Source organism: Calditrichia bacterium, assembly GCA_020634975.1.
Lineage (GTDB): Bacteria > Calditrichota > Calditrichia > RBG-13-44-9 > J075 > JACKAQ01.
In genome coordinates, this window is the sequence record JACKAQ010000002.1 from 115,344 (window position 1) to 173,014 (window position 57,671).

A 57,671-nucleotide genomic window follows, 5' to 3' on the forward strand; every position below is an offset into this window, starting at 1 on the left:
GGTTACCATCGTGCCCTGGTCATACGTGCCGTTAGCGGACGGCTCGGGGTCGAGCGTCACAAAACCCAAACCGAGCGTGTCGACCGTCAGCGTAACTTGCGGCGCGTTGCTCACAAATGTGGCGATCACGGTCTGATCGCTGTTCATCGTGATGTTCACCGGGTTAGCGTTCGGCGGGAAAACGTTGCCGGTCCATTGCGAAAAATCGTATCCGGGACCGGGAATTGCGGTCATAGTTACCACGGTGCCGGGAGTGTAAATGCCGCCGGGCGGATCGAGCGTAACTGTCCCGTTTCCAACGGTTTGGATATTCAAATAAACTTGCGACGGCAACACTTCCCATCGCAAATCGCCCATTGCGCGACCGTCATCGGCGGCGAGGCGTGCCGGTGAGGTTGCACCGAGGCGATAGTCGTTTTCGGTCGGATTGTTATACAACGGATCGTCGCCGATCATTCCGCTGCCGATGCTGGAGGAGCCGTTGGTTTTCACCGGAAAAACGTTGAAGGTATCGCTGAACGAAATGGTTGAGTTGCCATACAATTCAACCGAAGTGCCCTGCGCACCGCCCTGATTGGTGAAAATCGAGTTTTTGATTTCCACATCGGTAACGTCGCGGGGATACACCATGCGTTTGTTTTCGGCGTAGCTGATCGAATCGAATGTGCAATGGTTGATGCGCACCACCGGATCGCTGAATTCGATGTAAATCGCTTCGCGCCCGATGCGGGTAAAGGTGCAGTTATCCACTTCGACGTATTCGATATTCGGACCGCCGGCGGAAGTGCTTTCGCGGAGGAGCAACCCTTCGTTGCGGGCTTCGTCGAGAATGCTGCGGCGCAAAATAATCGAATCGGCGGAAGTGTTGGCGTGTGCTTTCACAATCGCTTCGGTGAAGTGGCGCATCACGCAGTCTTCAATTTTCAACTGGAAGCGGATGGAATCCGCCGGTGTGTTGATATCCTGCGACCGCACCGCATTTTTGGCGTGGGCGGTAGTGCTGCCGTCGATGCTGCCATCGAGATACAATCCCTGCAGGAACAGCTCGCCGCCGCCTGAATTTCGAACAACCGTGCGCTGGATGCGGCAGCGTTCGTGTTCCGAACGACTGGCATTTGCGCCAAACCTTCGGCAGCGCGAATGGTTAACTTCTTGTTTACAATAATCTTATCTGTGTCGGATGTGATATACAATCCGCCGCTGGTGATCAATTCAATGATATCGCCATCGGCAGCCCCATCGATTGCAGCCTGAATGGTGCCGTCGCCGCCGGTATTTTATGCACTACCGGATCGTTGATGGTGGGGTCCCAACGTCTGTCGCCCATCGATTTTCCGTCATCTGCCATTCCGATGAGCGGGGAGTTGTCGTCGAGTGTGTAATCGTTATTTGCCGGATCAAGATAAAGCGGATCTTCGTTCAGCATTCCTGCGCCGACGCTGGAGGAGCCGTTGGTTTTCACCGGAAAAACGTTGAAGGTATCGCTGAACGAAATGGTCGAGTTGCCATACAATTCAACCGAAGTGCCCTGCGCACCGCCCTGATTGGTGAAAATCGAGTTTTTGATTTCCACATCGGTAACGTCGCGGGATACACCATGCGTTTGTTTTCGGCGTAGCTGATCGAATCGAATGTGCAATGGTTGATGCGCACCACCGGATCGCTGAATTCGATGTAAATCGCTTCGCGCCCGATGCGGGTAAAGGTGCAGTTATCCACTTCGACGTATTCGATATTCGGACCGCCGGCGGAAGTGCTTTCGCGGAGGAGCAGCCCTTCGTTGCGGGCTTCGTCGAGAATGCTGCGGCGCAAAATAATCGAGTCGGCGGAAGTGTTGGCGTGTGCTTTCACAATCGCTTCGGTGAAATGGCGCATCACGCAGTCTTCAATTTTCAACTGAAAGCGGATGGAATCCGCCGGTGTGTTGATATCCTGCGACCGCACCGCATTTTTGGCGTGGGCGGTAGTGCTGCCGTCGATGCTGCCATCGAGATACAATCCCTGCAGGAACAGCTCGCCGCCGGCCTGAATTTCGAACAAGCGTGCGCTGGATGCGGCAGCGTTCGTGTTCCGAACGACGGGCATTTGCGCCAAACCTTCAGCTGCGCGAATGGTTAACTTCTTGTTTACAATAATCTTATCTGTGTCGGATGTGATATACAATCCGCCACCGTCCACCAGTTCGAGAATGTCGCCATCGGCGGCAACGTCAATCGCTGCCTGAATGGTACCGTCGCCGGCGCTCACCGGAGTGACGGTTTGAGCAACGGCGGAGCCAATCATCAACAGAGCAGAAAGGCTTGCCCAAAAGCAAAGCTTGGTAACCATCTTCATCATTAAGGTCCTCCTGTGGATTATTAATTTGAACAATTTTTCTCTATTAAAACCCGAACCAGCGCGGTAACGCCAGCGTCAGTTCCGGGATTGAAACGATCAGAATAAGTGCGAAAATCATTGCGACATACATCGGGAGCAGCGGCTTCACGATTTCCGTTAGCGAAACTTTGGCGACGCCGCAACCCACAAACAGCACGGTGCCGACCGGCGGTGTGCACAATCCGATGCACAAATTCAGCACCATCATGATCCCGAACAGCAGCGGATCGATGCCGATGGTTTGGGCAACCGGCAGAAAAACCGGGGTAAAAATGAGAATCGCCGGTGTCATGTCCATAAATGTGCCGACGATGAGCAGCACCAGATTCATAATCAATAAAATGACCAGCTTGTTTTCGCTGAGCGCCAGTAAAGTTGTGGTGATGTTTTGGGGAATATTTTCATACGACAGCACCCACGAGAGCGCCATCGATGTGCCGATCAGCAGCATCACCACCGCAGTGGTTCCGGCGGATTCCAGCAAAATGGATTCGAGATCGGAAAATTTGACTTCGCGATAAACGAACATCGCCAAAATCAACGCATAAATAACAGCGATTGCAGCAGCTTCCGTCGCAGTAAAAATGCCCGCAACGATGCCGCCGATGACGATAAAAATCAGCGTGAGGCTGAGCAGCGCATCGCCCAAACGACGTCCGACTTCACTGGCAGAAACACGTTCGCCGCGACCGTAGCCTTCTTTTTTGGCGATAAACGCGGCAACCGCCATCAGCGCCAAACCGAGGATGGTGCCGGGAATATATCCGGCGATAAAGAGCGCACCAATCGAGACGCCGCCGCTTGCCAGCGAATAAATAATCAGCACATTGCTCGGCGGGATGATCAGCCCGGTGGTTGCGGAAGTGACGTTTACCGCCGCGCTGAAACCCGGATCGTAACCGTTTTCCACCATTCGCGGGTGCATAAATGAGCCGATCGCCGCCGCTGATGCCACCGCCGAACCGGAAATCGCGCCGAACAGCATCGACGAAATAATGTTCACCAACGCCAGCCCGCCGGGAAACGAACCAACCAGCGCTTTGGCAAATTCCACCAGTCGTTTGGCGAGTCCGCCCCGCGCCATCAGCGTTCCGGAAAGGATGAAAAAGGGAATCGCCAGCAGCGTAAATTTGTCCAAACCTGTGGCAACCCGTTGCGCGATGGTGCTCACCGCCGGCGTAAAATCCACATTTACCATCAGTGTCAGCATCGTCGAAAGCCCGATGCTCACGGCAATCGGCACGTTCAGCATCAGCAGAACCGCAAAACTGGCAACCAGAATGAAAACGTCAATAGTCATATGCTTATCGAGGTTAAGTTACTGTTTTTTAATTTGATAACAGACTAATCTTCGGGATAAACCAACGCATCAATTGCGTAATAAATCATCAACATCCCGCTGATGGGAATAACGGTGTACACATAACCAACCGGCACTTTGAACGCCGCAGAAAGCTGGTTCAGATACAGCGTCGTGTAAACCAATCGCGATCCGCCGTAAACAAAAACAATCACGGCAAATGCGATAACTGCAGAATAAATAATAAGTTGTGAAACAGTTTTTGCGCGACCTTCCAATTTGCGGGTGAAAATATCGATGCCCAAATGGGCACGGTTCCGTAACGCCCAGGCAGCACCGAGCAAACTGATCCAGATCAGCAAATACGTCGAAAGTTCCTCGGTGTACGAGCTGGGACTGTTGAGGACATAACGGGTGATCACCTGCCAGGTCACCACAATGACCATCAGCGCCATCAGCCACACCAGAATTTTTTTCAACGCAGCGTCAATCAGTTGGGTTAAGGCTTTCATTCTGTGGCTCCTTTCAGCGAATCTGCGGTTGCGGTGTCGTTCTCCGGTGGCAGATTCTGGATACGTTCTGCGAGCTTGCCCATTTCGGTGCCTTTCAGGTCATCGTAAATTGGCTGAACGGAAGCCAGAAACGGCTGTTTGTCCGGACGAATGACGGTAACGCCTTTCTCGACCACCGCTTTCAGCGATTCCTCGGTCATGTCATCCCATAATTTTCGCTGGAATGCGACCGACTCTTGCACAGCCTGATCCAGCCATTGCTGTTCCTGCGGCGATAGTTTTTCCCAAACGTGGGTGCTCATCATCAGCACATCCGGCGGGGCGGAGTGTTCGTCCAAAACCAGATAATCGCAAAGCTCGAAGAATTTGTTTTGAAAAAAGTTAGGCGGATTATTTTCAGCACCGTCCACAACCCCTTGCTGCAATGCGGAATACAGTTCGCCCCAAGCCAGCGGCGTTGCGTTTCCGCCGAGCAGGTTCACGGTCTGGATTTGCAGGTTGCTGCGCATCACCCGAATTTTTAACCCGTTCAGGTCTTCCGGCGATTCAACGGCAGTGTTGCGCAGAAAAAAGCTGCGGAAACCGGCGTCGTAATAGCACAATCCGCGCAGCCAGTATTGTTCGCCTTTCAGCAAAATTTCCTGCCCGATTTCGCCGTTGAACACCTGCCAGTAATGATTCGCATCGCGGAACAAATAGGGGAGGGAATAAACGCCCATTTCCGGCACGAAATTTTCCACCACCGCGGAGGATACTTTCGCGATGTCCAGCGATCCCAACTGAAGCAATTCCAATGTTTCGCGCTCATTGCCGAGCTGGCTGCCGGGATACAAAATGACTTTCATTTTGCCGCCGGATAACGCTTCCAGCCGTTCACCCAAATGCGCCATTCCTTTGTGCACCGGTGAATTCACATCCAGCACATGCGCCAGCCGCAGCGTGCGAACCTGTTCGCCGGATTGACACGCCAGCAGCAGTGCAACGCATCCGGCAAAAATTATGGTGATTGTTTTTTTCATATCGCCCGATTATTGCTCGATTGTTTATTGAAGAAATTCTTCGCGAACCGGCGTAAACACATCCACCAGCACGCCATCTTCCAACGCCACACAGCCGTGAACCTGATCTGCCGGAACAAAAAAGCTGTCGCCCGCTTCCAGCACTTCCTTTTTTCCGTCGATATGCACTTCAAAGCGCCCCTTTTCAACGAGGGTTACCTGCAGGTGCGGGTGGCTGTGTGCTTCGCCGACGGCGCCTTTTTTGAAGAATACGCGAACCATCATCAGTTCGGGATTGTAGCCCAGAATTTTGCGCGATAAGCCATCGCCAACGTGTTCCAGTTCAATGTTTTTGTTTTTGATAAATACGTTTGAAGCAGACATTGTTCAACTCCATAACTAAATAAAATTATTGCACTTACGGCAGTATGCTAAACAAAATATAAACCGCCGTTAATTTCGATAGACTCGCCATTGATGTAAGACGAAGCATCCGTTGCCAAAAAGAAAATGGCGTTTGCCACATCCGCTGCGGTGCCTTCGCGATCCGCCAACGTTGCGTTCACGGTATTTTTCCGGGCTTCTGCTGGCGTGAATTTGTCGTGAAATGTGGTGTCGATCAATCCCGGCGAAACGCAATTCACCCGGATATGCCTGCTTTTTAATTCCTTCGCAAATCCGCGGGTAAACGTGAGCACACCGCCTTTGGCTGTGGCATAAGCCACTGCGCCGCCACCGCCGCCGTTGCGTGCCGCCAACGTGGACAAATTGACAATCGAACCGTTATCCGCCATATGCGGCACAAATGCCTTGCTCACCAAAAAAACACTTTTGAGATTCAGTGTAATCACCTGATCCCAAAAAGATTCTTCCATTTCAACAATCTGTTTGCGTCCAACCAGTCCGCCGGCGTTATTTACCAACACTTGCACCGGTTTGTTAAATGCCTTGAGTGTTTCCGAAACAAGCTGTGCAACGCCTGCTGAAGTACTGACATCTGCTTTTACGGCAACGGCATCGCCACCGGCTTTTTTGACCAATTCAACGGTTTCTGCTGCTGCGGATTCGCTGGCGAGATAATTGACAATAACAGACATGCCGTTTTCGCCAAATTTTACGCACGTTGCCCGCCCGATATCGCGCCCGCCGCCGGTTACGACAGCTACTTTACCTGTTAAATTTTCCATATGTAAACTCCAAAATGTGATAGTTTTGGTTCCGTAAATCTGATTTTAATTGTTTAAAAACAATACGTTATAATTTCCATTCCAACGGAAATTTTTTCCGTCAAATGAGACAGTTATTTCTTTATCCGTGGGTGTGCCGTTATTCACCATCACTTGCCAGCGGCGTCCGGATTTTGCGGCAATTTCGATGACGCTGGCGGACTCGTTGTGCCCGATTACCGACACCGAAACGATGGGAGAGCGGGCATCGCGGGAAATTTCTGCGGCTTCGTTGAAATAGCCATGCGGAACGATCACGCTGGCGAACAGTTGGTCCGTGGCGTTTCCGCGCAACATGACAACCTGTTCAGAGCGCAGGTTAAAATCGGGATCGTTGGCGCCGGTTCTGCCCAAAATGAGTTGCATTTCCGGCGAATTTGCCGCAACCAACGAATAGTATCGCTGTCCGTCCACCCAGGTAAATTGCAGCGGTTCGCTGACCGCGCCTTCGGCAATTTTCCAGATGTGCTGGTAACCGGCATCGTCGCCCAACGGCTGCAATTGTGTGAGATTGGTGTTCAGCGGAACGTTGGTTACCACCATTTGTCCGTTGAAATACACCGGATAATCATATTGATGCGGTGTGTCGCTGGTGAGCCGGAACAGGTCGATTACCATTGGATAATCCAGTTGATCGTCCTTTAGCAAAACCTGGGTGCGCTGCATGTTCACGCCTTGGTACTGGCTGTTTGCCCGGGCGCTCATGGCTTGCACGTTGCCGCTGTTCCCATCAAAAAAGTGGCGTTCCGCCCAACGATCATCCGCCTCTCTGCGGGAAAAATTGTGCTGGGTTTTTTCGTCCACAACCACCGTATTGTGCGCGATGGTTTGTTTGGCAAATGTATCATTTTCTTTGGTGTAGCGACCACCATATTTCGGCTCCATGTTGATCCAGCGGGAAAAGCCGTAATCCGGCACCACTTCGCGATGCTGGTCATAAAAAATAAACTGCAGTTTGTCGAAATGTCCGTGTCCGTCGCCCTGAACGCCGTATTTCATCAGCAACATGGTTTGGTCGGGACCGCTGCCGTATCGCAGGATGCCCAAACCGCCGCGCTCACCGTCAAAACCGTCGGTAAATTCCACGCTTTTCCAGTTGAGATCGGGAACGTTGCTGCCGTCGCCGAAGGCTTTCGCGACAGCCAGTCCGGCGCCGTTCAGCATCACCTGATCCTGAATGGCGGCGATGGCCAGCAAATTGTCGTTCGCGCCGTAGCGAAGGAATGTCAGGTCATTTGCCACCACCGGACCGATATCAGCAATACTCATGGTTTTGGAGGCGTCGTTAATCGGCGGGAAAACACCGTTGGGGAAAATCGTTTCTGCGAGCGAATAATAGGCTTTTTTGAGGATCGCATCGCGATGTTCATAAATTTTTCGTTGCGGCTCGATACGTTCAATTGCATCGGCAAACAGGAAAAACGGGCGCACCGCATAGCGGCTGTAATACGGTCCTTCCATATAATATCCGTCCGGCGAGAACAGCAAATCCATCTGTTTCAGGAACCCGCCCTTGCCGTCCTTTTTGGTGCCGTACAGGCATTTTTCGATCCACTCCGGCTGGTCGAGCACATACGCCATCATCCCGACCGCCGCAACTGCCCATGTCCCGTGATTGTGTATTCTATCAAATTCTTCGTGGTGCTCGACGGCAAATAATTCCATCATTTTGAGAAAAATATTTGCTTCATATTTGGCGCGATCGGGCGGTTTCAGCCAATCGTAAACACAGTCATATGCGATGGCAACGTGGGTGAGCCACACTTCTTCATTGAGCGTCTGGTGGAATAATTTGCCCGGTTTTTGTTTGAACGAGCGTGGATGTGGACCCAAAGTGGGATACAGTTCCGCATAGCCGTCCAACATTTTTTTGATGAATTGTGCATATTTTTCCTCACCGGTGATGGCAAACAGTAGTCCGGCTCGATGCATTTCGCGATAATTTTGTTTGTGGCGTTCGTGGGAATATCCGCCGGCCTCGCCGGGCGCTGGCAGCTCGATCGGCTTGTTCAGCGCATTTTCGACAGTTTCGCGGTAACCGGCGATCGTTTTGTCCAACAGTGGGTATTTGCCCATCGCAGCTTTAATTTGCTGCGCTTCAGCTTTGGAAATTGCAATTGAGGGATGTTCACGGGCGATAATCGTGCCGCAAAAGATAACCAGCGCAACCAAAACACTCAAAAAAGAATGATTAACCTTCACAGTTGGACCTCTGTGTTTTTATTGATGTTACATTCGAATTATTACCGGAGCATCTCCATCGTTACCGGATCCATATCGGTGTAATCGCGGTTTTCGCCGCCCATTGCCCAAATAAATGTGTAGTTGCTCGTGCCGCTGCCGGCGTGGATTGACCAGCCGGGCGAAAACACTGCTTGCTCGTTGCGAACCACCAAATGGCGCGTTTCGTCCGGTTTGCCCATCAGGTGCAGCACAACCGCATTTTCCGGTAAATTGAAATAGAAATACACTTCCGTGCGGCGCATGTGTTTGTGGGCGGGCATGGTGTTCCAGTTGCTGCCTTCCGCCATTTCCGTAAAGCCCATCACCAATTGCGAGCTGTTAATGCCACCGTTGAAAATGTATTTGTAGATCGTGCGTTTGTTGCATTCTGCATCGCTGCCGAGATGCAGCGGTTCCGCATCTTTCACCTTTGCGTGGGTTGTGGGATAAGCGGCATGCGCCGGATAGCTGATCAGATAAAATTTTGCCGGTGAATTCGAATCGTTGCTGGAAAAAACTACATCTTTGCTGCCTTTGCCGATATACAGCGCATCGCGGAACGACAGTTCGTGCGCGGCTCCGTCAACCGTTATTTTGCCGGGCGCACCAACATTCATTATCCCGATTTCACGCCGTTCGGTAAAGTATTCTGCCCTCAACTCCGCAGGGGATGCCAGTTTCAGCGATTTTTCCACCGGCATTACGCCACCCAAAACCGTTCGTTCATCGTCCACATAGTTGAGCACGATCGAATCCGGTCGAAAAATGGTTTCGAACAAAAAACTGTCACGCAGTTCTTTGCTGTTCATTCGTTCGGTTTGTTTTGAACAGGGAATTTCCCGAAATGTCATATCCATTACAAATCCTCTCAAATCATGTTATATCATATCTTTTTACACTGATGTATTACGTAAGATGTCATACACATTTTTTTTGAAAAAAAAGTCCTGATTACGAAATGGAAAATTTTCAGAAAATCAGGATTTTAACAGGCGTTCAGCTTTGAGTGCTTCAATGAGTAAACGGGTATCTTCCATGGCAACTTCGAGGTGCGATTTCATCGCTTCGTAAGCGCCGTTTTCGTTGCCGGCTTTAATTTCTTCGAAGATATTTCTGTGATAATTCAACGCGTTGTGAATAATGTTGTGGCGAACCTTGTCCACAATCATCGATTTGATTTTGGGCATCAAATTGAAAAGGGGCGTGGTCAGCAAACTGATCAGCGGATTGCCGGTTGCGTCTGCAATCGTTTTGTGAAACTCGAGATCCAATTGGGCATGGCGTTCTGCGCTGATGTTGGCTTTCGAATATTCTTCGAGGTTAATTTCAAGATTTTCAATATCTTCCGAAGTATGATGGAGCGCAGCGAGGCGTGCGTTGTGCGGCTCGATTATCTGACGAAGCTCAACGAGGTGCAGCGCGTAATCTTCATCAAAATTGATTTCCAGATACAAACTCATGTTTTTGCTGGCGTCCAGCTCTGAAAAATTGTTTACATAAATGCCGCTTCCTTTGCGAATGGAAACCAACCCTTTGGCGCTCAACACCTGCATGGCTTCGCGCAGGGCAGTACGGCTGACGCCGAACATTTCACCGAGTTCTTTTTCAGTGGGTAATTTCTGCCCGGGCATCAGTTTTTTGTTGAGAATGTTCTCTTCAATTGTGCGAACAACTTCCTGGCTAAGTGTGCGCGGGCTACCGATGGTCTTGAAAATGTCGTTCAATTTCTATGTCCTTATAAATTTGTATGACATATTACATGTTACAATTTTTAAAATCAAGTTTTTTGTGCGAAAAAATCGGGATTTTATTTTTCACACAAAAAACCACTCAACTTCGAATTCAGAAATTAGCAAAGTTTGTTGCAGAAAATTTGGTTAAAATAGCGGCTTCCGGGTTGTTTTTTCGGTGAATTTTCGCTAACATGATGGGGAAATATAACACTAAAATTTGTCGTTGAAGCATTGCGATTTCGACAAAAACAGGAGAATTAAATGCCGGTTTACCTGCAATATTATTTTTGGCTGATTGCGGTTTCGTTGTTTTGCTTTGCCATTGAGCGGCTATCACCGTGGCGAAAAAATCAGCCGGTTTTGCGCGAAGGCATTTGGCAGGATTTGTTCTGGCTGATTTTCAACGGACATTATTTGGGGTTGCTTCTGGCGATTGTCACCGGAAAAGTGGTTGCCGTTTTCAACACCTTTTTGTTCAACGCCGGGCTGCCGGTTCCGGAATCGCTGGCGCTGTTATCCGATTATCCGCTGTGGGCGCAATTCATTATTTTTTTTATACTTAAAGATTTTATTGAGTGGAATATTCACCGGATGCTGCACACCGTTCCGTGGCTGTGGGAATTTCACAAATTGCATCACAGCATCGAGGAAATGGACTGGATTGGCAATTTCCGGTTCCATTGGGGCGAGGTGGTGGTTTACAAAACGCTGTCGTATTTGCCGCTGGTAATTTTGGGAGTGGACGGAACGGTAATCCTGATCATCGCGATCATCGGGACGCTGATGCAGGATTTGAATCACGCCAATTTGCCAATCGACTGGGGACCATTTAAATATGTGTTCAACTCGCCGAAAATGCATATTTGGCATCACGATGTTGAAACGTATGGCAAAGGCGGGCAAAATTTTGGCATCGTTTTGAGCATTTGGGACTGGCTGTTTAAAACCGCGTACTGGCCAAAAGACCGGGAAGAACCGGAAAAACTGGGTTTCAAAGGCATCGATAATTATCCGAAAACGCTGCTGAAACGCATTGTTTATCCGCTGCGCATCGGGAAATCCGACAAATAATAGCTATCGTTCAAAGTTAAAATTCATTAGCATAAGCATCTGTTTTTAAAATATTTGAGAAGGGACGAGAATTGAATCGGAAACCGTTTTTTTTCACTCTTTTCCTGTTACTCTCCGCTATTTCTATAAATGGTTTTTCCCAGCATTCTGTTTCACGAAAATGGAACGAGGTGTTGCTCGAAGCGATTCGAAATGATTACGCCCGCCCGACGGTTCATGCCCGCAATTTATTTCACACAGCAATTGCAATGTACGATGCATGGGCAGCATACGACGAAACAGCAGAAACCTATCTTTTGGGGAAAACACACGGTAATTTTTTTGCTGCATTTGATCCACCGCAAACTCCCACAGATGTAAAAAGCGCCCGCGAAACGGCTATCAGCTATGCCTGCTATCGGTTGCTGAAACATCGTTTTTCCGATACGCCCGGTGCGAGCGTTTCCATGGCGTTGGCAGATTCGCTCTTTAACGCATTGGGCAACGATCCGGCAATAATTTCTATCGATTACAGTGACGGAAACCCGGCGCATTTTGGCAATTTTATTGCAGATCGGATAATTCAGTTCGGTTTTCAGGATGGTTCAAATGAACAAAACGGATATGAAAATCAATATTACGTGCCGGTAAATCCGCCGTTGGTGCCAATTGTGCCGGGCAATCCGGATATCATTTTCCCCAATCGTTGGCAACCGTTAACACTGGATGTATTTATCGATCAAGCCGGTAACGTGATCCCGTTGAGCACACCCACATTTTTGAGCCCCGAATGGGGAAATGTAATGCCTTTTGCGATGGAAAATAATGTGCGAAACATTTATAATCGCGATGGTAACGATTTTTGGGTATATCACGATCCCGGCGCTCCGCCCTATCTCGATCGAGTAAATGGCGGCGGAACGAGCGCGGAATATCAGTGGGGATTTTCGTTGGTGGCTATCTGGTCGTCGCAGCTCGATCCGGCTGATGGCGTGATGTGGGATATTTCACCCGGTTCGATCGGGAACATTCAGAAACTACCGGAAACCATTGAGGAATATCGCGATTTTTACAATTTGTTAGATGGCGGTGATACCGGTATTGGGCATGCTGTAAACCCATACACTGGTCAGCCGTACGCACCGCAAATCGTGCCTCGCGCGGATTATGCACGGGTATTGGCAGAATTTTGGGCAGATGGTCCAGATTCCGAAACACCGCCCGGTCACTGGTTTACCATTTTGAATTATGTTAACGATCACCCGCTTTTCCAGAAGCGCTATCGCGGAAAAGGAGCGGTTCTCGACGATCTGGAATGGGATGTGAAAGCCTATTTTACCCTCGCCGGTGCCGTTCACGATGCGGCGGTCAGCGCATGGGGCATTAAAGGATGGTATGATTATTTGCGCCCCATTTCCGCAATCCGAATGATGGCCGATTTGGGACAAAGCACAGATCAAACCTTGCCAAACTACGCACCCGGCGGTATTCCATTGGTTGAAGGATTGGTTGAAGTTATCGCCGCAGGCGATCCGCTCGCCGGATTTAATAACGTAAATGTTGGTAAAATAAAATTGTTCGCATGGCGCGGCCCGGATTTTATCGCAAATCCTGAAACCGATGTTGCCGGCGTCGGTTGGATTCTCGCCGAAAATTGGTGGCCGTATCAACGCCCGACATTCGTGACACCACCGTTTGCCGGATTTATTTCCGGGCACTCAACCTTCTCCCGCGCTGCTGCGGAAGTCATGACCTTGCTCACCGGCGATCCCTTTTTTCCCGGCGGAATGGGCGAATTTCATGCGCCGCAAAATGAATTTCTGGTGTTCGAGGAAGGTCCGAGTGTAGACGTTACGTTGCAATGGGCAACCTACCGCGATGCATCGGATCAAACCAGTTTATCGCGGATTTGGGGCGGCATTCACCCCCCGGCGGATGATATTCCCGGTCGCTTGATCGGTGAAAAACTCGGCATCGCCGCATTTGAAAAAGCCGAGCGTTACTTCACCGGTTTGATTGACGGCGACGCGCCACCGGCAAATGTAATCGTAAAAGTTTATCCGAATCCCTGCGTAAAAGGCGAATTGCTGACTGTTGATTTAAACCAGCTAACCGATGGCATCAGCGTCGAAATTTACAATATTCTGGGTCAGCGAATCCAGTTTAGCACATTGCTGCCAAATCTATCTTTACAGCAAATTGAACTGGATGGCAACGCCTTGTCTTCCGGCGTATATTTTTTGCGAATTAAAGGCACCGGTTGGGAATCAACCCAAAAATTGCTGATGTTGAGATAATTTGTTTTTTTCAAAAGCGCTGTTTTGCCAATGTGCACAGCGCTTTTTGTATTGCTCGAGTGCCAAAAAGTATTGGTTTTGCAACGCATTTCTCCAAAGCAACTTGCTCCCCTTAAACTTCTAATAATTCTATCAATTATCGAGATAATCTGTCGATTTGTATCATTGTATGTTTGTGAAATTTTTAAATTAAAAGTTTTGGAGATTAAATATGAAATGGAGCATTCGCTCAAAAATGCTTTTAAGCCTTGGATCAATCGGATTGATGCTGGTGGTCCAATTGATTATCAACAGAAACATGACAGAAAATAGTATCGGGCAAATGAACACCGCCCGAGACAAAGGGTTTGCCGGCGCATTATTGGCATCCAGTATCCAATTGGATGTGGTTCAGGTACAGCAATGGCTAACGGATATCAGCGCAACACGCGCAGCAGAAGGTTTTGATGATGGTTTTGATGAAGCCGAGCAATATGCCAAATCGTTCCGGAAGGACCTCGACAAATTGATGGCGATTTATCCAGAAAACCGTGCTGAATATGTCGAATTAGGCGAATCGTTTGAGAGGTTCTATGAAAATGGGAAAAAAATGGCGGATGAGTATATTGCGGGTGGACCGGAGCTTGGCAATATTGCAATGGGTGAGTTCGACGCGTTTGCAGAGGATTTGGGTAATCGGATTGAAGTGCTGGTAGTGGAGATGAATCAAAATTCGGACAAATCAATCTCAACCGCGATTTCGGATGCTAAATCCAATGAATATATCAGTTTATTGTTCGCTTTTGCGATATTGGTAGCCACATTAGTGGTATCATTTGCGATGTCCGGGAATATCAGCAAACGAGTTAACCAATTGCTGGGTGCTGCCAAAAATGTAGCGGACGGCGATTTAACAACCGCTATCGAAATTAATTCCACCGATGAATTGGGAGAACTTGCCGGCGCGTTGAAACAAATGGTTGAAAAGCTGAACGAGGTTGTTGGCAATGTTCAAGATGTGGGCAGCAAAGTGCAATCCAACAGCCAGCAGGTGAGCGCTTCCGCAGAAAGTATTTCGACCGGAGCAACGGAGCAGGCTGCCACTGCCGAAGAAGTTTCTTCATCGATGGAAGAAATTGCCGCAAATATCCAGCAAAACGCAGATAATGCACAGCAAACCGAAAAAATCGCTGTGCAAACATCTCAAGAAGCCAAAAAAAGCGTTGGTGAAGTGCTTTCAACGGTAAAAGCGATGCAGCAAATTGCCGAAAAAATTTCGGTGGTTGAAGAAATTTCCCGCCAAACCAACTTGCTGGCACTCAACGCGGCAATCGAAGCGGCGCGTGCCGGTGAACATGGAAAAGGTTTTGCGGTTGTTGCTGCAGAAGTTCGGAAATTAGCCGAAAGAAGCCAGGTTGCCGCTGTGGAAATCGGCGAGTTGTCCGCATCCAGTGTAAAAATTGCGGAAAAAGCCGGCGGCATGCTCAAAAAAATCCTGCCGGATATTCAGCGAACCGCAGAATTGGTGCAGGAAATCAGCATCGCGAGCAGTGAGCAGGGCTTGGGCGTCGATCAGATCAACACGGCGTTTCAACAGTTGGATCAGGTCATTCAGCAGAATGCCGCATCGTCGGAACAACTGTCGTCAATGGCGGAAGAATTATACACTGAATCGGATCAATTGAGCCAGGTTATTTCATTTTTCAAAGTTGACCGGAATGCAGTTATGCATACGAAATTTACCCCGCGAAATTCTCGATCTGCTCAACCGCCGGTTACCGAAAAGAAAAGCTTACTGCCCGAAAAATTCAAAAATAAAGTAGCTGCGTTAATGCCGCCATCCGGCTCTGCCAAACAGAAATCGGAAACCATCGCTTCCGAAATTGACGATATGGAAGAATTATAACTGGATGTCACATCTGTTTTTTGGGGCGGGTTTTCCCGCCCTTTTTTATTTACCCACCAGAGAATTCGATCGCAAGTAGATGTATCCGACCACAACAATTCACTTCAATTCTTCGAAAAAACTTGCCATATCAACTCCATTTGAGGATATTATCCACCGTTAAAACTATTTGTAAATTGCAAAAAATATTGAGCAATCGGCTTTGCTTCCAGCCGTTTTTGCAATTAAACCGGAAACATTGAATCCATCTCATAAAAACACAGGAATTTGATAATGAACCGACTGAATGAAATGACGATTGACGAATTGTGCATCCAGACAATCCGCACATTGTCCATCGATGGCGTTCAAAAAGCCAACTCCGGTCACCCCGGTGCACCGATGGGTCTGGCACCGCTGGCTTATGTGCTGTTTACGAAAATCATGCAGCACAATCCCGATAATCCGCATTGGTTTAACCGGGACAGATTTGTGCTGTCGAACGGTCACGCCTCGATGTTGCTGTATTCGATGTTGCACCTTTGCGGTTACGATTTACCGCTGGATGAGTTGAAACAATTTCGCCAGTGGGGCAGCAAAACACCCGGACATCCCGAAGTGCACCACACCGCCGGGGTCGAAACAACGACCGGGCCGTTAGGGCAGGGCGTGATGAATTCGGTGGGAATGGCGATTGCCGAAGCCCATTTGGCTGCCACATATAATCGCGATGGCTTTGATATCGTCAATCATTTTACCTACGCCATTTGCGGTGACGGTGATTTAATGGAAGGCGCATCTCACGAAGCGGCGTCGCTTGCGGGACATTTGGGGTTGTCGCGACTTGTCTGGATTTACGATGACAACCACATCAGCATTGAGGGCAGCACCGATTTGGCATTTACCGAAGACGTGGCGAAACGCTTTCAGGGATACAATTGGCATGTGCAAAATCTCGGCGAAAAAGGCAACGATATCGCCGCCATCGAAAAAGCGCTGAAACGCGCACAGCGGGAGAAAAACCGTCCGTCGCTGATACTTTTGCGCACACACATCGGCTACGGATCGCCAAATATGCAGGATACCAGCGAGGTTCACGGCTCGCCGTTGGGTGAAGAAGAAGTGAAATTGACCAAAGAATATTACGGCTGGCCGACCGACGAAACATTTTTCATCCCCGAAAAAGCAGCCGCACATTTTGCGCAAACCAAACAGCGCGGCAAAGGTAAACAGCGCGGCTGGATGCGCAAATTCAACGCTTACAAAAAAGCATTTCCCGAACTGGCAGCGCAATTAAATGCAGCAATCAGCGGCAAATTGCCGGATGGATGGGATGAAAAATTACCTCAATTCAAACCATCCGATGGTGCAATGGCTACCCGGAAAGCATCCGGTGCGGTGATCAATTCGTTTGCCGATCGCATTCCGTGGTTTGTCGGCGGCAGCGCAGATCTCACACCATCAACAAATACGTTCATAAAATCCAGTGGTTATTTTTCGAAAGAAACGCCTGCAAATCGCAATATTGCGTGGGGTGTGCGAGAACATGTAATGGCGGCAGCCTGCAACGGATTGGCGTTGCACGGTGGGATTCGTCCGTATGGCGCCACATTTTTTGTATTCACGGATTATGCCCGACCGGGAATCCGGCTTTCTGCGATTATGCATTTGCCGGTAATTTATGTGATGACCCACGATTCTATCGGTTTGGGCGAGGATGGACCGACCCACCAACCGGTTGAACATTTGGCATCACTGCGGGCGATGCCGAATGTGACGCTGATCCGTCCGGCGGATGCCAACGAAACAACTTTCGCATGGAAAGCTGCGCTGGAGAACGCCAACGGTCCGACAATTCTGGTGCTCACCCGACAGGGATTACCCGTTTTTGATCGCAGCGAACTCGGTTCGGCTGATGGCGTGACAAAGGGAGCATACATTCTCGCCAAAGAAAAAGGTTTAAAACCAGCCGTAATTCTCATCGCCAGCGGGTCGGAAGTAGCAATTGTAATGGAAGCCAAAAAACAGCTCGACGACGCAGGAATTGACACGCGGGTGGTAAGCATGCCCAGTTGGGAATTGTTCCGGATGCAATCGGCGAAATATCAAAAAGAAGTGTTGCCACCATCTGTGAAAGCGCGGGTTGCGCTGGAAGCAGGATCACCCATGGGCTGGCGCGATTGGGTTGGCGAAAAAGGCACTATCATCGGTATTGATACTTTTGGTGCCAGCGCACCATACAAAGAAATTTACAAACACTACGGGCTGACTGCCGAAAATGTGGTGGGAAAAGTCAAGGCTTTGGTTGGCTAAATTGTGCAATAATTTTTTTTATGGAAATTATCCAAAAAGCCGGTGCAGCAATTTGCACCGGCTTTTTTTTTATTTTTTGTCATCTGTTGGGATTCACCCGGCAGGAAATGACCGTTCCAATCCAGCCGACCAGATTCAATCCGGTATTCCAGATCAGCATTATAAGCCAGCCCCATGCCCAAACACATGCACCGATGATAAATTCCAGCCAACTGACCACCAGTTGCACTAACCCCAAACTACCGACTTCGAAAAATATTTTGCACATCGACGGACGGCAGGCCACAATCCACCAGATAAATACGCCAACGCCCGCGCCGAACAGCAAAAGACCGATCGGTACCAATTTTAATGCACAGAATGGGCAAGTGCCGAAGTAAAGAAATATAAAACCTGCACTGATGAGCACTTGCCAGAGGAGCACCATCCAATCATCGCACCATGTTGGGCGGCAACACCACCACCAAAAGAGTAAAATGGCGATGGTGATCAGAATGGCGATGACCAGAACAACTGGCGCGACCCACACTGCAATTGCAGCCCAGCCCGCGGTTTGGGGGATCAACGGATTGACGACCACTTTTGCACAAATCCAGACGGCTGCTGCCATCGCCGAGATAGTTGCGAAAAATATGATTGCCAATCGCAACAGCCAGCAGTCGATGCAAAATGTATCTGTCCGGCAACCGCGGAGGGTTACGCTGGCCGAACGATCCGGGCAGTTGGGATCGGCGTTTGCGGCCGTAACGGTAACGGTGGTGCTGGGCGGCGTGGTTCTCAAAAAGCAGCATCCGCCGATGGCAGAACCATCGAAAGTGATGGTTGCCTGTGTGCCGTTGCCGAGTGGGGTTGCACCGGCAGACCATTGTAAATCCACATTTTCCAAATCACCGCCGGTTGCTTCCAGAAAATAGACCCCGGAATTTACGCAGCCTACGGTATTCACCGTATTTCCCGCGGTATCGGTAACGGTGATGCCGAGCGCTTCGTCCGGGCAGTCGCAGGCAACCAATGTAATTGCGTCGCTTAAAACCGGGCAGCCGTCGATCAGTACTGCCACGCTGATTTCCACAACTTCGCCTTCAGACAAATCGTAGCTAAACTCTGTTGTGGTGAATCCGGGTTGCAGAACGCCATCAACACTCCACGAAATTTGCATTTCCGGAGCATCCGGTTCAACCAGCACAATTGAGTATTTTGTTGCGGGAATGCAATCTTCGGTATCAATATCGATGGTGTTGCCAAGAGGATCGAGCACTGCCAAACGGGCGCGATCCGGGCAGCGTTGGCAACCGCTGAGCACCACGCTGTCTGCCAACGGGGGGCAATCCGGAGCGACGACCGCCACATTTATTTCCAGCGATTGCCCGGCAGAAACACTCACATCCAGTGTGCTGCCGGTTTGTCCTTGCTGCAACGTACCGTTAATCGTCCACGAAAACGTCAGGTTTGATCCGGACGGCTGAACCACTTTTACTGAATAATTTCCCGGGTCCAGACATGCCAATTGATCGATGTCAACGGTGTTGCCCAGCGCATCGCGGACTTCTGTTGATATCTGATCCGGACACGGCTCGGACGGACAATGGGGCAAATTCACCGTAACTTGCCCGGGCGGGCAGCCCTGCGGAAACACAATTCTGAACTCTGCAACATAACTCAGATTGTTTGGATCACTCGCGTCGTATTCGTGGGCGATATCCACCGGGTTTGCGCTAAAAACTTCGGACGATGAATTTTCGCCATCGCCGAAATCCCATTCATAAATGGTAGGGGTTGGCGCATTATTTACCGTCGCACGAAGCGAAACCAATCGTTTGCCATCGTTGGCGCAATTTTGTGAAATAGACAGTATTTCAACATTTACGGAGGGACACGGGTCGGTATCTGCCCGGCAGGTCAGCCCGTCGAACGCCTCACTGTTGCCACATGTCGGTTCATCGCAGCAAAATGCTTCCACCACCAGTTTTTCGACGTTGCTGCAGGCAAAATCTCCGGTGGTAAAATCGCCGTTTGCGGCGTCGAACAGAATAATCCATTCACCGTTTGGATTGATATTTTCGGTTTCCAACACCGATGTTTCGGTGCCATTCAGTGTATTGATGACCTTCACACAAATTTTTTGGCAATCCGTTACAGTGCCGGTAACCTCAAGTTTTGAGGGTGGCTGCCCGGATCCCGGAACAATTCCGGAAATACCGGAAATGATTATCTGACATGCCATATTATTCCCCTTTATGGGTTGAATAGTGTGGAATAGTATTTAATGTAAATGATCTAACTTAGAAATAATTTGAAGTGCAAGCGGTTCGCGAATAATGAGAATAGCAAAATGAAATGTATTTTTTAGATGCCGAATAAAATATGAATATATTATGAAAAATCCAACGTTTGCGCCCGACAATTTTGTATGAAAATTTGCGAAGCCAATTTGCCGTTTCGTAAACCTGTGAGCCTACAAATGCCGTTCGCTGACGATTCTTCCGGTAAATTTTACAAAAATAAAATGTAAATTTAACCATTTTGTGACGAATGTTTTTTGTTGTCTCTGAAATTCTGTTTTAAATTATGTGTAATTTTTTTTCAACCAATTTTAATTAAGGGTATTCATTGAAATACGTAAATGCATTTATTCTGATGGTGTTTTTTGGCACGGTCGCATGCCAAAAAACGGATAAAACCGCAGAGCATTCTCAAATGCAATCTGCAGATTCGGCGGTTGTTTACCAAGCACCCGTTGTTGCCGAAAATATCCCTCCCGGACAATGCCGTTTGGTTGGCAAAGTTGTTGAAACGGGTAATCCTGTGATTATTGCAGTGGAAAAAATTATCGGATACGGTTCCGGATTCAATGTACCGATTGCCGTTGGCAACCAAATTCCGGTTGAATTTGCCCAAAACGGAACGGGCAGTTCCGACACGGTTTCCCAACCATCGCTTCCCTCCGAAAATTTGCAACCCGGTGATTTGATTCGCACAGATATTCGTCGAAAAACGGATTCTTTCGATCAGCTCAACCGCCAGTTGATTGTTTTTATCGCTTATCAATTCGAAAAAATACAGTGATTGTTGAAAATATTAAAATTAGATACTTATTCATTTATGTTGATTCACAATGGAGGTAATTTTAATGAAATTAACAGTTTATAAACGATTGCTTTTTGCGCTACCCGTTGTCCTTGTGTTGATTGCAGCGGCAATATTTTTTACAACAGAACGGCGGGTTGCTCTTAACGAAGTCGATTTTAGCAACCGGCCACGGGTGCGATCATCATTTTCGCCCAAAAATCCGGATGACGCGCAATCCCGGACAAGCTTTGAATTCAACCGTTTCAAAAACCCGGTGACCGGCGAAATTCCAGCCAACATCCGCCAAAAAGAATTAGCGTTTGTGCGTAACTTAACCCAACAGCAACAATTGCAAAACAGCAACATTACCTATTCCGCTAATTGGGAATTGCGCGGTCCGAAAAACGTTGGCGGTAGAACCCGGGCATTGGCAATCGATCTCAATTTTAACGGATCGACCAACCGGCGGATTTTGGCCGGCGGAATTTCAGGTGGCGTTTATTTATCAGAAGATGACGGTGCAACCTGGAGTTTGCGCACCAGTTTGAGTTCGCACGCGAGTGTTACCTGCATTGCGCAGGACCCCACAAATCGCAGTGTGTGGTATTACGGCACCGGCGAAGCCGTCGGGAATTCGGCTGCCGGTGGCGGCAATTTTGCTTATTGGGGGCACGGTATTTTCAAATCCACCGACAACGGCAACAGTTGGTCGCAGTTGCCCAGCACGATAAACAATAACGATCCGCACAATTTTGATCAATTTTTTGATCTGGTTTACAACGTTGTCGTTAGCCCCACAAATAGCAATATTTTTGCCGCAACGTATGGCGCCATTTTCCGCTCGACGGATGGCGGCAATAGCTGGACACCGGTTCTCGGCAGACAACAATCGCCATTTAATTTTAGCACGGACGTAGCCGTTGCCAGCAATGGCGATGTGTATGCCGTTATGGGTAAACATGGCGCGCAAATTACGGAATATGGTGTGTACCGCTCCACCGATAACGGCGCCAATTGGACGCAAATTAACCCGTCGGGATTAAATGCAGATCCGCAACGGATGGTTGTGAACACCGCACCGTCAGATGCAAATACGGTGTATGTTTTGTTGCAGGTTGGCAATGGCTCCACTGCTGCGGAGCATCAATTATTCAAATACAACGCGGGTTCGAACAGTTGGACAAACCTCAGCTCTACGCTGCCAAACTTCGCGGATCTCGGTAAATTTGATTCGCAGGGCGGTTACGATTTGTATGTTAAAGTGAAACCGGATAATCCGAACACTTTCTGGCTCGGTGCTACCAACCTGTATCGAACCACCAACGGCGGACAATCTTATGATTGGGTTGGCGGTTATCACCAAACCGATTTTCTCTATCAAAATCACCATCCGGATAACCATTCGATGTCGTTTTATCCGAACAATGTCAATGCGCTTATTTCCGGGCACGACGGTGGTTTGTCGAAAGCGAGCAATGCGCTGGAATCGCCGCAAACCTGGACATCGCTCAACAATGGCTATCTGACATCGCAGTTTTATGCGACATCTGTAGACCCGAATCCCGGTGGCGTAAACATGTTGGGCGGCTTGCAGGACAACGGCAGTTGGCTGCTGGAGTCCAACGCACCCAATACCGATTGGGTGAATGTGTTCAGCGGCGACGGTGCGTATAACGCCATTGCTCCCGGCGGTTTCCCATTTTATGTCTCCTCCCAAAGCGGGAATGTGGTTCGGGTAACGATCAGCGGTAACCAGGCCGTTTATTCGCTGGTGAAACCGGCAAATGCTCAGAATTTCCTGTTCATCACTCCGTTTTTGCTCGACCCGAACGATCACAAAGTAATGTATATGGCTGAAGGCGGGCAGGTATGGCGAAACAGCAATCTCGATGGCATTCCGTCCGGAAACGGAAACCCGACATCGGTGAACTGGACAGCGTTGACCGGCTCAGCTGTCGCCAATTCACAGGTTACGACAATCGCGGTTGCCAAAACTCCGGCAAACCGGTTGTATTTTGGCGCAACCAATTATCAATCGACAACAGTTTTAAAACGGGTAGATAACGCCGCGAGCAATCCCGCCGGAACGGTTATTACGCCCGGCGTTACCCAGGGTGCGTATCCGTCCTGCATTGCTGTGAATCCCAATAATGGCGATGAAATTATCGCAGTTTTCTCCAGCTACGGTGTTGAGGGACTGTGGTATTCGTCGAACGCGGGAGCATCGTGGACAAATATTGACGGCAATTTGAGCGGGCAAAGCTCGCCATGCAGACGCTGGGCGAGCATCGTGCCAACTTCGTCCGGAACGGTTTATTTTATCGCGACCAGCGCCGGTGTTTACTCGACGACATCCGTTTCCGGCAATGTGAGTTGGCAACAGGAAGGTACTGCCCTGATCGGCAACGTACCAACCGATATGCTGGTTTCCCGTCCTGCAGACGGTTTGATTCTTGCTGCAACGCACGGACGCGGTGTGTATTCCGCGACTGTCGGCAGTGGGGGCAGTCCGGCAATTGCCAATGTAAACGTAAGCCAGGTGAACATCGAATTGCAGCCAAACCAAACGCGTTCCAGAAGTTTTCAGTTGAGTAATGTTGGCGGTCAGCCGTTGAGTTACTCCATTTCGGTGAGCGGTTTGGGCAATGCGGATAAAGGCGGTTTTCGGAACATGCTTTCCGAAAATTCGAAAATCGATAACAATTCGCCGCGCGCTTTTCCGCCAAAAAAACGTCCGGCGCAACTGCAACGGGTTTCTGCTGCCGGGGAAGTGGGGCAGCAGGGTGCATTTTCGCCGCAAACGCCGTTGATCGATGTGCTGTATCTCGACGATGGAAATGCGACGTCCGATGATTTTATCGGGACCAACGATTTTGTCGATTTCTATTGGGCAACTGAATACAACCTGACCAGCGGCTTCCAACTAGAGCAAATCGATTTTTACATGCGCACGGAAGGGTTGTTTTCCAACCTCGTTTATGTAGGTGTTTACAGCGATTTAAACGGCGCTGCGCTCGAAGAAGGGCTCCTGAATTTCAACACTGCGCCAAGTGGCGGATGGTTTACCGTAACACTAACGCCGGGCATCCAGTTTAACGCAGGGAGCACCTTTTATTTGGTTGTTGGTGCGGATGGGCTGATCAGCTTCCCCGCCGGTGCGGATGTGGATGCAACCATACCAAACAAAAGTTACTATCTCGATAATACCAGTTTTACCTGGCAAAACCTGAATACCGTTGGCGGATTTGAAAACGGTGCCTTTTTAGTCCGGGCGCTCGGGACGATCTCCGGTGGCGGAAATACGCCGCCCAACGCAGTTGCATCTGTGCCAACAACCGGCAACACAAATCAGGCAATCACGTTTGATGGCTCCGGATCGAACGATACCGACGGGACAATCAGCCAATATTCATGGAATTTTGGGGATGGCACAAACGGCAGCCAGGCCGTTACATCGCACACCTATTCGCAGCCGAATACCTACACCTGGACGCTGACCGTCACCGATGACGATGGCGCAACCGATCAGGCAACCGGGCAAATTACCATTTCCAACACAACCACAACACGATTGACAGTTACGCCCAGTTCAGGCTCCGTTGCGGCGGGCGGCAGCCAAACTATTGTCGCGAATTACGACGCCACCAATCAGCCGGAAGGCACTTACACCGGACAAATTTCCATCACTACCAACGGCGGGAATATCTCGTTGCCTGTAACGGTTTTGGTGAGCAATCTGGTGGGTATCGATGATGATGCAGCGCAGCCGGAAGCGTTCGAATTGGCGCAAAACTATCCCAACCCGTTTAATCCGGCTACGACTATTCGTTACAAACTTGGTGCGGCATCGCCGGTATCGTTAAAAATTTACGATATGCTCGGTCGGGAGATCAAAACATTGGTTGCAAACTCGCAGCCGGCCGGCAGCTACGAAATTGTTTGGGACGGCACAAATGCCCGAAACCAGCCGGTGCCTAGTGGCGTTTATTTGTATCGACTGAAAGCTGAAAATTTTTCTGAACAACGGAAGATGATTTTGTCAAAATAATTTCACAAATCACCACATTTCATTTGATAAGGCTGCGTTCGCGCAGCCTTTTTTTTATTTCAGAATGATGCGCCTGGTATTTCAATTTGATAATCCAGTTCTTGTGAAAATTATCCAAGTTGCTGTTTTTGTTGGATTTGAGAAAACACGAACTGTGTGGCACAGTTGTTGAACTTTATTGTTCGAATTACGGATCAAATTCTCAAATCGATAAAAGGAGTAACAATGCAAGTTGAACAATTTCAAGCAATTATCATCGGCTCGGGGCAGGGTGGGGGACCGCTAGCAACGGATTTGGCAGAAGCCGGATGGAAAACCGCCCTCATTGAAAAAGGAAATCCCGGCGGAACCTGCGTCAATCGCGGATGCACGCCCACCAAAACCGTTGCCGCCAGCGCACGGGTTGCTCATTTGGTCAGCCGTGCGGGCGAATTCGGTGTGCGAACCGGTCCGGTAGTTATCGATCTGCCAGCCATTCTCAATCGGAAAGATGACGTTGTCGAATTGTTTCGGAAGAGCGTTAAAAAATCGTTTAAAAATGTGGAAAATTTGACCTTTATCAGCGGCGAAGCGCGGTTTACCGGCGAAACGCGCGGCAAAATGAAAGTGGTCATTGATGCGAAAACCGACTGCATTTTGGGGTGCGCAATTCTGGCGCCGGAAGGCGGCGAGGTGATGTCTGCCCTGCAAATGGCGATGATGGGCGAACTGCCATACACCGAAATCCGTGATGGCGTTTTTGCTCACCCAACGATGACAGAATCGTTGAACAATCTGTTTGAAACGGTATAAACTTGGCGTTGCGGCAAAAACGCAGTAGGTTTAAGTAATTGATATTTCAATAGATATATCGGCAGCAATTGATTTAAATATTTCAAAAATAGCATGGTGGAAAATGCGAACCCTGATAATCGATATTTTGACAAACGTTCATTTTTTGCAATTCTGGCTGGTTATGGTTGTTGGATCGATGGCAACATTAATCCTCGATCTCACCACAAATAATTACCGATTGGGCGGATTGATGAAATGGGTTTGGGGATTTACAGTTTTGTATTCCGGTCCGTTTGGATTAGGGATTTACTTTTTTTCGGGTCGCCGGGAAATTAGTCATGATTCACTGTGGCGAAAGTCGTTTCGATCGGTTGCGCACTGCTATTCCGGCTGCGGCGCGGGTGAAATTGTTGGCGTTTTTATTGCAGCTGGTATTTTTTCGTTGAGCAATTGGTGGATCGCCGGAATTACTTTTGTTCTGGCATATGTTTCCGGATTTGCCTTCACCATCGGTCCGCTAATGCAGGATGGCGAACCCTTTCACCAGGCGTTGATGGATGCGCTTTTTAGCGAAACAGCCAGCATTTCAGTCATGGAAATTAGTGCAATTTGTGTTGATTTGTGGCTGGCGCAGAATGCAACCATGGCTCAGCCGGCATTTTGGGCATCATTGGTATTTTCATTGAGTATCGGATTGTTCGCCGCATATCCGGTGAATGTTTTGTTGATCCATTTTGGGGTAAAAGAAGGCATGCACAACCCGAAACACATGGCACACGCGCATTAATCGCAATAAAAAAAGGGACGTGAAAAACTCCACATCCCTTTAACTGATTAACGAATCAGCATCGATTGCTCTATCGTGGATTAAAATGGCCAATCTCTGAGCATGCGTTCTGTTTCTTCCGCATGTTTGGTTTCATCTTTTACAATATCTTCCAATTGGACCACTAAGCCTTTGTCGCCAAAGGCTTCTGCCTCTTTTGTCCGTTGTGTATAATCTGCGATGGCACATTTTTCGGCATTTAACACAGCTTTCAACATCTCTTTATTTAACTCAACCGCCGGAACTTCTCTGGGTTGGGTGACAGGTTTACCACCGAGTGCCACAATCTTATTTGCCAAAAATTCCGCATGTTGCTGTTCGTCAGTAACTTCATCCAGAAAAAATTGCGAGAGCTGTGGCCGATACGGTCCGGTGGTTTTTGCTGCGTATGTAATATATTGAATCATCGCGCTTAACTCACCGGCAAGATCCTGGTTTAAATTGTCGATTAATTGTTGTTTATCCATAACTTAACTTCCTTTCCATTTAGAGAAAATTCGAGCTTTTTATTCAGAAGGTTTCACTTCCGGCTTGCTGATACCAATCGTTCCGCAGGCAACTCTCGCTCCGGCTGCACCGGTTGGTTGGGAGGTCATGTCGTCTTTATCGGCATGAACAATTACGCCCCGGCCAATAATGGAATGTTCACCGTTCAATGCAATCTCTGAATCGATGTACATTTTATTTGCAACACCGTTTTCATCAGCGGTGATATTGCCTAAATCGCCAACATGGCGTGGGTCATCTGTGGGTCCGGCATGTTGGGCTTTTTCGGGATTATAGTGTCCGCCAGCCGATGTTCCATCGTCTGCGCTGCAATCACCAAATTCGTGGATATGAAAACCGTGATCTCCAGGTGTTAACCCGGTCACGCTCACCACAACCTGAACTGCATCACCAACCTTTGTGAAAACAACTTTACCGGTCACGCCACTGTCATTTTTTGGGTAAAGCACTGCAACGGCTTCCAGTACATCTGCAGTTGCTTTTACTTCCGGCATCTCCATTTTTTCCTGCTGCTGTTGACAAGATAACACCACGATGCTGAGCAAACCGGTTAAGGCTAAGTGAACTAATTTCATCATATCTCCTCTTTTAAATACTGCGTTATTTGTTGATGGCGCATTGCCACCTTACTACAGGTATTTGCAATGCCTGTGCCAAAATGAATCTTATTTAAGTGAGGAATATAGTTAAAAAAAAGGGACGTATTCGAATTTTCCAAAATACATCTCATAAAATTGTTTCAAATTGTTGTTTTTTAATAATATACGGTAGTGATCTTTGAAAAATTTCTCGGGCGGTTGTATTCCCTGCAGTTGCAAAAACTATTGATTTTGGCCGGAAGTTATCATAATCCAAAATTTACGTGCCGGAACAATCGTAAAAAGCATCTCTCATTTTGATAGAAATATCTCATTTTGATATGGCGCTTATGTTTGAGAATCGAGTGTGTTTGGAGAAATCGATCTGACCAAAATTTTTCAAGGGCACTTTACGGGCTCATCCGGTCAATTAAAATGGTTGTTTAAATCTATTAAAAACAGATAATTATCGCCTAAAAGCATAACGCCTGAAAACATTTGTGCGCTGACAAAAAACATTCGTTTATTGAGTGTGGCATTGTTTTTGGGGCATAGTTAAGCGATTAAAAAATTAAAATCAATCAGAAGGGAGTTATTGTATGTATTACACTTTTTTTCAGGAAACCAATAAAATAGAATTGGTATTAAGTGATAAATTGACCAAATCCGAGTTGTTTCAAATTACACATCAACTCGAATCGTTATCCACCATGTATAACGGCATAAATGTATTGATCGATGCTGGAAGTTTGACGTCGTATGATATTTCAACCGGAATGGATGAATTGAATATGTTGCGTCATAATCTTAATCGCATTGAACGAATAGCAATTGTTTCTGACGATAAATTTTATCAGTTTATCGCAAAAATTTTGGGCAAACTTACGGATACTGAAATTCGTTCGTTCTCTGTTCAAGAGATTGAGGACGGACGAAACTGGATTTTTCCGTCCAAGCTGCCCGTATAAATTCAACACCAGATTACAACCAAAAACCAACCACCATTGAAAGGAGAATTTTGATGCAAAACATCAAATATTTGAGTCATTCGAATCTTTCGATTAATAAATCTTTTACGGCCTTCGTGCTGATGATTCTCATTAGTTTGGCGGGTACAATCCGGGGATTTTCCCAGGCACCCATTGGTGATCGTCAAATCGTTTCATCAATCGAAACAGCTATTGCTGATGATCAGCTGATTGATCCGGATGCGTTGAAGATATCATCTTTAAACGGCATTGTAACAATGGAAGGCTGGACAAGTAACCTATTAGTGAAAGATCGCGCGGTTAAAATCGCAACATCTATAAAAGGTGTTCGCAGCATTATCGACCGGATGAGTGTTCGTCCCGCATTTGTGAGGGATGACGTTATTCAACAAAATGTGAAAAATGCTTTGGCATACGATCCCGCAACTGAATCGTATGAAGTTAACGTTACATCTGATAATTACACCGTCACGTTGAGCGGAACAGTAGATTCATGGCAAGAAAAACAACTTGCTGCGGAAGTTGCAAAAGGTATCAAAGGCGTGCAAAAAATTGAAAATAATATCGATGTCCAGTTTAACGGAAATCGCGATGACAGCGAAATAGAAATGGAAATTAAGCGTCGGATGCAATCCAGCATTTGGGTTGATGCAGAAGCTTTCAGCGTGAAAGTGAATAATCACGTTGTCACCATTTCCGGATATGTCGGCGATTTACCGGAAAAAAACCGCGCATACACAATGGCGTGGGTTCCCGGTGTCAAAAATGTAAACGATGAAAATCTGATTGTCGCATCTGTTTTGGATGATGACATGCAGAAAAAAAATCGCTTTATGACCGTTACAGATGAACAAATAAAGTCTACCATTGAAGATGCACTCATGTATGATCCAAGAGTTGCTTCATATAAACCGAACATATCGGTTGAAAACAGTGTGGTTACCCTAACAGGAACCGTAAAGGATTTTCTGGCGAAACGAGCCGCCGGAGAAAACGCCAAAAATACCTATGGCGTTAAAACCGTCAAAAACGATTTGTTGGTTCAACCCGTTTTTTCACCCGCCGATGAAATAATCGAAGAGCATGTGGAAGAAGCATTGCTCTGGGATCCGGTTGTGGAAAAATACCAAATTTCTGTGGATGTCGTTAATGGCGAAGTGTTGCTCAACGGCATTGTAAATAATGCGTTTGAAAAACATCGTGCAGTTCGGGTTGCCGGTGGAATTGCCGGTGTTGTGGGTGTTAACAACGCCATTACCATCCAGTCCCCAACGGCTGTTTACTAAACCTTAACCACTCATCCAGTTGAGCGGAACCAACGGTATCTTGCCAAACCTTTTACCGGGTTTGGCAAGACCCGTATGGTTTTATTTTTCTCATTTAACAAAAGGAATTACAATGAGTTACGAACAAGTAAAAGATGTACTGCAACAAGCCAAGTTGTTTTACAAAAAAACAGCAAATTTTTATGAACAATTGAGCCGTGAAAGTGATCAAGAGCGTGTAAAACTGCTGCTAAATTATATGGCAAAGCGTGAAAAAGCGTTTGAGCAAATAGTGGATCGATTTCATAACGAGAGCAAACAGAGTATTATTCAGCAATGGATGCAGTTTACGCCACCGCGAACAGTGACCAAAACACTGGATGAGTTGAAGAAAAAACCGATTGAATCTGTCGATGAATTAATGCAAATGGCGACAACAATGGACGACGCGCTCATCGAATATTACCGGACGCTGGTGAATATTTCCCGTAAACCGGAAGTTCGCGATGCGTTTATCAACCTCATGGAAGCAACGCTCAAAAAAGATCGCGAGATGGTATTTAATATGCACATGCAGCAGGAAATATGATATTTACGAATCGATATTTTACAGATGAACAATAATTTCCCCGCGAAATACGGGATAGCTTTCCTGCCAGAAATAGCGGGAATAATATAAACGGTAAATCAAAAACGAATCGCTTCGCATTTCTATATAGGAATTTACCAGATGAATGCCCGGATAGTAGCTGAGATACAGCCGTTTGTTTTTCCCGGGTAAAATGCTGGCTGAGTAAATGTGCCGGTTCGATCCGGTAGAAAAACTCAGCCCCAAAGGTTTGGCAATCCAATACGTAAAACGGTGTATCTTGTAATATTCTGTCATATATAGCGAGTATTGCGTCTTGATTCGCGGGAGCGTAATATTCACGCCATCTGCAGAATAGCCTTTGTATAGCGTCATCGAAATCAGATTGCGGTATTGCTGACGGACAAAAACCCGGTCCAGATCCCAGCGGATGGAGCGAATTTTCCATTTCCGAAGTTGCCGGTTGGTTTCGCCGGAAAGCACATTTGCTGCGCCACCGGCAATTGCCATTTTCACAATAGTCGTTTGTTTTTCGATGGGCAGTTGCTGCCCGATTTCCACCAGATCTTCAACGGTTTCATAGCCGTTCAGCCCGGCAGGGGCAACGGTTTGGACCAATCGCCGCAAATCGCGCATCACCCAATATTCATCGCGAAAATAGGGATGAATTCGCGGTCGACGGATGCCTGCCGCGTTGTTAATCTGCGTAAAATATGCCGAGGCAAGCGTATCGCGAACGGGTTCAACAGCCGGTTCAACCACCGCTGCGGTTTCTGTTCTGCGCGTGGCGTCGATAGCCTCCAAAAGCTCGTCCGGCGATTGTGCCATTGCACCCGACAGCCATAGACTCAACACCGGCAACCAGATTCGGCGAAAAAATTTCCCATCGAGAAACATATTCAACCCTGTTTGATTTGTTGAATGACATCCAAAAAATCATCAAAAAAACCAGTTGAGAATGAGAAATTGCGAATTCGAAAGTGCGGTAATTTCTTCCGGAATATTCGGTTGAGATTGAAAATTAGCATCGCGAATGTTGCTTTTCAAGTGCAAAATGTGCAGCCGATTTCGCCACAAATTGACCCGAATGTGAAGAACTACAACGCTTTTTGTCGATGAAAATCCGGTTCGCAGAAATGATAATTTTTCATATATTCAAATGAACAAAAATTCGCAGGAATGTATGAAACCAGCAGCTTTTTATTTCATTTTGAGAATGATGATCCCGGTTATTTTCGCAATTTCAACGATTGCAGTCGCGGATGAAAGTAGGCAATTTCCCGGTTTTTCAACGCATCCGTATGGAGATGAACAGGTTGTCTCGTTCAATTATTTTCCGGAAATACAGGTTCACATCAACGTTGCAGCCACAACGGATTTCGATCCGCAAAAACCGGTTGGGCTGGCGCTATTTGCCCTGCCAAATGGCAATTCCATCGAGCAAACGGTAGGAAAAATTGTGCAACCGGAAGATGACTGGCATTTTGGCATTCAGCATATCGGCGCGCAAACCCGTTTTCTGCGGCAGCAAATTGATGATTATAATTTGGTTGTTGTGTATCTGGCGGTGAATCAAAAAAGCTGGCCGATGTGGAAAAGCCAACACTCTGATTATGCGGAAATCGTAAAATCGTTGGTTGAGCACCTCATATCCTATTTCCGGGATTACGATCCGTTTGTAATTTTAACCGGACACAGCGGCGGCGGCAGGTTCATTTTTTCGGTTTTGGATGCATATCCCGAAATCCCAACATTTGTTCGGCGAATTTGTTTTCTGGATAGTAATTACGGTTATGAGGACAGTTACGGCGATCAGATTATCCAATGGCTGAATGCATCGGATATAAATTGCCTCAGCGTTTTGGCGTATAACGACAGTATTGCATTGTATAACGGGAAGCCGTTTGTTTCTGCAACCGGCGGAACCTGGTATCGCAGCAAAATGATGCAGCGGTATTTGTCAAACACCTTCGAATTTTCCACCAAAGAAGATGACGATTTTATCCGCCACAAAGCGTTGGACGGACGAATCCAGATTTTATTGAAAAAAAATCCCGGGCGGGAAATATTTCACACCGTTCAGGTGGAAAAAAACGGATTTATCCACACAATGTTGAGCGGAACGGCAACGGAAAACGCCGGATATGAGTATTACGGCGATCGCGTTTACGATGACTGGATTCAGCCGGATGCGCTGGAATACCCGAATTTTCAGATACCGCTGCGTTCACCGGCGGCTCCTGGGGGTTCGCAATTTATGGAATCGCTAAAGCCATTGTCCCGGGACGAAAAGCAGATGGCAATTTTAAACGAATTGCGCAAAGGTAACCTGCCATATTTTTTACGAAATTTAAAAACACTTGAAATGACAACCGAAGATGCCAACGGCAACATGCATCACGTGAAATACTGTGTGATGCCGGATTATCTCGCCATCGGATCGGACAGCAATTACTGCCGGATCCCGGTGACACCCGCCGTTGCCCAGCTCGTTGCAAATCAATTTGGCGCAACCTTGCCAACCCGTAAATTGGTGGATCATATTTATCGCGAAGCGGAAATAAAAATTGCACCGGTAACTTACACGCCGGTTGAGCGCCAAAATGAAACGATCGAAAAATTTGTGCTGCACAATTCGGCAATTGAACAACAGCGAATTGAAGCCGGCGGATCGCCCGGACAATTGATTGCCGGACACAAAAAAGATGTCGTTTTGAGCAATAAAATTGTCGATCCTGCACGACCCAATCACGTTGTGATTTATGGTTGGCACAAACTGGATGGTATTCGCATCCAACCGCTGACCAATATTCACATTGATTGGTATGTGGATTACAGCCACGGTGCGCGATTGATCGATTCGGAAATTTTTGTTGATGGCGAAAAAACCACAGTTCAAGCTGTATTGCAGGATCAGGTTTTATACAAGTTGCTGAGCGACGAAGATGCTCCAATGCCTCAAACCAGCTATTTACCGGAAAATGCAACAAAATCACAATAGAACAAAAAAAGCGGCGCCGTAATTGATCAATTACGGCGCCGCTTTTAAAATCGTAAACTACTGTTTTTACTTCAGCAATGCGAGGGGGACTCGAACCCCACGGGATTGCTCCCACTAGACCCTGAACCTAGCGCGTCTGCCAATTCCGCCACCTCGGCATCTGTTAATCATCAAGCGGGGCAAATATAATTCGTAATTGGGGTATTCGCAAGATATTTTTGAAGAACTCAACTGAATAAAATAACATTTTTACTCAGAAAATTACGAACCTGAATTTCACCTTTTTTTCACTCCGTTTTCTCCATAAATTCCTCGCGTCATTGGATATTTTATGTATCGTAAGTTATTGAAAGTGTTGCAATTTGAGAGGCAAAAATATCTCTCGAAATCAACAGATGTTCAGTAAATTCTACAAACAAAGGTAAGGTCTATGCAATTTTCAAAGGTGTTGTGCATTTTTGCCGCAATTCTGTTTTTTACCGTACAACTCCCTGCCCAACAGGAAAGCAACGATTTCTCATACGCGCTAAAATTATACAACGAAGGTTTTTACGATATTTCCGCGCAGCAATTCAGCAATTTTCTGGCGCGATATCCCGGGAGCGAGCGATTGCCCGAAGCACGATATTATTTCGGGGATGCGTTATTCAAGCTCAACGAAATTGAAAATGCGCGAATCGAATTTCAGGCGTTGGCGGTCAGCTTTCCCGATCACCAGCGCGCTCCGCAGGGCTGGTTTCGGGCTGGCGAATGTTATGAATTGCTCAACAAGCCGGAAGAAGCCGCAAAAGCATTCGAAACGGTGAAAATCCTGTATCCGAACGATGCCAGTGCCCCCCGCGCGCTGTTGCGAGCCGGTGAGGCGTTGATGAAAGTTGAACAATTCTCCCGCGCAGAACAGATTGTCCGGGAATTTCTGAACCGATATGTTGAATCCGCGGAATATCAGCGCGGCAGAGTGCTCTACGGCAAAATTTTGTTTGCCAAAGGTGAACCGGAACGCGCAAATGGCGAATTTGAATCGGTACTCAAAACCTCGCAAGATCCTGCAATTCAGGCGGAAGCGAAGTTGGGACAAGCTATTGTTTTTAAAGAGCTTGGGTTTAGCAATCGCGCTGAACAGATTCTCACGGAAGTGGTTCAAAAAAATGCCGGCAGTGAAATCGGGTATTCAGCGGTGAATGATTTGGGTGAGCTTTACATTGATAGTCGTCGCTGGGAAAATGCTATTACGCTGTTGCAACGCGAAACAGACAAATACAATACCGCAGGTAAAAACGAACCGCTCAAACTGATGTTGGCTCAGGCAAATTTTTTAAAACAAGACTATTTTCAGGCGAGGACAGTCGCGCAGGATTTGGTGAACAGCAACAATCCGCAAACATCGTTGCTGGCAAAATTTTATTTGGCAAGCAGCCAACTGGAAGAAGGGCGAATCACGCAGGCTGAACCGGCGCTCAAATCCCTCACAGAAATTTCAACGGAAACAGATGTTGAAAAAAGTGTCTATCGTGCGTCATTGCGTAATCTAATTCGATTGCATGTTCAGAAAAACGATATAGCCAATGCCAGAACCGTACTTGGCCAATACCAAAATGTGGCGCCAAATGATGCCGGGAATGAATCGTTGCATCGCGAATTGGTGGAACGTGCGTTTGCCGCCAATCAGCTTTCTGCGGGCGTTGACGAAATGCAACGCTATCGCGGCTCATATCCCAACTCAAATTTTCGCGATGAATTGCTGTTTGTTGCCGGAAAATCATTTTTTGCGAATCAACAATATGATCGCAGCCTGATATATTTTGAACAAATTGTGGATGAATATCCAGCTTCCGCCAAATGGGATTCCAGTTTGACTTACCGCGATTTTATCCGCTCATTTCACGGGCAAAGCCAAAATAACGGTGTAAAAGAACTTGCCAGAATGATGGGGCAATTGCTGACTGGTGTCGATCGTAAAGCGTTGTTATTCGATTTGGGTAAAATTTATTTATCGGATTTGCGCGATTACCGCGAAGCCGCAAAAATATTCGAAAAATATGTGACAGAAACCCAGGATTCCGTTGCTGTTGCTGAAGGTTGGTATTATTTGAGCGAAAGCTATTTGCGGCAGGCTGAATACGAATCGTTCATGAATGCCGCAGTCGAGGGGGAAAGTGCTTCGCAAACAAAAGCAAACGAAACCCTAAAAAAAGCAATGGCTTACGTGAAATATTCACCGTATCCCGATAGCCTCACATTCCGTTTTTTAAATATGACTGCGCCGTTGGCAACAACATCACCCGAAAATTTTTTGAAATATTGGCAGGTGTTTGAGCAGCGCTATCCGACATCCGCATTGCTGCACGCTGTTCGGCTGCAATTGGCAGATGCGCTTCAGCAAAAAGGGGATAACGCCGCTGCATTGGCAAAATTGGGCACCATTTCCGGCAACACGATTATCGCCGGAACAGCGCAGTGGCGCAAAGCGAACTTGCTGATGGAAATCGGTCAAACAGAAAATGGGGTACAGGGATTAAAAGATTTTTTGCTGAATTTCCCCAAACATCCGTATCAAGCCAAAGGATATGCCAAATTAGCGGAATATTATCAGTCAACGGGTGATTACGAAACGGCTGCACAGTTTTGGGATCGATTGGCAACTTTGTATGATTATGCAGATGAAGCCGAAAACGCCCGAAACCTGGCTGTTGAAAATTATCTGCGAAGCGGTGACGATGAACGCGCACTGGCATATTTGACGCCACAATTGCAGAAATATCAACTAGTTAGCGATCCTGTTTTGGCAAGTTATCTGGCCATTGAATCGCCGGAAACTTTTTACTACGCGGGCAGCGCACGCTATCGCCAAAATGATTTCAACGCGGCGCGCGGATATTTGCTGCAATATCTGAAACTCGCCGATGCGGGCGAAAAGCAGAGCGAAACCCTGCTATTGCTCGGTAAAATGGCGCAGGCTGAACAGGATAATGAGGCAGCGTTGTTGCAATTGGCGCTCATCAAAAAAGCGGATGATCCATCGATATTTTATCAAGCTAATGAGATTTCTGCCGATATATTGTTTGAAGAAAAAAAATATACGGAAGCACTGCGCAAATACGATATGCTCATCAGTGAAAATGCAAATGCCGAAAAAATGATTGATTACGAAGGTCAGAAGCTGCGTTGTCTGGTTAATTTGGGCAGTGGTTCGTTGAATAGCCAGTTAACGGCTTTTCGCCAGAAATATGGCAAACTGCCAAAGGCTGATGACTACCTTGCCGCAGTGGAATATGAAAGTGCAAAAGTGGATTTTACAGCCAAAAGCTTTGACCAGTCTATCAACCATTGCAAAACAATTTTGAGTAAATATAAACAAACAGAATATGCGGATGATGCTCAATTCTTAATCGGTCGCAACTATACAACGCTCAATAAAGGCGATAAAGCACTGGAAGAATTTGAGAAATTTTTAAAAAATTATCCAAAAAGTGATTTAACTGCCAACGTTTACTTAACGATTGCCGAAATTTATTTTCGCGATGAAGAAACAGAAGCCGGCGTAACCGCTGTCCGAAGGGCAGTGGATGTTGCCAGCAATCCGGAAACACAACAACAGGCGTTGGCATCGCTGATTAGCACTTACAAAAGCTTGCAATTATGGGATGGCGCATTGCAGAATGCTCGCGAATATGTTCAAAAATTTCCCAATGCGGATGACATCGTTGACCAGAAAATTACTATTGGAATTGCGTTAAATCGTCTCAATCGTTTTTCTGAAGCGGTAGATTATCTGAAAGATTTGAAATTTTCGGTGAATAGCGATCAGGAACCGGAAATCCAGTTTTACATCGGTGAAGCATATTTTAACGGCGGGCAATATGAGCAGGCAATCAACGAGTTTGTGAAAATTCCGCTGCTCTCCCAAAAAACAAAGTTGCAATGGGAAGCCAGCGCGTTGTATTTTGCCGGACAATCCTATGAAAAATTAGGGCGAACCAACGAAGCTGTTCGTATGTATCAGGAAATAATTGACCGTCCCGGCATTCAACTTGAGTTGAAACGCCAGGCACGAAAATTGATCGACAACATCAAAAGTGTGAATTAATTTAAGGAGCGATTCATGAAAATGCTCACTCGAGTTGGGGTGATTTTTTGCATTTCAATCGTATTGGTAAGTTGTGGCGCCAAAAAATTGGCAATGGAAGATTACAACCGGATGGCACCGCAGGAACGAATTGCGTATCTGGAAGAACGCATTTTGAAAAACCCGGATGATCCGATGCTCAAAAAGCAGTTGTATCAGGAGCATTTGGCGATTGGAAACCGCGACCGTGCATTAGCGGTTATGGAAGATTATTTGCGGCTCGATCCGTATCAGATCGATACACAATTCGAATACGGAAAATTGCGTTACGAAAATGGCGATTATAACGATGCTTATCGCGCATTTTTAAATGTGATGCAAAGCAGCTCGGCAGATTTGTATCTCAGCAGGGTTTCGCAATATGTTGGCGGAAGTTATATTCTGCAGCAACTGACGGCGACATCGACAGATGAAGCGTATCCCAGTTTTGCGCCCGATGGTAAAAAAATAATTTATCAGAAACGCGTCAACGACAACTGGGATATATACGAATTTTCATTCGAAACCAAAACCGAAACAGCACTGCTGACAGACAAAGCCAACGAAGAATTGCCGGTTTTTTCACCGGATGGCAAACGGATAGTTTTTGCCAGCACAGCTGCGGATCGCCGCCCGATAAACGATAAATTCAAAGTGCGCGAAATTAACCGGATGGAAACCAGTGACAAATATATTGCCAGCCTAACCCGGTCCTTCGCGGATGACTGGCTGCCAAAATACAGCCATAACGGTGAGCAAATTGTATTTGTTTCGGACCGCGATGATCTGCGCAAAGTATCGTATGTCACCAAACAAAGTGATGTTTACATCATGGAAAACGATGGCGATTTTCAATTACAACTGACCAAAACACCTGCAACTGATGGCGGTGCAACGTTCAGTGCAGATGACAAATACATCTTTTTTCATTCTGATCGCAACGGCAATTTCGACATTATGAAAATGCGCAAAGACGGCAGCCAACAAATGACGGTTGTCGATTCAAAAGGCAACGATGTTAATCCCGATTGCTCACCCGATGGACAATATCTGGTTTACGTTTCCGACCGGAGCGGCAATTATGAAATTTACCGCAGCAAAATAGACGGCTCGGCTGATGAACAATTGACCTTTAGCCCGGCTGTCGATTCCAATCCGGTTTATTCACCGGATGGACGTTCGGTGCTTTTCCATTCCAATCGCAATGGCAATTACGATATTTTTCTCCTCAATTTTACAGAAAGCAATTCCGGAGAAAAAACCGTTGCTGGAGTGGTGGAACGGTTGCAACAGTTGATCAACTAAAAAAATACGCATAAAATTACGAACGCCGAAGTTGCCGGAACCATCCGGTAGCTTCGGCGTTTTTTTTATGTTCAGGATTTGGTGCATATGCGAACGCGCATTTGCTACTGATTTTATAACTTGGATGGGCAAATATTTTTCAGTAAAATTTGAATCGACTATTCATGAAATCGTCATTGTCAATTTTTAGTAGAGAAATTTATATATGAAGAAATATTGTATTTTGAAACTAATTTTATTGTTCGCAACTGCGATAACATTTGCTGCATCTGCGCAAACATTTCAGGCGAAAGCTGATTTGAGAGCGGAGCGGTTGCTTCCCGAAGATCAGGATATCCTTCGGGAAATTCCCCGGAATCTGGAAGAATACATCAATAATTATCGTTGGGGCGATGAAGATGAGGAAATCATTATCCGCTGTGATTTCAATATCATCATCGAATCTGTGACTGAGCGGAGCGGGCAAAAAGTGTATCGCGGGCAATTGCTCGTTGGTTCGCAATCCGGCGAAAATTTTCTCGATAAATCATTTGAGTTTCCGTATCAGCGCGGGCAGTTGATGGAGCACACACGCGGCAGTTACGACGCTTTGTTGACCGTCATCGATTATTATGTGAATATGATTCTCGGTGGGGAAATGGACACTTTCATTCTTCGGGGCGGCACACGGTATTATGACCAGGCCCGGAATTTCGTTTCCGAAGGTCGGGTAAGTCAGTTTGCAGGTGGTTGGAGCAATCGCCAGGAAATGGTCGAAGTAATCCGCAATGGCGATCATGAGGCGCTTCGCGATGCCAAATTCTATTATTACGAAGGATTGTTTTACATCGAAGAACGCAAAGATGCCCAAAAAGCGCCGGGATACGCCAAACGCGTGGTCGAATTGTTGGACAAAGTGTATCGCAGAAGTCCAAATAGCCAGGCAATGAAGCGTTTTATGGATGCGCACTATCAGGAGTTTTGCTGGCTATTTACCTATGATTCAGACAGAAGCAATTTGCAGGCGATGATGCGAATCGATAACCGCCATCGAGAATCTTATGAAGAATGTGTGCTGACAGCCGGTGGTGGCAGAATCGAGCGATAACATAATTAAAAACATCCGGTTACACGTTGAACCGGATGTTCATGATATCGCCATCTTTTACAATATATTGCTTACCTTCCAACCGGTAAACCCCATTTTCCTTACATTTGCTGACGCTTTTGTGGGTCATAAAATCGACGTAACTGACCACCTCAGCGCGAATAAATCCGCGTTCGAGATCAGAGTGAATGGCACCGGCAGCCCGCTGTGCGTTCGTGTTACGGCGGATTGTCCATGCGCGGCACTCGTCTTCACCAACTGTGAAAAACGATATAAGTCCCAATAATTCGTAAGTTGTGCGAATGACTTTATCCAGCGCCGGCTCGGTGATGCCCAGTTCTTCCATAAACATTTCGCGATCGTCATCGTCAAGTTGGGAGATTTCCTGCTCAGCTTTGGCGCAAAATGCGATGACCGTAACGTGTTTGCGCGGCGGCACTTTCGCAGCCAATTCATCTGCTTTGGGAATATCGCTTTCGTTGATGTTCAGTGCGAAAACCAACGGTTTCGCTGTCAAAAATTGATAGCCGCGAATCAGCGTGCGCTCATCTTCGGTGAATTCAAACTCGCGGAGCGGGATCTCCTGTTCGAGGTGATCACGCAGCCGTTGCATCAGTTCCAGCTCTTTTAATCCCTGTTCATCTTTCGCTTTTTTGGCCTGTTTGTCCAACCGTTCGATGCGGTTCTCAACGATGGTCAAATCGGACAGCAGGAATTCGCTTTCCACGGTTTGCACATCGCGCAAAATGTCGATTTTACCGGCTGGATGCGGATGAAATTCGTTGTCGAACGCACGAATGACCACACACAACGCATCGGTATTTTTGAGCACTTGCAAAAATTGCGGATCAAATCCTTTGTTGCCGCTGCCATCGCTCTCCATTCCGCCAACCTCGATGTATTCGATGGTCGCGTTGACCTGCTTTTTGGGATTAAAAATGGCGGTCAATTCGTTCAGCCGGGTATCCGGCACGCGCACGACGCCGCGATGTACTTCAATTTTGCCGCCGCCAAATGCAGCCTGCAAATCCTGACCGGTGACGGTCGAAAAAAGGGTCGTTTTTCCGGATACGGGTAATCCTACAATGCCAACTTCCATTGCCGGTGGTTCTCCTTCAGCGTTAGGTTTTATTTACAGCCGGGAAATTTAATGCGAATCCGGCGGCTTTCCAACGGGTTCTGCATTCTTTCTGATCGATCGCTTGATTGATTGGCGGGAAAACGGTATTTTTGGCAGTTCCAAAACGACGACGAAAGCGAGAATATGAATATTCCCGAAAATTTGATCACAGAAACAGCCCTTTGGCAAAGCGGAATGCGACGCATTTGCGGCGTGGACGAAGCGGGGCGGGGACCGCTGGCCGGACCGGTTGTGGCTGCCGCTGTTATTTTTGAGCCGCAGTTTTGGATCGAAGGCGTTACGGATTCCAAAAAATTGACCGAAACGAAGCGCGAATTGTTTTTTCAAAAGATTTTAGACGGATCGCTGGCGTATGGCGTCGGGATCGTTTCGGCGGCGGAAATCGACCGGATCAACATCCGGCAGGCGACGCTGAAAGCGATGCAAACGGCCGTCGCAGCGCTAAACATCGCGCCGGAATACGTGCTCATCGACGGCAACGACGCGCCGGAACTGGCGTTTCCGCACGAAACGCTGGTGAAAGGCGACAGCCGTAGTTTTACCATCGCAGCGGCGTCCATCATCGCAAAGGTGACCCGTGACCGGATGCTTCTGGCGCTGGATCGTGATTTTCCGGCTTACGGATTTGCGCAACACAAAGGATACGGCACCGCCAAACACATCGCAGCTATTCGCCAGGTTGGTCCGTGCCCGGAGCATCGCCGGTCGTTTCTCGGCAAGATTTTATCCAGATAATCACGTTTTTCGGAACGCATGTATGCGTTCCCTACCCACTGTTGATGCCTGCATGTAAGGTTCGCACATGTGCGAACCGAACCCAACAATCCTGTTTTTCGCCGCAACACTGAATAATTGGCAGATATCCCTTGCCAGTTTGTCCGCCCATTCCTAATGTCGAGAAATGACGCAACTTGTTGTTATCATTGGAAATAAACCTCCTGACGAACGCTGGCACGGAAGTTGAACATATCAGCGTGATTAAAAAAGAAGAATAAACGGAGGTAAATAATGAATCTCGAAAAATACACCTTAAAAGCACAGGAAGCATTGAACAGCGCCCAGCAAATGGTCATTTCGCTGGGGCAGCAGCACCTTGAACCGGAGCACGTTCTCGCCAGTTTGCTGGAAGACGGCGAAGGCTTGGTGAACACCATTCTCAAAAAAATCGGCGGTGATGCCGTTGGGGTCAAAGCGCATACCAAACAGGTGGTGAATAAATTTCCCAAAGTTTATGGCACACCCGGACAAGTGTATGCATCGCCTAACTTCAACCAGCTCATTAATTTAGCGAACCGCGAAGCGCAGGAATTGAAAGACGAATTTATCTCCACCGAACATTTGCTGTTGGGGATGATCGGTGTGGAGCGCGGCGAAGTCGGCAAAATCCTGACATCCGCCGGCGTTACGAAAGACGCGGTGCTGCGGGCGCTGAAAGAAATTCGCGGGAACCAGCGCGTCACCGACCAGAATCCCGAGGGTAAATACCAGGCGCTCGAAAAATATGCCCGCGACCTGACCGAGCTGGCCATGCAGGGCAAACTCGATCCTGTGATCGGTCGCGACGAAGAGGTGCGCCGGGTGCTACAGGTGCTTTCGCGTCGGACGAAAAATAATCCCGCGCTCATCGGTGATCCGGGGGTAGGGAAGACCGCCATTGTGGAAGGCATCGCCCAGCGTATCGTCAACGGGGATATTCCTGAATCGCTGAAAGATAAACGCATTGTAGCGCTGGACTTAGGCGCGCTGATCGCCGGATCAAAATTCCGGGGGGAATTTGAGGAACGGCTGAAAGCGGTGCTCAAAGAGGTCACGGAATCCAATGGTCAGGTGATCATGTTTATCGATGAAATCCACACACTGGTGGGTGCCGGCGCTGCGGAGGGCGCGATGGATGCATCCAACATGCTCAAACCGCTGCTGGCGCGCGGCGAAATTCACTGTATCGGCGCGACGACCATCGATGAATATCGCAAACATATTGAAAAAGACGCGGCGCTGGAACGCCGTTTCCAGCCGATTCTGGTTGAGGAACCATCGGTGGAGGACACCATTTCGATGCTGCGCGGGTTGAAGGAAAAATACGAAGTGCATCACGGTGTCAAAATTACGGATGCGGCGCTGATTGCCGCGACAACCCTGTCGCACCGCTATATCACTGACCGACGGCTGCCGGACAAAGCCATCGATTTGATCGACGAAGCCGCCGCCAAACTGCGCATCGAAATCGATTCGCTGCCCGAAGAACTGGACGAAATCGAACGGCGCATCAAACAGCTCGAAATCGAGGAAGTTGCCCTCAAAAAAGAGAACGCCCGCGATTCCCGCGAGCGATACGCCAAGCTTCGCGAGGAGCTGGCCAATCTGCGCGAACAGCGCGATAAGTTGAAAGCACACTGGCAGTTAGAGAAAGCATCGATTCAGGAAATCCGCCAGAACAAGGCTGAAGTTGAGCAGCTTCGCAGCGTGATGGACAAAGCCGAGCGCGAAAGCAGGCTGGAGAAAGTTGCCGAGATCAAATACGGTCGCATTCCCGAACTGGAACGCGCATCGAACGCGTTGACCGAAAAGCTGCAGGAAATCCAGCAGGATCGCAAAATGCTCCGCGAAGATGTGGACGAAGAGCAGATTGCCGAGGTCGTGTCGCGCTGGACGGGCATCCCGATTGCCCGCATGCTGGAAAGCGAGCGCGAAAAACTGCTCAAAATTGAGGAGCGGCTTACCCGCCGTGTGGTCGGGCAGGAAGATGCCGAAGTGGCGGTTGCCAACGCTATCCGCCGGTCGCGCGCGGGGCTGGCAGACCAGAATCGCCCCATCGGATCGTTTATCTTTTTGGGTCCGACCGGTGTCGGGAAAACCGAACTGGCGCGAGCGCTTGCGGAATTTTTGTTTGATGATGAAAACGCGATGGTGCGGATTGATATGTCCGAATACATGGAACGGCATTCGGTATCGCGACTGATCGGCGCACCGCCCGGATACGTCGGTTACGACGAGGGCGGACAGCTTACCGAAGCAGTGCGGCGACGTCCGTATTCGGTTGTGCTGCTCGACGAGATCGAAAAAGCGCACCCGGAAGTGTTCAATATTTTGCTGCAGGTGCTGGAAGACGGGCGGCTGACCGACAACAAGGGGCGCACGGTCAATTTCAAGAACACGATTATTATCATGACCTCGAACATCGGTGCATCGCTGATTTTGGAGAAATCGTTGCGGATGACCGATGAAAACCGCGAACTGATTGCGATGGAAATACAGGACGAAGTGCTCAATCTGCTGCGCCACGAACTGCGCCCGGAATTTTTGAACCGGATCGACGAAACGATTGTATTCCACAGTTTGCAGCGATCGCACATCAAACAGATTGTCGATTTGCAGATTGCCCGGCTGGGCAAACAGCTTGCCGAGCAGAAGATCCGTATCGAGATGAGCGATGCCGCAAAAGAATACATCGCCAACCTGGGCTACGAACCGGCATTCGGCGCGCGTCCGTTGCGCCGGGTGATCCAGCGGCAGATCATCGACGGTTTGGCGAAGGAACTGCTCGCCGGAACCATTTCCGCCGGACAGACCGTGCAGGTTGAACTGATCGGCGAGGAATTGCGCTTTCGGGGAATCGAGGCACGGAAAACCGAGGCGATTGTAGACTCCCGAAACTAGTGACCAACCTTCGTATCGATGGGTGTGAACTAAAATCACACCCATCGAAATAACGGATCGTTTCAACCGCACTCTGTAACTCTAATTATTTCTCCAATTGTTCGACAGTAATGAAAATTGATCATCCCAACATGCAATGAATTAAACGAAAACGCCCCACCGCTTATCAGCAATAATTTGTTTTATCGCAGCAACAACATCTTGCGCGTAAAACTGTGTTTACCAGCGCTCAATTTGTAAAAGTAAATCCCCGATCCGGAGAAATGTCCATCGTTTGTGCGACCATCCCAAATGAGGGTGTATTTACCGGGCATGCGGGATTCATTCACAAGCGTTCGCACCAGTCGCCCGTTCAAATCGAATATCTGGAGGGTGATATTTTGCTGATCGGCAATCTGGAATGTGATATTGGTCGACGGGTTAAATGGATTTGGATAGTTTTGTTCCAAATCATATTTTTCTACCAAAGGTGAGACCGGATCAATGGATAATGCACCAATGATACGAAAACGAACAGTTCTCTCCCAACTTCGGTCACCATAATTCTTTGCCGATTCTATTTTAATAAGCGGTGTATAAAAAGGACCGTTGGGTGCCAGCATGTTCGGAAACAAACTGAAAGTTACGGCAAGTGAATCCCCCGGGTTTATCCACGCAGTTGTCGGAGAAACAGCCAATGCGCTATCGACACCGACATTTTGGAGATCGATTGCCACAGTTACCGAATCACCGAGTCCACCGCGATTGTAAATATAAAACATCGTATCTACCACTGCGGTGTTCACATCGATAAACCCCAAATTCAGTGTTTGCGTATTTATTTCAATCAATGGGACAAGTCCGGTGATTTTGATTAAATCTTTGCGGATAATTTCGGTTGAATAAAACGCATTCGATGCTCGAAGTCGCACCGAATATGTATCTGCTGCGGAAAATGTGAACCGGGGATTGGCATCCACAGCATCGACAATGCCATCATTATCAAAATCCCATTCATAATTCGTAACGGGCAATCCCGGTGTTGTTACGGATAAATCTGTAAACTGAACGGTTAAGCTATCGCTATTGATAGCCGTAGTTGTGTCAGTAATAAAATTTGCCCGGATAAACCCTTGCGGCAAAACCTCTGTGGCATCGAATCGGGAGTTTATCGGCACATTTGTAAATAGTTGTCGAAAACCGGATGGCCAATGAATTACCAACGTATCGACAATTGTTGCATTACCCAATCCAAAATGAGCAGACAACGGCGGCTGCGAATTTAAACCGGACTGCCCCAAACCGGAGATTACCCGTGTTTGCCAAACGGCTGAACCGTTTATCATTGCTTTTGCACGCAATACAGCACCAATAGCCGAACGATTGGAAAATGTTCCCTGGCAATTTACTGCCAACCAGTTTTGTTGATTCCCTTGATTATTCTGTATCAAAAAGTTGGGTTGCGGAACGCCGGTTTGTGATGTCGGTTGTCCGATATGTAACACGAACAAATCCATATCACCATCATTATCATAATCAACCCAATTTCCCCCCTGCGGTCCGGGGTATTCGCCGACAATTTCGCCCACGTCTCCGGCAAGCATTGCTAAAAAGTTGCCATCACCCTCATTGCGATAAAGATGTCCGGGACTTTGACCCGTATTTACTTCCCCAACGAACAAATCCAAATCGCCATCATTGTCATAATCGGCCCAACTGCCGAAAGCCGAATTATATCCAGTTGTTACCGGCGGTTGGTCGGTGATTTGGGTAAATTGCCAATCGCCATCATTGCGAAAAAGCCTGTCCGGCGCGCCCGAACCGAACGCACCTGAGATTGCTAAAAACATGTCGAAATCGCCATCGTTGTCATAATCTGCCCAACTGGCGCCAATATCGAAAACCAGACCTTCCGCAGTGAGTGGTGTATTTTCAATTGCCTGAAACCGGAACAGATCGCCAGTTTCCATTGCCAATGATTTATAGAGTTCATTTGTACCGCCCCGATTTACAATATATAAATCAACATCACTGTCGTTATCGATATCAATCCATGATTCACTGGCTCCAAATGAACGGTTCTTTAAAAACACCAGGTCTTCATTTTCGATAAACTGCCCGTTTCCCTCATTCCGAAAAAAGCGATCACGAAAATTGTTTGTTCTCAACATTAACATATCCAGGTTGCCGTCGAGATCAATATCTACCCAACTTGCCGAGATAGAAATTGCGCTATCCCCAACGTTATCTATCAATGACATTGAGAAATCCGGTTCACCATTATTTTTGTAAAGGTAATTGGGCAATAACGTTACCGGGTTTCCCTGGGCATTGACGATGGCATAATTAGACACAAATAAATCTGAAAAACCGTCATTGTCATAATCTGCCCAAACGCCGATATTCGATACGGCTGTGGTTGTCACATGTGGACCGGTGACAACGCGCTCGAAACTCCCGTTTCCAAGATTCCGGTAAAACTGGTTTCCCTCCCCGGCAATATATGCATCCTGATAACCGTCATTATTAATATCCACCCAACTGATACCGACAGATCGCAATGAATCCGTTACAATTGCCCCGGCAGTGGTGTTACGGGTAAAAAATTGTGCCTTCAGCGTTCCTGTTATGACCAACAGAATAAACAATAAAACTATTTGCACCCGATGCAATCTGTTAAAAGCATGTCTCATCAGTTCGATTCCTCCAAAATTTTTGACAATCACTATTTATTGAACTTAAATAACCCCATCTCCCCAACCAATCAGTTGGAAGGGGAGTGAGGAAGGATGAGGTATTTGTCTCACAGAGACTTTTTTATTTGCAAAACAGATGATTCAGCCAAAAGATACTGGACAAATAGTTCGGTTGCGCATCAGCGTATAGGCTGTGTCGTTTATATCAAACATTTTTGGGGATTTATGATGTTGTCATCACGGTGCGGAAAGGGGAGCGGCGTGGCAGCTATTGCATTTGGTGATGAAGCCGGACATACCCCGACGGGGTTTGCCCAACTTGCTTTTTGAAGATGCGGTTAAAAGAAGTCTTGTTGTTAAAACCGGCTTCCATTGCGATAGCCAGATGACTGTAATGTTGATAAACGGGGTTTACCAACAGTTGTTTGGCCTCTGAAACGCGATAGCTATTGACAAAATCGAAAAAATTAACACCGGCTTCCTGATTGATCACCTGAGATAAATGATTGGGCGAAATGTCGAGCATCTCGGCTAACTCACGCAATTTCAGGTCGCTTTTTCGATACGGTTTTTGGGTAACCATCAGGTGTTCGAGGTGTTGCAGATATTCCATCGCCAATTCAGGGGAAAGCGCAGACTTTTCATAACGGATGGTTTTGGGTTGGTCATCATTACCGGGAACGTCCTCAGAAATAACCGGGTGGCGAATGGACGAGAATGCCACAATTTCAACAAAAAGTGCCAGGCTAATAGCCATTGCATATTCAACTTTGGCAATATGACTTTTAAAAATTAGAAACAGCAATGCACATACCTGAACGATTAACAGTGTGATAAATATACGATTGAGCCGCATCAGCCATTGTGTTCCGATATTGGGTTCATCCGAAACGCGCTCTTTGCAAATCGCCTCAGCCTTGATTAATAACCGCCAAACGAGCAGGCAATACAGGATTGTTTGTCCCAAATGGAAACCCATGATCCAATATCCGCTAATGTTCAACAACAAGCCATGATTGAGCACAATATATCCTTCAACAATGCGCAATGTCGGCAAGCTGAACCATATCGGCAAAGCATTGATAAACAACAATATAGCCGGGATGAAATGAATGAGTTGATAGAATCGGATTGAGCCGGATTTGCCCTGTATTGTCCGGGCATATAAATAGTAAAGCGGTCCGAATAAAAAATAAACCGGCTGCCCGAAGAACATAATGCGATTATGCGGGTCAAGGAAAACAACCTTCTGATGCAGCAACAGAAATTCGCCCAGTAAAATAGCAACACAACCCATTAACAATGCCAGATAGATGAGCCCTTTTTGCCGCTGTTTAGGCTGTGCGAATAATGCCGCAGCCAGTATCATACTTTGAAAAACAGTGCCGATCAGGATTGTTGAAATAATATCAATTGTCATAAATTATCGGTTACCAAATATATTCAACACTCAACCCATTGAAATTTAGCTTATTTAGACTGCAAGCGTTGCACAGCAATATAATTGCCGGACAATATATAGATATGCTTTGGATAATTTTGGCGGCTTGATAATAGCGAAACGCAGAATTGTCGAACAACACGACTTCCGACAATAACCTGATCTCAGATGCGCAGATAAATTATCGGAATTGGATGTGATAAGCAAGTGATTTTCTGTTTGGTGTGCAGAATCGGTTGACCGGTATAAAACGTATAAATCACGCTGTTTGTGGTGATATTAATTCGCTGCTATTCTTACTTTACCACCACCATCTTGTGAACTTGCGAAAAACTACCGCTGACCATCCGGCAGAAATAAACCCCAGACGGCAACACGGACGCATCAAACACCACCGAATGCTCTCCGGCGCTGCGACGCTTATCCAGAATCTCCGCAACCACCTGACCACGGATATTCAACACCGATAGCGCCACATCCGCAGCCGCAGGTAATGTAAACCGGATGGTCGTTGACGGGTTAAACGGGTTCGGGTAGTTAGGGTATAAAATAATAGCCTTTGCGACGGCTGGCTGATTGGCGGGTATGCCAACGGATTGCGGGTTAAAGCGGTATACATCGGATTGGCTGTAAAAATCATTATTCGTCCATATTTCCTTGCAAATAACAATATCGTCCGTTCCATTACCATCCACATCGCCCACGCCAATCCCGTCCGCCCAGGTGACCCTTTTCGCCCAAAAATACCTCGTATTGGTCGTTGCCGGGCACCTTCAGCACCAGCACAAACCCGCCGACATCCAGTATCAGTTCATCATGCCCATCACCGTCCACATCGCCGGAGAACAGCTTGCGGATATAGAAGCTGTTTCCCCGGATCACATCCAGCAAAACGGTCGGGCGGTAACAGTCGTTGCCGCAGCCCTCAATAACCGTGATGTAGTTGTGGCTGCCCCAGGTGCCGCCGAGATAGGCTTCCGGCAGCCCGTCGCCATCCAGATCGCCGGGCGCCAGATGGTACATGGCGTTGTAGTAAGGTAGCTGGGCGGTATAATGAATCTGAAAGCTGTCATTTGCGACGTTCTCCACCCCATACACCCGTCCATACAAATCCGCCTTGAAATATTCCATGAAGCCATCCTGGTCAATATCCCCAACCGCCAGCTTACCGATACCGAAATTGGGGTTATACATTACATCGCCGATAACCTGAAAATTGGTATCGCCGCTGACGTGTTCCCGGATCGTGCTGGATGCGCCAGGGGAACTGTTATTATACCGCAAGTGAAGTAAGTCTGGGAAATTATCATTATCCAAATTATAGATACCAAACCCTTGCGGTTCTTCCGGTGCCACGGGGTGATGGGTGTAGCGGTATTCAGTGGCATAGTCACCGGGATTAGCTGCCTCATAAACCCTCAACTGATCTCCATAATGGGCATATATTTCACGTAGCCCGTCCTTGTCAATATCTCCAGCGAGGACAGGTAGCCCCCCCTTTTCGCTTGGTACCACAACAAAATCTACCACCATCTTGAAATATGAGAATTGTTCATCCCACTCATAAAAACGGTTCATGATGTAGTCCCTGTAAATGCTTTTGTTAAGCCCGATGAGTTCCGCTTTCCCATTGTTATTGCTGTCATATACCAACAGTTCGGTATATTGAGCATTGAATGGCGCTTCGCCCATCCACTCAAAACGGTCTGCATAAAGGGTTGTATCAATGTCGAAGGTGTTGATTGTAATGGTTTTTCTGCCCACAGGGTATCGGCAAAAACCAAAGCTTTAGGCGTGGTAGCGGTTTCATCAACCAGATAATTGAATACAGTTTGGGTTTCCCGGTCCCGCCAGGTCAGCACGCCGCCCGCTTCGCTTACTACTTCGTATTGCTCATGCCAGTGCGGCGGCAGTTGCAGCTTATCCATTAACGATTGGGCGTTGATTTGCTGAACGGAGAATAGAATCCAGCCAAAAGCAAGCCAGAAATACTAAACGGTGCATCATGTTAATGCTTCCTTAATGCTATACGTCGCAATGATTATTGATAATATGCTATATTAACGGCAGGAACAGTATCCCAATAAAGCTTGTTTTAGTAATCGGTTAGGCGGAACGGGCACGACCGTTTATTACCGCATCAACAACATCTTCCGGGTTTGGGTATAAACGGCTACCCGCGCCGGTCGAAGAAACAGTAGCGCTGAGGCGGCAGAAATACACCCCGGATGCCACCGGTTGACCGTCGGCGGTGCTGCCGTTCCATGTTGATTGGTGCCTGCCAACGCCAAAGCTGCCATCGGCAATGGTTGTCACCAGACGACCGTTCAGGTCGAAGATATCCAGTTGAACGGTTGCCGGTTGCGGCAGGGTAAAGGCGATGGTGGTTGACGGATTAAACGGGTTGGGGAAGTTCTGCGACAAACTATAATTTTCAGGAGTTTCCAGGGGGAATTTCCATCATGCTGGTGGATGTCTGGTTGTATTTAACGGTAGTGTAAATGCTACCGTTAAAATTGATCCCATTGCCATTGGAATACCCGGTAACAAATACATTGTTTGAACCATCCAATGCTATCGCGGTTAAATGATCATCAGAGTTTCGGGGCGTATTGTAAATAGCAACCCATTGCTCATTGCCATTAGCATCATATTTTATTGTAGCATAATCATTATTTGTAAATGAACCATTGCTTGTGCCAGTAATATATGCATTACCTCTTGCATCAATAACGAGACCTTTTGTTCGGTCATTCCCATCACCCAATCCATTATAAGTAGCTTCCCACAATTGATTCCCGTTGGCATCATATCTCACCAGAGCATAATTAATCCCTGTATCTTGATCCCAAGTGTCCCCGGCAACATAAATGTTTCCATTATCATCCAGAGCCAGGGTAACTGATTCATTTATGGATGATCTTGGGCATTGTAGCGAGCTACCCATTCTTCAGTACCACTTGAGTTATACTTGATAGTCGCAAAGTCTCTAGCCACCAGAGCCGGAACTTGTTCCAGTAACATAGATATTACCCGAGACATCAATTACCATTGCCATTGCTTTGTCAATATAGTTTCCTGGACCATTGTATCGGGCAACCCATTCTTCTAAACCGTTGGTATTGTATTTAATTGTTGCATAGTCATAATTTGTATTTGAGTCATAGCTAGTACCCGTGACATAAACATTCCCGTCTGTATCCACTGCCAGTGCTGTTCCCAAATCCGAACCATTTCCTGTGCCATTATAATTAGCAACCCATTGTTGCAAGCCATCAGGATCGTATTTTAAAGTAGTATAATAATTATCATTTCCAGAGTTGCTACAACTAACGCCGGTGACATAGACATTCCCGTCAGTATCCACTTCCAGTGCCTTCAAATAGTCGCACTTATTTTCTGGGCGTTATACCTGACGTCCCATAGTAAAGTGCCGTTAATGTCGTATTTCAATATACAGAAATCCTGGTTATTGCTAGAATCCGCAATAGAGGAGCCGATATAAATATTTCCGAAAGCATCTATTTCCAGCTCACTTACAATAGGAAAATCATTCCAAGGTACGCTGTAAGTTGATTTCCAAACTTTATTCCGTCAGTATCATACTTGATAATGGAAAAATCATGACCTCTGACTCTTCTTGCATTGGAACCGGTAATATAAATGTATCCTGCTGCATCAACAGCCATTGCATTTGTCCTGTCTTGGGAAGTTCGTGCCCCACTACAATGGGTTTCCCATTCCTGTATCCCGGCAGGGTTAATCTTAACCGTAGCATATTCAAATCCTAAATCAGTATTCCAGCTTATACCGGTGACATAAGCATTTCCGAAATTATCGACGGCTATAGCTTTCGATCTGTCATCATAATTTGAGGCTCCATTATAATTTACTACCCATTGTTGTACGCCGGAAGTATCATACTTTAGCGTAGTGTAAAGAGCCACCATAACCAATTCTCCAGGTATATCCAGTAACATAGATATTTCCACTCGCATCCAGGGTCATCGCTTTTGAATAGTCGTCTCCATTATCCGGGCTGTTATATCTCTCAGCCCATTGCAGTACGCCATCGCTATTATAATGCATGTAACAATATCATATTGGGATGGATAACTATAGGTGTGACCGGTAACATAAACATTCCCATTGCGATCCACCGCCAGCGCCTTGGCTCGGTATCGGTATTTTCAGGGTTTTCGTAACTTACTACCCATTGCTGATTACCGGCATTGTCATATTTAATAGTAGTATAATAACTTTCTAAAGAATCATAGCTACTACCCTGTAATATAGACATTTCGAGATTTATCAAGTGTCAACGCAATGGCACCATCATAATCATTTCCTGACCCGTTGTAACGGGCTGTCCATAAAGGTGTTCCTGATGTGTTATACTTGATGGTAGCAAAGTCTGTTTGTGTATCGACACCTGTACTCGCTCCGGTTACATACACATTTTCATCCGTGTCTACCGCTATTCCTAAGGCGATGTCAAATGCATTTCAGGGGCCATCGTAGCGGGTTAACCATTGCTGTATGCTCCGTCTATATTATATTTTACTGTGGCATAGTCGTAATTCATACCGGATACTTGACTATAACCAGTAACATAGACATTCCCGACAGTATCCACTATTAAGGCGGTTGCATAGTCAGCTGCATTTTCGAAACCATTATAGTAAGCAACCCACTGCTGTTTTCCATCGATGTCATACTTCAGTGTGATAAAATCATAATCCGAGCCTGAGTTATAACTTCTACCAGTTACATAAACATTTTTGTCAGCATCCACCGCAATTGCACTGGCAGAATTGTAAATGCCCACATCATAACAAACACTCCAAAGTTCTGTTCCAAAAGAATTATACTTTATCGTATTGCAAACATTCCCAAATGGGGATTTGGTTATAGAGCCTGTTATATAGATGTTCCCATCGGCATCTGTTACTACTGCCTCAGCAGAAGCTGAACCAGGGAGCAATTCTGAATTATAATGGCTAACCCATTCCTCCTGCACCCTGTTAGAAAGGATCAGGGCACCTCTATCGTGATACTCCTCCCCGAAAAAAGGGTGCAAAGGCTCCTCGGCTTTTCTCCCAAATTCCCAGGGTAATGATAGTTTTCAATTCTGTCTTGAATATGAGGTGGCAGTTCGGGACGCATTTCCATCTCTGCACGATGTATACCGGCAGTATCCCCACCGAAATAATCGTAATCCTGGGCAAACGTGGTATGGTTGTTGTAAACTAACAGCATGAAGGTCATAATAATCGTCTTCATCATCCCTCCCAAGTGAATAACTAATTAGTTGACTATAAATAATCGGTATTTATTAAGGTATTGTGATTATATCCTTTTGAGGTTGAGTATGTGAATTGCGCTGAGTAATTTGAGTAAAAACAGCGGACTGTATCCGTTCCCTGTCTTCTTGCAAAACACAATTAACACACTCGATAAATTAAAAGACACGTCCGGATTGCGGCGTTTATATCGTGCCTACTTTTTACCTGTGTGTTTATTCCGTTTATATTTGATATCATCCAACTGTTATCCTTATATCACCGCATCAACAGCATCTTCCGGACTTGGGTATAAACGGCACCCGCGCCGGTCGAAGGAACGGTAGCGCTAAGGCGGCAGAAATACACCCCGGATGCCACCGGTTGACCGTCAGCGGTGCTGCCGTCCCATGTTGCTTGGTGTCTTCCAACGCCAAAGCTGCCATCGGCAATGGTTGTAACCAGACGACCGTTCAGGTCGAAGATATCCAGTTGAACGGTTGCCGGTTGCGGCAGGGTAAAGGCGATGGTGGTTATCGGGTTAAACGGGTTCGGGTAGTTGGGGAATAAGGTAATAGCATTTGCAACGGCTGGCTGTTTGGCGGGTATGCCAACGGATTGCGGGTTAAAGCGGTATACATCGGATTGGCTGTAATAGGTATTAGCCGTAAAATTTCCTTACAAATAACAATATCATCCGTTCCATTGCCATTCACATCGCCCACGCCAATCCCGTCAGCCCAGCTGACCCTTTTCGCCCAAAACACCTCGTATTGGTCGTTGCCGGGCACCTTCAGCACCAGCACAAACCCGCCGACATCCAGTATCAGTTCATCATGCCCATCACCGTCCACATCGCCGGAGAACAGCTTGCGGATATAGAAGCTGTTTCCCCGGATCACATCCAGCAAAACGGTCGGGCGATAACAGTCGTTGCCGCACCCTCAATAACCGTGATGTAGTTGTGGCTGCCCCAGGTGCCGCCGAGATAGGCTTCCGGCAGCCCGTCCCCATCCAGATCGCCGGGCGCCAGATGGCATATGGCGTTGTAGTAAGGGAGTTGGGCGGTATAATGAATCTGAAAGCTGTCATTTGCGACATTCTCCACCCCATACACCCGTCCATACAAATCCGCCTTGAAATATTCCATGAAGCCATCCTGGTCAATATCCCCGACCGCCAGCTTGCCGACACCGAAATTGGGGTAATACATTACATCGCCGATAACTTGAAAATTGGTATCGCCGCTAACGTGCTCCCGGATGGTGCTGAAAACGCCCGGAAAACCATCATAATAGCTAAAGTGAACCAGATCCGGCTGGCTATCATTATCCATATTATAGATGCCAATCCCCTGTGGATACTCCGGGGCAACGGATTCGTGGGTATATATGCGGTTGGTGGCATAAGCATTTGGCGTATTTGCCTCATAAACCCTTAAACTATCCCCCAGCTTAAATAAACTTCTTTTAGCCCATCCTTGTCGATATCGCCACCCATAATTGGCTGCCTGCCTTTTTGACTTAACTGGCACGCCAAAATCAACCACATTTCGAAAAAACGAGAATTGTTCATCCCACTCATAAAAGCGACTAATGATGTAATTTCTATAGATGCTTTTGTTAGCTCCGATGAGCTCCGCTTTCCCGTTATTATTGCTGTCATAGACCAATAGCTCGGTGGACCGTGCATTCAATGGCGCTTCGCCCACCCACTCAAAACGGTCTGCATAAAGGGTTGTGTCAATATCAAAGGTGTTGATTGTAATGGTTTTTCTGCCCACAGGGTATCGGCAAAACCAAAGGCTTTGGGCGTGGGAACGGTTTCATCGACCAGATATTTGAATACCGCTTTTGTTTCCCGGTCCCTCCAGGTCAACACGCCGCCCGCCTCGCTCACTACTTCGTATTTCTCATGCCAGTGCGGCGGCAGGTGCAGCTTATCTATTAACGATTGGGCGTTGATTTGCTGAACGGAGAATATAATCCAGCCAAAAGCAACCAGAAATACTAAACGGTGCATCATGTTAATGCTTCCTTAATGCTAAACGTCGCAATGATTATTAATAATATGTGCTATATTAACGGCAGGAACAGTATCACAATAAAGCTTGTTTTAGTAATCGGTTAGGCGGAACAGTCACGACCGTTTATCACCGCATCAACAACATTTTCCGGGTTTGGGTATAAACGGCTCCCGTGCCGGTCGAAGGAACGGTTGCGCTGAGGCGGCAGAAATACACCCCGGATGCCACCGGTTTCCCCGTTGGCGGCGCTGCCGTCCCATGTTGATTGGTGCCTGCCAACGCCAAAGCTGCCATCGGCAATGGTTGTCACCAGACGACCGTTCAGGTCAAAGATATCCAGTTGAACGGTTGCCGGTTGCGGCAGGGTAAAGGCGATGGTGGTTGCCGGGTTAAAGGGATTGGGATAATTTGAAAAAGCGCAAATTCTGTTGAAATTAGGGTGTTATGGTCTTCTACCGATTGTGCCTCGGGATTGTATTTGAAAATCATTGCTTCAGTATAGGTATCATTACCGACACTAATTGCTTGCCCGATGACGAGATCGTCTCTGCCATCGCCATCCACATCACCAATGCCGATACTGTCATCATAAAACCATAGCGCCGATGCGCCCAAAAGATTTCATATTGATCATCGCCGGTAGCCTTGAAGATGAGCGCCATGCCGCCAATATCCAGCGCAAATTCCATGATGCCATCACCATCAAAATCTCCGGGAGCAATGTGGTTGTAATAAATACCCCCGCCCCCAGAATTTTGAATGCCACCGGAACGTGATAGCTGTTGTTTCCGGTAGATTCAAGCACTGTGATCAGGGTCGTATACCCCATTTTCAAAGCGATCGCCCCCGAGAAACAGCTCAGGATTGCCGTCACCGTCCAGATCCCCTGCTGTAAAATGGTAGTAGGCATTCCAGGTGGGGAGTTGCGCATGAAAATGCACTGCGAAACTGTCGTTGGCAACGTTCTCTATACCGGATATTTCACCATCGATATTACCGGCAAAAACTCCGTGCTTCCATCATTGTCAAAATCGCCGATGGCATAACGCCCGGTGACAAAACGATTAATATGCCGGGTAATGGAACTGATGCGAAAAGAGTCATTACCCTCGGTTTCAAAAGTGATGAGCTCTGTCCATACTTCCCCGGGTTTTCACCCAGCTTCATCCAGGCAATTTCGGTTTTGCCATCCTTGTCAAAATCACCGATCCCCATATTGCTGGGATATGATCCTTTGCGGGGATAAAGCGATTTCCGGTTAGCCGTTGCATATTGGGAGTCGGCCGATGCTTCTTTAATGCGCACACTGTCAGCCCACATATAATAGACTTCCTGGTAACCATCTTCATCAGCATCGCCGCTGCCAAACGAGCCGCCTGGTGTTGGGTTGAGCAATACTACTTCCGGGAAAGTC

At 47.3% G+C, this 57,671-nt stretch carries 55 protein-coding genes and 1 tRNA gene (2 of these 56 cut by a window edge); 17 read left to right on the forward strand and 39 right to left on the reverse strand.

The genetic code is table 11. The features are described 5' to 3' along the window. From H6629_14670 to H6629_14720, 11 genes are all read right to left on the reverse strand, one after another. A protein-coding gene (locus tag H6629_14670; protein ID MCB9069038.1) for a T9SS type A sorting domain-containing protein crosses the window boundary here: on the reverse strand, positions 1-1,029 show its 5' portion. It extends 1,920 nt beyond the left edge of the window; the window shows 1,029 of its 2,949 coding nt (coding positions 1-1,029); its start codon is at positions 1,027-1,029; the stop codon falls past the left edge of the window. Positions 1,030-1,207: 178 nt separating this feature from the next. Then, a complete protein-coding gene (locus tag H6629_14675) occupies positions 1,208-1,462 on the reverse strand; it encodes a hypothetical protein (GenBank protein MCB9069039.1) in 255 nt (84 codons plus the stop codon). Then, complete coding sequence (locus tag H6629_14680; GenBank protein MCB9069040.1) at positions 1,459-2,337, reverse strand: hypothetical protein; 879 nt, start codon at positions 2,335-2,337, stop codon at positions 1,459-1,461. Before H6629_14680 ends, H6629_14675 begins: the two co-directional genes overlap by 4 nt. 43 nt (positions 2,338-2,380) lie before the next feature. Continuing rightward, a complete protein-coding gene (locus H6629_14685; protein MCB9069041.1) occupies positions 2,381-3,676 on the reverse strand; it encodes a TRAP transporter large permease in 1,296 nt (431 codons plus the stop codon). A gap of 44 nt (positions 3,677-3,720) precedes the next feature. Beyond that, positions 3,721-4,188 (reverse strand): TRAP transporter small permease, encoded by a 468-nt coding sequence (locus tag H6629_14690; protein ID MCB9069042.1) that lies wholly within the window; start codon positions 4,186-4,188, stop codon positions 3,721-3,723. After that, positions 4,185-5,207, reverse strand: a complete 1,023-nt coding sequence (locus tag H6629_14695; GenBank protein ID MCB9069043.1) for a TRAP transporter substrate-binding protein — start codon at positions 5,205-5,207, stop codon at positions 4,185-4,187. Before H6629_14695 ends, H6629_14690 begins: the two co-directional genes overlap by 4 nt. Positions 5,208-5,231: 24 nt before the next feature. Then, positions 5,232-5,570, reverse strand: coding sequence for a cupin domain-containing protein (locus H6629_14700; GenBank protein MCB9069044.1), 339 nt, complete (start codon positions 5,568-5,570; stop codon positions 5,232-5,234). A 47-nt stretch (positions 5,571-5,617) separates the two neighbouring features. Next, positions 5,618-6,373, reverse strand: coding sequence for an SDR family oxidoreductase (locus tag H6629_14705; GenBank protein MCB9069045.1), 756 nt, complete (start codon positions 6,371-6,373; stop codon positions 5,618-5,620). Positions 6,374-6,418: 45 nt separating this feature from the next. Then, positions 6,419-8,614, reverse strand: coding sequence for an alginate lyase family protein (locus tag H6629_14710; GenBank protein ID MCB9069046.1), 2,196 nt, complete (start codon positions 8,612-8,614; stop codon positions 6,419-6,421). Between the two features lie 41 nt (positions 8,615-8,655). Then, positions 8,656-9,486, reverse strand: coding sequence for a 5-dehydro-4-deoxy-D-glucuronate isomerase (gene kduI, locus H6629_14715; protein MCB9069047.1), 831 nt, complete (start codon positions 9,484-9,486; stop codon positions 8,656-8,658). 126 nt (positions 9,487-9,612) lie between these two features. Next, positions 9,613-10,359 carry a FadR family transcriptional regulator gene (locus H6629_14720; GenBank protein MCB9069048.1) on the reverse strand — a complete coding sequence of 249 codons (747 nt, stop codon included), beginning with the start codon at positions 10,357-10,359 and terminating at the stop codon, positions 9,613-9,615. A gap of 270 nt (positions 10,360-10,629) precedes the next feature. Between H6629_14720 and H6629_14725 the strand changes: the two genes are divergently transcribed. The 4 genes from H6629_14725 to tkt all read left to right on the forward strand — a co-directional run bounded on the left by H6629_14725 (position 10,630) and on the right by tkt (position 17,892). Next, positions 10,630-11,439: a sterol desaturase family protein gene (locus tag H6629_14725; protein MCB9069049.1), complete on the forward strand. Its 810-nt coding sequence runs from the start codon at positions 10,630-10,632 to the stop codon at positions 11,437-11,439. A gap of 71 nt (positions 11,440-11,510) precedes the next feature. Continuing rightward, positions 11,511-13,715, forward strand: a complete 2,205-nt coding sequence (locus H6629_14730) for a T9SS type A sorting domain-containing protein (GenBank protein ID MCB9069050.1) — start codon at positions 11,511-11,513, stop codon at positions 13,713-13,715. Between the two features lie 211 nt (positions 13,716-13,926). Continuing rightward, positions 13,927-15,600, forward strand: a complete 1,674-nt coding sequence (locus tag H6629_14735; protein MCB9069051.1) for a HAMP domain-containing protein — start codon at positions 13,927-13,929, stop codon at positions 15,598-15,600. A 273-nt stretch (positions 15,601-15,873) separates the two neighbouring features. Then, positions 15,874-17,892 carry a transketolase gene (gene tkt / locus H6629_14740; protein ID MCB9069052.1) on the forward strand — a complete coding sequence of 673 codons (2,019 nt, stop codon included), beginning with the start codon at positions 15,874-15,876 and terminating at the stop codon, positions 17,890-17,892. Positions 17,893-17,971: 79 nt separating this feature from the next. Here the strand turns inward: tkt and H6629_14745 are convergent, their stop codons facing one another. Then, positions 17,972-20,116, reverse strand: a complete 2,145-nt coding sequence (locus tag H6629_14745; GenBank protein MCB9069053.1) for a PKD domain-containing protein — start codon at positions 20,114-20,116, stop codon at positions 17,972-17,974. 386 nt (positions 20,117-20,502) lie between these two features. On the opposite strand from H6629_14745, the gene H6629_14750 reads away from it, so the two are divergent. The 4 genes from H6629_14750 (at position 20,503) to H6629_14765 (ending at position 26,570) form a co-directional block, all read left to right on the forward strand. Then, complete coding sequence (locus H6629_14750) at positions 20,503-20,958, forward strand: hypothetical protein (GenBank protein ID MCB9069054.1); 456 nt, start codon at positions 20,503-20,505, stop codon at positions 20,956-20,958. A gap of 64 nt (positions 20,959-21,022) precedes the next feature. Continuing rightward, positions 21,023-25,009 carry a PKD domain-containing protein gene (locus H6629_14755; GenBank protein MCB9069055.1) on the forward strand — a complete coding sequence of 1,329 codons (3,987 nt, stop codon included), beginning with the start codon at positions 21,023-21,025 and terminating at the stop codon, positions 25,007-25,009. A gap of 225 nt (positions 25,010-25,234) precedes the next feature. Continuing rightward, positions 25,235-25,801 carry an FAD-dependent oxidoreductase gene (locus H6629_14760; protein MCB9069056.1) on the forward strand — a complete coding sequence of 189 codons (567 nt, stop codon included), beginning with the start codon at positions 25,235-25,237 and terminating at the stop codon, positions 25,799-25,801. 103 nt (positions 25,802-25,904) lie between these two features. Further along, complete coding sequence (locus H6629_14765) at positions 25,905-26,570, forward strand: DUF4396 domain-containing protein (GenBank protein ID MCB9069057.1); 666 nt, start codon at positions 25,905-25,907, stop codon at positions 26,568-26,570. Positions 26,571-26,650: 80 nt separating this feature from the next. Here H6629_14765 and H6629_14770 read toward each other — a convergent pair whose 3' ends face one another. After that, the gene (locus tag H6629_14770; GenBank protein MCB9069058.1) at positions 26,651-27,076 is read right to left on the reverse strand and encodes a ferritin-like domain-containing protein; all 426 of its coding nucleotides are present in this window, start codon (positions 27,074-27,076) and stop codon (positions 26,651-26,653) included. 39 nt (positions 27,077-27,115) lie between these two features. After that, the gene (locus H6629_14775; protein MCB9069059.1) at positions 27,116-27,691 is read right to left on the reverse strand and encodes a superoxide dismutase family protein; all 576 of its coding nucleotides are present in this window, start codon (positions 27,689-27,691) and stop codon (positions 27,116-27,118) included. Positions 27,692-28,293: 602 nt separating this feature from the next. Between H6629_14775 and H6629_14780 the strand changes: the two genes are divergently transcribed. From H6629_14780 to H6629_14790, 3 genes are all read left to right on the forward strand, one after another. Next, a complete protein-coding gene (locus tag H6629_14780) occupies positions 28,294-28,662 on the forward strand; it encodes an STAS/SEC14 domain-containing protein (GenBank protein MCB9069060.1) in 369 nt (122 codons plus the stop codon). 53 nt (positions 28,663-28,715) lie between these two features. After that, positions 28,716-29,969, forward strand: a complete 1,254-nt coding sequence (locus tag H6629_14785) for a BON domain-containing protein (protein ID MCB9069061.1) — start codon at positions 28,716-28,718, stop codon at positions 29,967-29,969. Positions 29,970-30,081: 112 nt separating this feature from the next. Then, positions 30,082-30,537 carry a hypothetical protein gene (locus H6629_14790; protein MCB9069062.1) on the forward strand — a complete coding sequence of 152 codons (456 nt, stop codon included), beginning with the start codon at positions 30,082-30,084 and terminating at the stop codon, positions 30,535-30,537. Positions 30,538-30,555: 18 nt separating this feature from the next. On the opposite strand, the gene H6629_14795 is transcribed toward H6629_14790, so the two are convergent. Next, positions 30,556-31,434 carry a hypothetical protein gene (locus H6629_14795; GenBank protein MCB9069063.1) on the reverse strand — a complete coding sequence of 293 codons (879 nt, stop codon included), beginning with the start codon at positions 31,432-31,434 and terminating at the stop codon, positions 30,556-30,558. A 286-nt stretch (positions 31,435-31,720) separates the two neighbouring features. On the opposite strand from H6629_14795, the gene H6629_14800 reads away from it, so the two are divergent. Next, positions 31,721-33,538 carry a hypothetical protein gene (locus tag H6629_14800; GenBank protein MCB9069064.1) on the forward strand — a complete coding sequence of 606 codons (1,818 nt, stop codon included), beginning with the start codon at positions 31,721-31,723 and terminating at the stop codon, positions 33,536-33,538. A 75-nt stretch (positions 33,539-33,613) separates the two neighbouring features. Here H6629_14800 and H6629_14805 read toward each other — a convergent pair. After that, positions 33,614-33,699 (reverse strand) — tRNA-Leu (locus tag H6629_14805). 269 nt (positions 33,700-33,968) lie between these two features. On the opposite strand from H6629_14805, the gene H6629_14810 reads away from it, so the two are divergent. The 3 genes from H6629_14810 (at position 33,969) to H6629_14820 (ending at position 40,035) form a co-directional block, all read left to right on the forward strand. Beyond that, positions 33,969-37,625 carry a tetratricopeptide repeat protein gene (locus tag H6629_14810; protein ID MCB9069065.1) on the forward strand — a complete coding sequence of 1,219 codons (3,657 nt, stop codon included), beginning with the start codon at positions 33,969-33,971 and terminating at the stop codon, positions 37,623-37,625. A 15-nt stretch (positions 37,626-37,640) separates the two neighbouring features. Then, on the forward strand, positions 37,641-38,948 hold the full coding sequence (locus H6629_14815; GenBank protein MCB9069066.1) for a PD40 domain-containing protein: 1,308 nt from the start codon (positions 37,641-37,643) through the stop codon (positions 38,946-38,948). A 223-nt stretch (positions 38,949-39,171) separates the two neighbouring features. Then, positions 39,172-40,035 (forward strand): DUF4835 family protein, encoded by an 864-nt coding sequence (locus H6629_14820; GenBank protein MCB9069067.1) that lies wholly within the window; start codon positions 39,172-39,174, stop codon positions 40,033-40,035. Positions 40,036-40,054: 19 nt separating this feature from the next. Here the strand turns inward: H6629_14820 and ychF are convergent, their stop codons facing one another. Further along, the gene (ychF, locus tag H6629_14825) at positions 40,055-41,134 is read right to left on the reverse strand and encodes a redox-regulated ATPase YchF (GenBank protein ID MCB9069068.1); all 1,080 of its coding nucleotides are present in this window, start codon (positions 41,132-41,134) and stop codon (positions 40,055-40,057) included. A 165-nt stretch (positions 41,135-41,299) separates the two neighbouring features. Here ychF and H6629_14830 point away from each other — a divergent pair, with 165 nt between their 5' ends. Together H6629_14830 and clpB are read left to right on the forward strand one after the other, a co-directional pair. Next, complete coding sequence (locus tag H6629_14830; GenBank protein MCB9069069.1) at positions 41,300-41,911, forward strand: ribonuclease HII; 612 nt, start codon at positions 41,300-41,302, stop codon at positions 41,909-41,911. Positions 41,912-42,184: 273 nt separating this feature from the next. After that, a complete protein-coding gene (clpB, locus tag H6629_14835) occupies positions 42,185-44,833 on the forward strand; it encodes an ATP-dependent chaperone ClpB (protein ID MCB9069070.1) in 2,649 nt (882 codons plus the stop codon). Positions 44,834-45,015: 182 nt separating this feature from the next. Here clpB and H6629_14840 read toward each other — a convergent pair whose 3' ends face one another. From H6629_14840 to H6629_14945, 22 genes are all read right to left on the reverse strand, one after another. Continuing rightward, on the reverse strand, positions 45,016-47,505 hold the full coding sequence (locus H6629_14840) for a VCBS repeat-containing protein (GenBank protein ID MCB9069071.1): 2,490 nt from the start codon (positions 47,503-47,505) through the stop codon (positions 45,016-45,018). A gap of 271 nt (positions 47,506-47,776) precedes the next feature. Then, positions 47,777-48,928, reverse strand: a complete 1,152-nt coding sequence (locus tag H6629_14845) for a helix-turn-helix domain-containing protein (protein MCB9069072.1) — start codon at positions 48,926-48,928, stop codon at positions 47,777-47,779. A gap of 317 nt (positions 48,929-49,245) precedes the next feature. Then, the gene (locus H6629_14850) at positions 49,246-49,653 is read right to left on the reverse strand and encodes a T9SS type A sorting domain-containing protein (protein MCB9069073.1); all 408 of its coding nucleotides are present in this window, start codon (positions 49,651-49,653) and stop codon (positions 49,246-49,248) included. Continuing rightward, positions 49,634-50,371 carry a VCBS repeat-containing protein gene (locus tag H6629_14855; GenBank protein ID MCB9069074.1) on the reverse strand — a complete coding sequence of 246 codons (738 nt, stop codon included), beginning with the start codon at positions 50,369-50,371 and terminating at the stop codon, positions 49,634-49,636. Before H6629_14855 ends, H6629_14850 begins: the two co-directional genes overlap by 20 nt. Before the next feature lie 152 nt (positions 50,372-50,523). Next, positions 50,524-50,877, reverse strand: coding sequence for a hypothetical protein (locus H6629_14860; GenBank protein ID MCB9069075.1), 354 nt, complete (start codon positions 50,875-50,877; stop codon positions 50,524-50,526). A 178-nt stretch (positions 50,878-51,055) separates the two neighbouring features. Further along, positions 51,056-51,373: a T9SS type A sorting domain-containing protein gene (locus tag H6629_14865; GenBank protein ID MCB9069076.1), complete on the reverse strand. Its 318-nt coding sequence runs from the start codon at positions 51,371-51,373 to the stop codon at positions 51,056-51,058. 10 nt (positions 51,374-51,383) lie between these two features. Further along, positions 51,384-51,896, reverse strand: a complete 513-nt coding sequence (locus tag H6629_14870) for an SBBP repeat-containing protein (protein MCB9069077.1) — start codon at positions 51,894-51,896, stop codon at positions 51,384-51,386. A gap of 42 nt (positions 51,897-51,938) precedes the next feature. Further along, positions 51,939-52,331, reverse strand: coding sequence for an SBBP repeat-containing protein (locus H6629_14875; GenBank protein ID MCB9069078.1), 393 nt, complete (start codon positions 52,329-52,331; stop codon positions 51,939-51,941). 154 nt (positions 52,332-52,485) lie between these two features. Next, positions 52,486-52,929 (reverse strand): SBBP repeat-containing protein, encoded by a 444-nt coding sequence (locus H6629_14880; GenBank protein MCB9069079.1) that lies wholly within the window; start codon positions 52,927-52,929, stop codon positions 52,486-52,488. A gap of 24 nt (positions 52,930-52,953) precedes the next feature. Then, on the reverse strand, positions 52,954-53,109 hold the full coding sequence (locus tag H6629_14885) for an SBBP repeat-containing protein (GenBank protein MCB9069080.1): 156 nt from the start codon (positions 53,107-53,109) through the stop codon (positions 52,954-52,956). A gap of 120 nt (positions 53,110-53,229) precedes the next feature. Next, entirely contained in the window at positions 53,230-53,406 is a 177-nt protein-coding gene (locus tag H6629_14890; protein ID MCB9069081.1) for a hypothetical protein, read from the reverse strand. A 68-nt stretch (positions 53,407-53,474) separates the two neighbouring features. Next, a complete protein-coding gene (locus tag H6629_14895) occupies positions 53,475-54,029 on the reverse strand; it encodes an SBBP repeat-containing protein (GenBank protein MCB9069082.1) in 555 nt (184 codons plus the stop codon). After that, a complete protein-coding gene (locus tag H6629_14900) occupies positions 53,984-54,232 on the reverse strand; it encodes a hypothetical protein (GenBank protein MCB9069083.1) in 249 nt (82 codons plus the stop codon). Before H6629_14900 ends, H6629_14895 begins: the two co-directional genes overlap by 46 nt. A 278-nt stretch (positions 54,233-54,510) precedes the next feature. Further along, the gene (locus H6629_14905; protein ID MCB9069084.1) at positions 54,511-54,840 is read right to left on the reverse strand and encodes a T9SS type A sorting domain-containing protein; all 330 of its coding nucleotides are present in this window, start codon (positions 54,838-54,840) and stop codon (positions 54,511-54,513) included. Continuing rightward, complete coding sequence (locus H6629_14910) at positions 54,765-55,142, reverse strand: VCBS repeat-containing protein (GenBank protein MCB9069085.1); 378 nt, start codon at positions 55,140-55,142, stop codon at positions 54,765-54,767. The genes H6629_14905 and H6629_14910 overlap by 76 nt, the downstream gene beginning before the upstream one ends. Next, the gene (locus H6629_14915; GenBank protein ID MCB9069086.1) at positions 55,130-55,567 is read right to left on the reverse strand and encodes a VCBS repeat-containing protein; all 438 of its coding nucleotides are present in this window, start codon (positions 55,565-55,567) and stop codon (positions 55,130-55,132) included. Before H6629_14915 ends, H6629_14910 begins: the two co-directional genes overlap by 13 nt. 101 nt (positions 55,568-55,668) lie before the next feature. Then, positions 55,669-55,896, reverse strand: coding sequence for a hypothetical protein (locus tag H6629_14920; GenBank protein ID MCB9069087.1), 228 nt, complete (start codon positions 55,894-55,896; stop codon positions 55,669-55,671). A gap of 27 nt (positions 55,897-55,923) precedes the next feature. Then, positions 55,924-56,256 (reverse strand): hypothetical protein, encoded by a 333-nt coding sequence (locus tag H6629_14925; protein ID MCB9069088.1) that lies wholly within the window; start codon positions 56,254-56,256, stop codon positions 55,924-55,926. A 101-nt stretch (positions 56,257-56,357) separates the two neighbouring features. After that, the gene (locus tag H6629_14930; GenBank protein ID MCB9069089.1) at positions 56,358-56,681 is read right to left on the reverse strand and encodes a T9SS type A sorting domain-containing protein; all 324 of its coding nucleotides are present in this window, start codon (positions 56,679-56,681) and stop codon (positions 56,358-56,360) included. Continuing rightward, complete coding sequence (locus H6629_14935) at positions 56,579-56,872, reverse strand: FG-GAP repeat protein (GenBank protein ID MCB9069090.1); 294 nt, start codon at positions 56,870-56,872, stop codon at positions 56,579-56,581. The genes H6629_14930 and H6629_14935 overlap by 103 nt, the downstream gene beginning before the upstream one ends. Continuing rightward, positions 56,844-57,188, reverse strand: a complete 345-nt coding sequence (locus tag H6629_14940; protein MCB9069091.1) for a hypothetical protein — start codon at positions 57,186-57,188, stop codon at positions 56,844-56,846. Before H6629_14940 ends, H6629_14935 begins: the two co-directional genes overlap by 29 nt. Before the next feature lie 62 nt (positions 57,189-57,250). Then, positions 57,251-57,671, reverse strand: partial view of a hypothetical protein gene (locus H6629_14945; GenBank protein MCB9069092.1) — the 3' portion only. The gene runs 149 nt beyond the window's last position; 421 of the gene's 570 nt are visible here — the last part of the coding sequence; its start codon lies off the right edge, out of view; its stop codon occupies positions 57,251-57,253.

Bases quoted from the DNA above. Each gene is read 5' to 3' on its own strand.
- H6629_14680 (MCB9069040.1), bottom strand. From the start codon at position 2,337: ATGATGAAGATGGTTACCAAGCTTTGCTTTTGGGCAAGCCTTTCTGCT.
- H6629_14685 (MCB9069041.1), bottom strand. From the start codon at position 3,676: ATGACTATTGACGTTTTCATTCTGGTTGCCAGTTTTGCGGTTCTGCTG.
- H6629_14690 (MCB9069042.1), bottom strand. From the start codon at position 4,188: ATGAAAGCCTTAACCCAACTGATTGACGCTGCGTTGAAAAAAATTCTG.
- H6629_14695 (MCB9069043.1), bottom strand. From the start codon at position 5,207: ATGAAAAAAACAATCACCATAATTTTTGCCGGATGCGTTGCACTGCTG.
- H6629_14700 (MCB9069044.1), bottom strand. From the start codon at position 5,570: ATGTCTGCTTCAAACGTATTTATCAAAAACAAAAACATTGAACTGGAA.
- H6629_14705 (MCB9069045.1), bottom strand. From the start codon at position 6,373: ATGGAAAATTTAACAGGTAAAGTAGCTGTCGTAACCGGCGGCGGGCGC.
- kduI (MCB9069047.1), bottom strand. From the start codon at position 9,486: ATGACATTTCGGGAAATTCCCTGTTCAAAACAAACCGAACGAATGAAC.
- H6629_14725 (MCB9069049.1), top strand. From the start codon at position 10,630: ATGCCGGTTTACCTGCAATATTATTTTTGGCTGATTGCGGTTTCGTTG.
- H6629_14735 (MCB9069051.1), top strand. From the start codon at position 13,927: ATGAAATGGAGCATTCGCTCAAAAATGCTTTTAAGCCTTGGATCAATC.
- tkt (MCB9069052.1), top strand. From the start codon at position 15,874: ATGAACCGACTGAATGAAATGACGATTGACGAATTGTGCATCCAGACA.
- H6629_14745 (MCB9069053.1), bottom strand. From the start codon at position 20,116: ATGGCATGTCAGATAATCATTTCCGGTATTTCCGGAATTGTTCCGGGA.
- H6629_14755 (MCB9069055.1), top strand. From the start codon at position 21,023: ATGAAATTAACAGTTTATAAACGATTGCTTTTTGCGCTACCCGTTGTC.
- H6629_14760 (MCB9069056.1), top strand. From the start codon at position 25,235: ATGCAAGTTGAACAATTTCAAGCAATTATCATCGGCTCGGGGCAGGGT.
- H6629_14765 (MCB9069057.1), top strand. From the start codon at position 25,905: ATGCGAACCCTGATAATCGATATTTTGACAAACGTTCATTTTTTGCAA.
- H6629_14770 (MCB9069058.1), bottom strand. From the start codon at position 27,076: ATGGATAAACAACAATTAATCGACAATTTAAACCAGGATCTTGCCGGT.
- H6629_14775 (MCB9069059.1), bottom strand. From the start codon at position 27,691: ATGAAATTAGTTCACTTAGCCTTAACCGGTTTGCTCAGCATCGTGGTG.
- H6629_14780 (MCB9069060.1), top strand. From the start codon at position 28,294: ATGTATTACACTTTTTTTCAGGAAACCAATAAAATAGAATTGGTATTA.
- H6629_14785 (MCB9069061.1), top strand. From the start codon at position 28,716: ATGCAAAACATCAAATATTTGAGTCATTCGAATCTTTCGATTAATAAA.
- H6629_14790 (MCB9069062.1), top strand. From the start codon at position 30,082: ATGAGTTACGAACAAGTAAAAGATGTACTGCAACAAGCCAAGTTGTTT.
- H6629_14795 (MCB9069063.1), bottom strand. From the start codon at position 31,434: ATGTTTCTCGATGGGAAATTTTTTCGCCGAATCTGGTTGCCGGTGTTG.
- H6629_14800 (MCB9069064.1), top strand. From the start codon at position 31,721: ATGAAACCAGCAGCTTTTTATTTCATTTTGAGAATGATGATCCCGGTT.
- H6629_14810 (MCB9069065.1), top strand. From the start codon at position 33,969: ATGCAATTTTCAAAGGTGTTGTGCATTTTTGCCGCAATTCTGTTTTTT.
- H6629_14815 (MCB9069066.1), top strand. From the start codon at position 37,641: ATGAAAATGCTCACTCGAGTTGGGGTGATTTTTTGCATTTCAATCGTA.
- ychF (MCB9069068.1), bottom strand. From the start codon at position 41,134: ATGGAAGTTGGCATTGTAGGATTACCCGTATCCGGAAAAACGACCCTT.
- H6629_14830 (MCB9069069.1), top strand. From the start codon at position 41,300: ATGAATATTCCCGAAAATTTGATCACAGAAACAGCCCTTTGGCAAAGC.
- clpB (MCB9069070.1), top strand. From the start codon at position 42,185: ATGAATCTCGAAAAATACACCTTAAAAGCACAGGAAGCATTGAACAGC.
- H6629_14840 (MCB9069071.1), bottom strand. From the start codon at position 47,505: ATGAGACATGCTTTTAACAGATTGCATCGGGTGCAAATAGTTTTATTG.
- H6629_14845 (MCB9069072.1), bottom strand. From the start codon at position 48,928: ATGACAATTGATATTATTTCAACAATCCTGATCGGCACTGTTTTTCAA.
- H6629_14860 (MCB9069075.1), bottom strand. From the start codon at position 50,877: ATGGATAAGCTGCAACTGCCGCCGCACTGGCATGAGCAATACGAAGTA.
- H6629_14870 (MCB9069077.1), bottom strand. From the start codon at position 51,896: ATGGGTAGCTCGCTACAATGCCCAAGATCATCCATAAATGAATCAGTT.
- H6629_14880 (MCB9069079.1), bottom strand. From the start codon at position 52,929: ATGTTACTGGATATACCTGGAGAATTGGTTATGGTGGCTCTTTACACT.
- H6629_14900 (MCB9069083.1), bottom strand. From the start codon at position 54,232: ATGAAGACGATTATTATGACCTTCATGCTGTTAGTTTACAACAACCAT.
- H6629_14915 (MCB9069086.1), bottom strand. From the start codon at position 55,567: ATGGATAATGATAGCCAGCCGGATCTGGTTCACTTTAGCTATTATGAT.
- H6629_14920 (MCB9069087.1), bottom strand. From the start codon at position 55,896: ATGACAGCAATAATAACGGGAAAGCGGAGCTCATCGGAGCTAACAAAA.
- H6629_14925 (MCB9069088.1), bottom strand. From the start codon at position 56,256: ATGATGCACCGTTTAGTATTTCTGGTTGCTTTTGGCTGGATTATATTC.
- H6629_14940 (MCB9069091.1), bottom strand. From the start codon at position 57,188: ATGCGCAACTCCCCACCTGGAATGCCTACTACCATTTTACAGCAGGGG.